Below are 57671 nucleotides of genomic sequence, written 5' to 3' on the forward strand. Positions count from 1 at the left end.
GGACCACGCCGATCAGCGAGGCTTCTCCGACGCGTCCAGGGCGTATGTAGCGCATATAGACGCCCATGAGCAGGGCGATCGGTATAGTTGCGGCGATCGTAAACATGCCCCATGGGCTGCCGATCAGCGCTTTGACAACTACGAGTCCCAGTACGGCCAGCAGGATCACCATAATGCCGAGAATGCCCAGCATGGCGATCGTACCGGTGAATTTGCCGACTTCGTCGCGGATCATGTCGCCCAGCGACTTGCCGTTACGCCTCGTTGAAGCGAACAGGATCACGAAATCCTGGACAGCTCCTCCGAGGATGACCCCGATAATGATCCAGAGCGTACCGGGCAGGTAGCCCATTTGCGCGGCTAGTACCGGGCCGACCAGAGGTCCGGCTCCGGCAATGGCAGCGAAGTGGTGCCCGAACAGGACCCATTTGTTCGTAGGTACGTAATCTTTGCCGTCGTTGTTAACTTCCGCAGGCGTTTTCCGGTTGTCATCGAGTTCAAAGACCTTACGGGCCAGGAAACGGCTGTAGAAACGGTAAGCGACCGCATAGCAGCTGACGGCTGCGATAACGAGCCAAGCCGCATTAATGGTCTCTCTCTGACCGAGCGCAACCAGCCCGAAAGCAATTGCCCCGACAATGGAAATACCTCCCCAAAGAAAGATTGATTTCCACCCCAAATTCATAATAACAGCCTCCCTGCCGGTTTGAGTGATAACGTTTACATGATAGTATATCAGCTTTTTGCCTGCTGAAAAGAAGAAAATTTCTTTTTTGATGAAAATATGTAAGGGATTACCTTATTCTGGGCTGATATTCATTCTGTTTGGAAGCGGGGCTTCAACTTCATAAATAAAGAAAGCGAGAGCGGAAATCCGTCTGCCTATTTCTTCAAGAATGAGAGGTAATGGAAGATAAATTAAGCTAGGAGCAACAATAGAAGTATGTAAGCGCATAAAAGTTAAACTTTGCCTGAAAATTGATTCTAAACGGATTTCGGATATCTTTACAAAGGCTGTACGGAGGTGTAATATTCATTCCATCAATTAAAAAAACAGTTTCTTGCTTTCGCTGAATTTCCCCAAACCGGGGAAGCGGGGGAACCATCGCAGTGCCTTGTCCGGTGTGAGAGCCAGGCAGGATCTGCAGGGGTGAATCTTGAAGCGGCGGACCGCCATGGAACCGCAGCTGCAAGTAGGGCGACTCTCACCGTCCGAATCCGACAGCTAACCTCGTAAGCATAAGAGTTCGGGAGGGGTTGAAGAAGCTTGTGATCGCTATCGACCACAGGGACTTCGTTTCGCTGTGGTTTTGTTGTGTTCAGATTTAGTTAAACTCGCTTAAATGCTTTTGAAACCAATACAAGTTTTGTATCGCTGAATTTCCAGGGGTTTTGTGGAAAACGGGGGAACCAACGAGTGCCGGCGGCAGCAGCCGCGGACTCATGGGGTGAATCCTTGCAGCGGCTCACCGCCGCACTGCAGGGTAGGGCGACTCTCACGCCCGAATCCGACAGCTAACCTCGTAAGCGTAACGAGAGAGGCAACTGCTAACCGCGCTACTGGGCCTAGTCTACTTGACTATGCCCGCTAAGAAGCCGCGTGAAGAGTTCCTCTTCCGCAGGCTTCTTTTTTGTTGCCTAAAAATAGGAGAAGGGAATCGGATAAGCCAGATGGAACACCAATCGGAATTAATTACGTATACACTTGTCGCCGCTCCGTGCGTAATCGGAGAAAATTTCGTGAAACTGCTGCACATCTATCAGCGGCCCTTTGCTGTGCTGGTGAACAACTCGGTAGAGAAGCAGCGGATGAAGCAGCTTGGCGCCAAGCATATCATCGAAGTCGATACCGTCCACCACGAGGCTTGGGAAGTTCCCGAGCTGCCGATTGGAGACGTCTACTTGTTCGAAGACAGTCTGACTTTATGCTGCAGATATTTACAGATGGTCCGAAGCTGGACTACCGGGAACATTGTGGTCGTGAAGACGAACCCGACACCCCGGCTGATCTATAAAGCGCTGGGCGCCGATCATGTGGTGCATACGAACAAGGATCAGGTCTCTTTCCTCCTTCGTTCCGAACGACCGGTAGGCTGAAATTTAATTAGAGCGATTGATGTAAAAAAGGAGTCGAGAGCATGAATGATCTCTATATGATCCTGTTACTGGGTGTTATATATATGATGTTTTATGGATTTCTGGCCTGGTGCGGCCGGGTTGTCCGAAGCTCGGGAGGCGAACGTTTATGACAATAGTTGTTATTTTTGCCGCCGCCTTATTTGTTTATTTGATCTATGCTTTGATTAATCCGGAAAAGTTTTAGACGGCCAAGCGCGATGTTGTTTGAGGAGGAATTGTTTCCATGGAAATCATACAGATCTTAATTGTTATTGGCGTGCTCTGCTTGCTGGTGAAGCCGCTTGGAACTTATATCTACCATATCTTCTCCAATCAGCCCAACCGGACGGATAAATGGTTTGGCTGGATCGAGAAGCCGATTTACAAGCTGGCCGGTATTCGTAATCAAAGCGGGATGACCTGGAGAAAATACGCCGGCAGCCTGGTTTTGACCAATATCGTATTGGTAGCTGCGGGGTATTTGATCCTCCGTACGCAAAAGGTCCTTCCCCTTAATCCGAACGGGATTGATAATATGGAAGCGACCTTGTCTTTTAACACGATTATCAGTTTTATGACCAATACGAACTTGCAGCATTACAGCGGTGAGACGGGCTTGTCCTACTTCGCCCAAATGGCGGTCATCATGATGATGATGTTCACCTCGGCCGTAACAGGCATCGTGGTTGCCATTGCGTTTATCCGCGGGTTGACCTCGAAGGGTCATTCGCTCGGCAACTTTTTCACCGATTTTGTAAAAGGGCACACGCGTCTGCTGCTGCCCCTTGCGCTGATCGTTACGCTGGTGCTGGTCGGCCTGAAAGTCCCGCAGACTTTCGATGCGACGATTACAGTCCAAACGGTTGAAGGGGCAGAGCAGCAAATCGCGGTCGGCCCGGTGGCTTCTCTGGTATCGATTAAGCACCTCGGGACCAACGGGGGCGGATTCTTTGGAGTTAACTCCGCCCATCCGTTCGAGAATCCGAGTCCGCTTACGAATGTGATTGAAATTTTATCCATGTGGTGTATCCCGGCTTCCTTAACCTACACGTATGGGAGGTTTGCGAAGAATCAGAGGCAGGGGTGGGTTATTTTCAGCGCAATGATGCTATTATTCCTAGTATTCCTATCGGCGGTGTTCTTTTCGGAGAAGGCGGGCAATCCCCTGCTGAACTCCATGGGAGTAGAATCCGCTCAAGGCAGTATGGAAGGCAAGGAAGTGCGCTTCGGTATTGCGCAGTCCGCTCTCTTCACGGCTGTGACTACAGCGGCAACGACAGGGACGGTCAACAATATGCACGATACGCTGACTCCGCTGGGCGGCATGGTTCCGCTGGTTGAAATGATGCTGAACACCGTGTTCGGCGGCGATGGAGTCGGGCTTGTCAATATGCTCATGTATGCGATACTCGCCGTGTTCCTGGCCGGACTGATGGTTGGACGCACCCCGGAATTTCTGGGGCGCAAGATCGAGTCCCGCGAGATGAAGCTGATTGCCGTCGCGATACTCGCCCATCCGCTAATTATTCTCGGTCCGACGGCGCTGGCGCTGATGACGGATCTGGGCCGGAGCGCCATTACCAACCCGGGCTTCCACGGCATCAGCCAGGTGCTCTACGAGTATACGTCCTCAGCAGCCAATAACGGCTCCGGATTTGAAGGCTTGGCCGACAATACACCGTTCTGGAACATAACGACGGGGATCGTGATGCTGCTCGGCCGCTATGTATCCATTATTGCACTGCTGGGCGTGGCCGGTTCACTGGTCCGCAAACAGTGGGTGCCCGAGACGATCGGAACCTTCCGTACGGATAATATGCTGTTCACGGGAATTGTGATCGGCACGGTACTCATTATTGGGGCGCTGACATTCCTGCCCGTTCTGGTGCTGGGTCCGGTAGCCGAATATTTAACATTGCGTTAAGAAACGATGGGGTGAACAAGGATGAGCTCAAATGCTTCTTCTCAATTAAAAAGAAAATCGATGCTAAGCAGCGCGATTCTAAATCAGGCGCTGATTCAAAGCCTCATTAAATTAAATCCGGTAACGATGATGAAGAATCCTGTCATGTTCGTTGTGGAGATCGGCACCTTCATCGTGCTGCTGATGACGGTTATGCCGGGATACTTCGGTACAGAAGATAGAGTCGGATTTAACTTCACCGTGTTCCTGATTCTTCTCTTCACCGGATTGTTTGCGAATTTCGCGGAAGCACTTGCAGAGGGCCGGGGGAAAGCGCAAGCGGATTCGCTCAAGAAATCCAAGCAGGAAATTACGGCGAACAAGTTGACGGGCAGCGGAATCAAAGCGGTACCTTCCACCGAGCTCCGCAAAGGAGACATCGTGAAGGTCTCCCAGGGGGAAATGATTCCGGGCGACGGGGAAGTCATTGAAGGGTTAGCTTCCGTTGACGAATCCGCTATTACAGGGGAATCGGCACCCGTTATCAAAGAAACGGGCGGCGACTTCAACTCGGTTACAGGCGGCACACGAGTCGTGAGCGATTCGATTAAGGTCCGCATTACGAGTGACCCGGGCGAATCGTTCATCGACCGGATGATCTCTCTCGTCGAAGGTGCGTCCCGACAAAAAACGCCTAACGAAATCGCCCTGAACATTCTGTTAACGACACTGACGCTTATTTTCCTGATCGTCGTTGTTACGCTGGGGCCGATCGCAGATTACGTCGGAGTGGAGCTTGATGTAGCCGTTATGATCGCTTTGCTGGTGTGTCTGATTCCGACTACCATCGGCGGTCTGCTGTCTGCCATCGGTATTGCGGGCATGGACCGGGTGACACAGTTTAACGTGCTTGCGATGTCCGGTAAAGCGGTGGAAGCTGCCGGGGACATTAACACGATCATCCTGGATAAAACAGGTACGATTACGTTCGGTAACCGGATGGCAAGCGAGTTCGTTCCTGTAGGAGCTGCTTCTCTGTCGGAACTGGCGGCCTGGGCTGCAATAAGCTCCGTGAAAGATGAGACGCCGGAAGGCCGTTCTGTACTTGAACTTATGAAGAAAGATCATCTTCCTTATGACGCCGCTTTGGCGGCAGGAGGAGAATTCATCGAGTTCAAGGCCGAGACCCGGATGAGCGGAATCGATCTCACGGATGGCCGCAGAGTCCGCAAAGGCGCTGTAGACGCCGTGATCCAGTGGGCGCAGGAGCAGGGCGGCACTGTTCCTGCGGATTTGAAGGCAAGCGGCGACGCTATCGCCTCCGAAGGCGGGACACCGCTTGCAGTTGCGATGGACGGACACATATACGGACTTATTTATTTGAAGGATACGGTGAAGCCGGGAATGAAGGAACGGTTTGATACTCTGCGCAAAATGGGGATCAAAACCATTATGTGTACCGGCGACAATCCGCTGACGGCGGCAACGATTGCCCGGGAAGCCGGTGTGGATGATTTTATCGCGGAGAGCAAGCCGGAAGACAAGATTGCGGTCATCCGCAAAGAGCAGGCAGCCGGTAAGCTTGTCGCGATGACAGGCGACGGCACGAATGACGCTCCTGCACTGGCGCAGGCCGATGTAGGCCTGGCTATGAACAGCGGAACCATCGCTGCGAAGGAAGCCGCCAACATGGTTGATCTCGACTCCGATCCTTCGAAGATCATTGAAGTGGTCGGCATCGGGAAGCAGCTGCTGATGACACGCGGTGCACTTACGACGTTCTCGATTGCCAATGACATCGCCAAATACTTTGCCATTATCCCGGCTATGTTCATGGTCGCGATCCCGGAGATGGATGCGCTGAACATCATGGCGCTTGGCTCACCCCTGTCGGCGATCTTGTCGGCTCTTATCTTTAACGCGATCATCATCCCGCTTCTGATCCCGCTGGCTATGAAGGGCGTAGCGTACCGCCCGATGAGCTCGCAGAAGCTTCTGAGCCGGAATTTGTTCATCTACGGTCTGGGAGGGGTTGCAGCTCCTTTTATCGGCATTAAAGTGATTGATCTGTTCGTGCATCTATTTATTTAACCGCAGCGGCTATAGGACTATATATAGTAGAAACACATTCAAAGCAAGTCAGGACACAGCCGGCCGTTCAGGAAGTAAAGCAGCTGCCGGCTCCATGTAGAGAGGGATGAAAAGGTATGAATACAGGCGCGTTGAAGGATAAAGAAGAGGAAGAGTGGACGGGATCGGCCTTGTCGGTTTCGATCCGGCTCTCCGTCTTATTCATCGTCTTGTGCGGGATCATTTATCCGCTGGTCAGTACGGGCGCAGCTCAAGTTATTTTTCCGAAGCAGGCAGACGGCAGCGTCATTAAGAATGAGCAGGGCCAAATTATCGGTTCCGAGAATATCGGCCAGCAATTTACCGGCCCCGGCTTGTTCCACGGACGTGTTTCTTCTATAGAATACAAGGCGGAGGCTTCCGGCTCGAACAACTATGCACCGTCGAATCCGGATATGCATAAGCGTACGCAGGATTCCGTGGAAGCCTGGAAGAAAGAAAATCCGGAGGTTCCCGTAAATAAGCTTCCGCTGAGCCTTATTACTAACTCCGCTTCGGGTCTGGACCCGCATATTTCACCGGAGTCGGCCGAAGTTCAAATTCCGCGGATCAGTAAAGAAACAGGATTGACGGCATCGCAATTACAGGAATTGGTTCAGAAACATACGGAGGGCCGTGACCTGGGCCTATTCGGTGAGCCGCGTGTAAATGTGCTGGGGCTGAATATTGATCTTCAGAAGCTGTCGAAATAAGATTCGCTTGTTGAAAACACGGAAGGAGCTTCTCCATGGAAAGTTTCCGTAGAAAAACGCCCGATGAGATTCTGCTGTCGATTTCCGATATTCACCGGGGAAGACTGAAAGTCTATATCGGTGCCGTCAGCGGGTCCGGCAAAACGTATCACATGCTGCGGGAAGGCCAGTCCCTGAAGCAGCAGGGAATTGATGTGGTGATTTGCGCCGTGTCGATGGAGGGGCGCCCGGATACAGCTGAGCAGGCATCCGGACTCGAAGAAATTCCGAGTATCGGCTGGGAGCAGGACGGTGTCCGGCAGCAGGATCTTCCGCTGCAGGAGCTGGTGGACCGCAACGCCGAAGTGGTTCTTTTCGACGGACTGGCGCACCGCAACCGGCCCGGCGCTCTGAACGAGACCCGGCTGGACGATATTCATTTTCTGCTCAGCAAAGGAATCAGCGTCATTACGACTATTAATGTCTATGAGCTGGAGGGTGTCCGTGAACCTGCGCAGAGGCTTGCCGGCATCACGGTCGAGAATACCGTGCCCTCCGATACGCTGGAGCTTGCCGATGAGGTGCGGCTCATTGACGCTTCGCCGGAAACGATCCTGAAACGGCTCGAAGAAGGAAGTATGCACGGCTGCAGGGAACCGGAGCGCCAAGTTCTGGAGCGCGGCAACATCGGCGTGCTGAGGGAACTGGCGCTGAGGCTCGTAGCCGAAGGAGTGAACGATTCGCTCGAGAAGCACCGGGGGGAAATGGGGCTTGTAGGTCCCTCCGGTGCGGATGAGCGGATTCTAGTCTCCACCCAGTATCACTGGAATGGTTCTATTTATGTCCGCAGAGGCCAGCAAATTGCAGATCGCCTGAATGGCGATCTCCTTGTTGTTTCTTTTAAGAATCCGGATAAGGATCTGTCCAAAGAGGCGGCGGCATTCCGGCGGTCTATCACCAAACTTGTCGAGAAGGTGGGAGGACGCTTCGAGGAGCTCCCTTTCCCGAGCCGGCGCCGCCTGGCGGTTGCATTGCTGCGTTACGGTCTGGAGCAGAAGGTGACCCGGATCGTTGCGGGCCATTCGAAGCACAGCCGCTGGCAGGAGTTCTGGCAGGGCTCCGTTCTGAACGACCTCGTAAGCCGGATGCAGGGGATTGATCTGTTCGTCGTTGCAGACCGTGCGGAGCTGGACGGGGAACGTATTCTGCCGGCCAGGCATAAGACCCCGGTCCGGAAGAACAGTGAACGGTACCGCAGGCCGAGCGGGCCAGAGATGCAGCGTCAGATTGAACGCGTGAGGCGGGGGAAGTTCAAGGTGTACATCGGAGCCGCCCCGGGAGTGGGCAAGACGTACATGATGCTGCGCGAAGGCAATGATCTCCTCAAGCGGAAGATTGATGTCGTCATCGGTCTGCTGGAGCTGCACGGACGCAAGGAAACGGCAGCCCAGGTCGGGGAGCTGGAAATCATTCCGCGCAGCATTATCGATTACAGAGGCACCGCACTTCAGGAGATGGACACGCAGGCGATCATCCGGCGCCTGCCGGAGGTGGTCCTGGTCGATGAGCTGGCCCACACGAACATGCCCGGCAGCAAGCACAAGAAGCGGTACTCCGACGTGCTGGATCTGCTGAACGCGGGCATCTCGGTCATTTCGACCGTCAATGTCCAGCATCTGGAGAGTCTGAATGATGCGGTAGAGCAGCTGACGGGCGTGCGTGTCCGGGAAACCGTACCGGACAGCATCCTGCGCCTCGCGGACGAGGTCGAGCTGATCGACGTGACGCCGCAGACGCTCCAGCAGCGGATGAGAGACGGCAAGATTTACGGAATGGACAAAGTGGACCAGGCGCTGGGCAACTTTTTCAAAACCGTAAATCTGATCGCCCTCCGCGAGCTTGCGCTGCGCGAAATCGCCGACGACGTCGACGAGCGCCTGGAGGCGTGGGAGCGGGTGGATTCGCTGCGTGGTCCGTGGCGCCGCCAGGAATCGATCTTCGTCTGCGTGAAGCTGAACAAGCATGCGGAGCGGATTATCCGGCGCGGCTTCCGCATCGCTTACCGGCTGAAGGCGCAGTGGCATGTCGCGTACATCAGCGCCGAGCAAGCCTCAGATACGGATGCGCAGGCGCGGATCGATGCGCTGCGCACACTGACGGAGCGGCTTGGCGGCCGCTTCGAAGTGCTGGATGCCGCCGGGAAACGGCAGGCGGCAGGAGGACTGCTGGCCCGCGCCCTGGAGGTCCGGGCGACGCAGCTCATCATCGGCCAGGCGCATGAATCGCTGTGGGAGCGGCTCTGCCATGGCTCTATCGTGAAGCGGATTCTGCGCGGGGCGAGGAGCATGGACGTGCTCATCGTGGCGGAGTATGAGCCGGGGAAGAAGAAGTAACGCGGCGCAGCAAGAGGGCCATTGCATCCGGATAAGCATGGCGGGCGAGGCCGGAGAATCATTTCGTACGTTTATCGTGCGGAATGAGGAATGCGGATGCGGATACGGGTACGGGCCCTCACACGTTATCGCCGAATAAGTCTGATCTCGCGCTGCGAGGCAGGCTTTTTTGTGCTGATTTTGTGCTGATATATAGGGGATAAGAAAGCAGTGGATTTTCGATTTCGTCCTTAATAAGCTTTCTTTAAAAAGCTATAAACTGGAAATGATGAGAATTTGTGATTTTTTGGTTGACAAATATGATAATTCCGATAAAATAAGTTGGTATATAGAAAAGAACGGAACAATGAAATGAATGTTTACATTCGTCCGTGTCTGAAGGAGAGATCAAGCGATGATACAAATCAAGCATGTTCACAAAACCTTCAAGCAGCGCAAAGGCGGTACCTTTACTGCCATTGATGATGTATCCCTGACCATCCATAAAGGAGAATTCGTTTCCCTGCTAGGCCCTTCCGGTTGCGGCAAGTCGACGGTTCTGAACATGGTAGCGGGATTAGAAGGCTATGACGAAGGCATCATTGAGGTTAACGGGTCAAAAGTGACCGGACCGGGTTCGGACCGGGTGGTTGTATTTCAGGAGCATGCCTTGTTTCCTTGGCTCACTGTCCTTGATAATGTAGCTTTTGGCCTCAAACAGAAAGGCGTATCCAAGAAAGAGCGCTATGAGAAGGCAATGGAGCAGATCAAGACGGTACACCTGAGCAAGTTCGCTGACCGGTACCCGCACGAATTATCCGGCGGTATGAAGCAGCGCGCCGCTATTGCACGGGCGCTGGCGATGGACCCCGAGATTCTGCTGATGGACGAGCCTTTTGCGGCGCTCGACGAGCAGACAAGGCTTATTTTACACAAAGAATTAGAAGAAATTTGGATGAGAACGGGTAAGACTATTCTGTTTATTACCCATAATATACGGGAAGCCGTTATCCTCTCCGACCGGGTTGTGGTGATGTCCACGCGTCCCGGCACAATCAAGAAGGAATTCGCAGTAAAGGCTGCCAGACCTCGCGACCATGCAGATTCGGTTATTCATCATGTGGAGAACGCGATTATGGACGTGCTTGCGGAAGAACTCGAGAAAGTGGTAAAGGAGGAAATGGGCGATGAGTACAGCCTTAAGAAGAACGATTTTTCTCGTAATTCTTCTGATAGCGTGGGAGGCGGGATATAGAATCTTCGACTGGGGATGGAAGTTCCCTTCTGTCCTGCAGACTCTCGACGCTTTCCGGATCGGTTTTACGGAAGGGCAGCTGCTGGAAGCGACGTTCAGCAGCTTGAAGAGATTATTGATCGGCTTTTCCATTTCGCTTGTGGTAGGTACGCTGTTGGGCTTCTTGTTCGCACGCTACCGGATTCTGGATGATACGATCGGGTTTCTGGTCGTTGCTCTGCAAACCGTTCCGAGTATCGCTTGGCTGCCGTTTGCGATCATCTGGTTCGGATTGACGGACACGTCGGTTATTTTCATTACGGCGCTGGGCGCCACATGGACGATGGCGATGTCCAGCCGTACCGGCATTCTGAACATCCCGCGCATTTACTTGAAGGCCGCTCAGACGATGGGTGTCGGCAACGGCCTGCGGATGTTCTGGCAGATCATGGTTCCTGCGGCATTCCCGCATCTTATCAACGGTGTGCGTGTCGCCTGGGCGTTCGCATGGCGTGCGCTCGTTGCCGGAGAATTGATTGCCAGAGGCGTCGGCCTGGGGCAGATGCTTCAGGATGGACGGAACCTCGGCGACACGGCTATGATGCTCTGTATCGTAATTATCATTGCCGTACTTGGAACGATCTCGGACCATTTCTTCTTCAAACGTCTGGAAGATACGATCTTAGTCAGATACGGCCTTGCACCCGGCAGTAAATAAATAGATGGATAAGGAATAGGAAAAGGGGAAATAGAGATGAAGAAAATCGCATGGTTATTAACGCTTATCCTTCTGGTGGCAGCGGTATTGACGGCTTGCGGCGATGGGGATTCCAAAAAATCCGGTGACGCAGGCACTGCCGGCAAAAAGCTTGAAACGGTTCGCGTCGGTATTTTCAAAAACGTGACGCATGCCGCCGGATATGTGGCGCTGGAAAACAAATATTTCGAGAAATATTGGGGAGAAGGCGTCAAAGTGGAAGTCACTCCGTTTGATAACGGATCGGATTTCTCTACGGCGCTGGCAACGGATCAGATTGATTTGGGTTTTGTAGGTCCCGGGCCGTCTACGAACCAGTATTTGAAAAGCAAGAACTTCAAAGTCATTTCCGGTTCCAACAACGGCGGAGCTGTTCTCGTAGTGGGCAAGGATTCCGGCATTGCCAGTCCGAAGGACCTGGTAGGCAAGACTGTCGCAATCCCGACACGCGGAAGCACTAATGAAATTTCCCTTCGTCTGCTGCTGCAGCAGGAAGGTTTGAAAGTCACGACGGATACGTCCGGCGTACAGATTATTGCCCGTGCACCATCGGATACTCTGATTGCTATGCGCCAGAAGGAAATCGATGCTACGCTTATCCCCGAGCCGTGGGGAACTCAGATGGAGAAGGAAGGAACAGGCAAGATCCTGGTCGACTGGGACAAAATTCCGCCTAACAACGGCAATTACCCGCTTACCATTCTTGTTGCGAGCGATAGCTTCCTGAAGGATCACCGTGATATGGCGAAAGGTGCCATCCAGGCGAACATCGATGCCATTGAGTTCATCAAAGCTAATCCGGATAAATCGTATGATTTGATTAATAACCAGCTTAAACAGTTGAGCGGCAAAGGTCTGGATAACGAGCTGATTAAAGCGGCATTGTCCCGTCTGAATCTGACGCCGGATGTAAGTAAAGAAGCGATTGAAGAGATGGCTAAAGTCTCTATAGACGCCGGTTTCATTAAGAACGTGAAGAAGGAAGAGCTTGATCTGAGCAAATTCCTGGATCTGTCTCTGTTAGATGAAGTTAAAAAAGAGAAAAAGTAAACAGCAATCGGATAGGAGAAAATAGAAGAAACTTAAAAGAGGCCTGCCAATATAAATTGGCAGGCCTTTTCGGTTTAAAATCGGACGGATCTGACTGATGGCCCGGCATGAAGAGGATGTAATGGCACGGCTTCACGGCCTCGGCCGCCGGCGGACCGGCCGCTAATCCAGCTCGCGTCCGAGCACGGCCTCAGCCGCCTTGCGGCCTGACAGCACCGCGCCTTCCATCGTCGCGTACATCGGCTGACGCGTGTAATCGCCAGCCAGCGACAATCCCGGCACAGGCGTGCGCTGTTCGGGGCGCAGCCGCTCGCTGCCGGGCTGGACGGCGTAGAAGTGATCCGGCCGGCGGATCACACGGTAGTCCGTCGCGGCAGCCCGCAGGCCCAGCCCCAGCTTGTCCGCATCCTCGCACACCCGCTCGAATATGAGTTCATCCGGCATCTCGATGAACTCTTCCGGGGGTGTGAGGATCATGGACACGCGGCCGGGAACCCCGCGGAACGTCGTGCGCGACTGCTCGCTGAAGCTGCCGATGCAGGTGCCCGGACCGAAGGTTGCCCGGTCCTGCGGCAGCAGCGGCTCGCTTAGCTCGAGCTGGATCGTCACGTCGGGCATGGTCGGCAGCGCCTGGAGAGGCCGGAGCCACTGCTCCCCGTCGAACGCCGGCTGGAGCAGGTGTTTGGCCGCAGACACTTCGGTCGCAAGAACAACGTGGTCCGCATCCAGGGTGGAGCCGTCCGCCAGTGATACGCCGGTGACGCGGCCTTCCTTCACGCTCAGCGCGCTCACAGGGCTGTTCAGGCTGACGCGGCTGCCGAGGGATTCCAGCTTCGCTACGATCGGAGCGATCATGACGTCCGTCATACCGCCGTTGAACGCTCCGAGCTGAAGCTTGTAGAATCTCGGCAGCCCCGGCGCGAACAGCCCGAAGAACACGAGCGCGGAATAGCGATCGGGCGGCAGGAAAAGAACGCCGGAAGTAAGCGGCGTCAGGATGTTGTCCAGCGCGCCCTCCTTGACGCCGTGCTTGCGGGCGAATTCGGCCACGCTGTATGTATCCAGCTCCATCGGATCCTCGGCAAGCAGGCGGAGCCCTTCGGCTACAAAGGGCATCAGGGATGCTTTGTCCACTGCGGACAGGATATCGCTGTTGCCGAAGGCGCCGCTTACGGTTTTAATAGGCGATTTGAGCGGCGCAATTCCGTACTCACCGGTCGTTTCTCCGTCCGGAAGCCGGATTTCGAACGTTTTTTCCCAAGTGAGCATTGTATTCAGTTTAATCCCGGCACGCCGGAGCAGATCGGGAAGAGCTTGATAGAAGCCGATATATTTGTGAAAGCCCGACTCGACCTCCATGCCGGTATCGGACCAGTTGGAAGTGCGCCCGCCGGGGTATGGAGCGGCCTCCAGAATGTGTACGCGTTGTCCGCGTTCCGCGAGTTCAAGGCCGCAGCTCAAACCTGCAAGCCCCGATCCGATAATCAGTGTATCCCATTTTTGCGTATTCACTGTTTCGCCACCGCCTTTTTCTATGCGCGTCAGCGGGTCAAGAACAAGCCGCTGCATCTTCTCCCTTTTACCCAAGGGGAATGCAGACTAATCGGTGCGTGGCTGCGTCGGAGCCAGCGGATAAGTGAGATCTTCACTTGGGGATATCGGTTTGAACAGGAAACAATCCTTAGGAATAGGAATGTTCGGTTCGAACGCAGACAGCTTGTAGAGAAAATAACAGCTCTCGGGCAAGTGGTGATCAAGGAAACGGAGTGTAAGGCGGCTGAGAAGCTCCTGATGCTCATATAAGTTGATAATTCGTACGACAAATTCATAGAAGCTGGCAGTAGCAGCAGCTACATCCGAAGCAAAACGGCGCTGGGCAGGGAAACCAGGCGGCGTAAACCGGAGATACCCGCCCATGGCTCTGTTTTTGACCATATAGCTTTGGAAGGTGTTAGAGAATCTTCGGCCCATCTCGGATAATTCCACTTCTACAGGGTCCAGATGATCCCAGAGCAGCACCGCATGGCCCAGCTGATCCTCCAGCCACATATCCAGCAAACCGTACAAGGAAAGCTCCTCGGCCTCTAAACCTTGCGTCCAAAAAGAGAGCAGCCGCAGATATTCCTCGTTCTCGATCAGGGTGCCATTGAAGAAGGAAGGGGTTAATGAAATGACGATCGTATTCTCGATTCTCAAATGCTGAATATGACCTTCGAACTCGTAATAGCCGTGAGCCAAAGTCTGTGCTTCCTTAGCCAGCTGGATCATGGGGTCTGAATTTACGGGCAAATCATGAGGAAGCTGATCTACCCGCTGGATGATCGCGGCGAATGCCTGGCGGAACTCTGCGGCTTGGCTGACTAATGGCACTTCACTAGGCGCCAGGTCCTGCCAGACGAAGGTCGCATGGTCATAGAGAATACCCAGCCAGAAACGGTGCTCATCCCAGATGCTCAACCTTGTTTTGTGAGGCAATGTAGGAACCTCCTGCTTGATTTTAGTTTGCGCTTGCCAGCGGCTGCTCTTCCTTGCGGGATTTGCCTGAGGAAGCGCCGTTAATTTTGCTCACGTTCTTATCCATTTCCTCAACCGTACCGGCAGCTGTCCTCATATGGCTGGAACCTTGGAAAATTCCGCCTTCCTGAACAACAAAAGAAAGCACCTGGATATTGCCGATCAATTCCCCTGTGCTCATGACGGTCAGTTTGCCTTTGGTTGTGACGTTTCCTTTTACCTTGCCGGCTATGATTACTTCTCTGGCCTGAATGTTGGAGTGGACTACGGCATGCTCGCCAATGACAATATCACCCGCGCATTCGATATCTCCGATAAGCTGTCCTTCGATCCGCAAACTGGCTTCGGTCACGAATTTGCCTTCACAAATCGAGCTTTCGCCGATGACGGTATCGGTCGTTTTGAGATCTGCTTGTCGTTTTTTTTCAAAAACCATCTCATTCTTCATCCTTTCGGTTTGAAATCAAATAGGGGGACGGATTGATTTTTACGCCGTTCTTATGCACTTCATAATGAAGATGTGTGCCTGTACTTCGCCCCGTGGAGCCGACTCTGCCGATGATCTGCCCTTTGCGGACCGTGCTGCCGGGCCGGACGTCTGTCCGGTTCAAGTGGAGATACTCCGTCTGCAGGCCCCGGGAATGATCGATGGCGATAAAGTTGCCCTTCTGCGGATTATATTCCGCAGCAGTGACGATCCCGTCTGCCGCGGCATAGACCGGATCGTTCAGCTCTCCGTCGATGTCTATTCCCGCATGAACGCTCGGACTTCCGGAGAACGGATCTCTCCGTACGCCGAAGGTTGAAGTGATGCTGCGGGAGTCGGAGGGCCAAATGGTAGGCGTGATCCGTTTGAGCCGGCGGGCCTCCTGCAGTTTACGCTCGCTCTCCGTCAAACTGGTGATGAGTCCTTCGATGTCGGCGATCATGCCGGAGAGTTCCGAACGGGTTTTGGAAGCAAGGCCGGTCATATCCCGCTCTTCTGCCGGAATTGCAGGACCGCCCACAGAAGAAAGGGAGGAGGGAGGAGGAGATCCGGCTGCGGCTTCCGATTTACCTGCGGCGGGGCCGGAACTGAATTTGTCCTCCAATTTACGGATCTCCTCCAGCCTCGCCTTGAACTGCTCCGCTTGCTTAGATAAATCGATCAGTTCGATTTGCAGCTTTTCAAGCTCCGAATCTTTCAGCATCAGTTGATCCGTGAGCTGTTTTTCCTGACCGTTGAAAGTTTCGGTGAGTTTGTGGGTCGTATTCTGGTAGGAGGTATTCTGAACGTAGATGGTCAGGGAGAAGCCGAGGATGACAATAATAGCTGTAGTGGGAAAGAGATAGAGACTGATGCGGCGGAGCTTGAAGCGGACAACTCTTTGCCCGGCTCCTGGAATCAGCATGAGAGTAAGCTCTTTCTTGTCTCCTTTCGTCTTCATGCAATCGACCTTCCTTTCAAGAAAACCGAGCCCCCTGTTCGATTCTATTCGGGCCGATTAGCGTACATGCCAGATTTTAAGACAAATAGTAAGACAAATAGTAAGGCAGAGAGTAAGGCAGATTGGGAGAGTAGAGGATGGTGCGCAGAAGAAAGTGAACATGCAAAAACCCGGAACCGAGGTCCGCGGGTTAGAGGGAAAGCTATGTGAAATTGGTGGAAGGGTGATGGGATATTCGTGTAGGGTATGAAGGTAATCAGCGCAGCAGCTCAATCACACTTTGAGAGAACAGCCGGGATACGAACCGGGGATTGCCGTGGCTTCGCCCCGACTTATCCCGCTGCTTCTCCATCAGTTCTCCGAAATGTCCGTCCAGCTCGTCCAGTGAAGCCAGCTCGCGACCATAGCCATGCTCCGTGAAGTAAAGGCAGTTCTCTTCTTCCTGTCCGGGAATCGGATTGTAGAACAGCATAGGCACTCCCTTGATCATGGCTTCCGTACAGGTCATCCCGCCGGGCTTGGTGATGAGGAGATCCGAAACCTCCATGAGCTTGCCGATTTCGCGGGTATAACCGAAGACGTGAATGTTAGGGTGGCGGAAAATTTCTTCCGACAGGAGCTGCTGGCGGGCCTTTTCGTTGGTCCCAAGGCAGAACAGCAGCTGAACTTTATCCCGCCATTTGACGATGTGGTTCAGCAGTTTGTCATCCAGCAGCCCCCATCCGCCTCCCATGAGCATAACAGTCGGCATGTCGCGGAGTCCGAACTCCAGATATATCTCTTCCGGAATGTGGTGCTGGGAGATGCTCGGATGAACGGGCAGTCCGGTTACCTTGATTCTGCGTGAAGGCACGCCCTTCTTGACGAGCTTGCGCTTCACATCAGGAGCGGAGACGAAATATCGGTCCACTTCAGGATTAATCCATGACCCGTGCGCATCATAATCCGTCAAAAGGGTGCACAGGGGGATTTTAAGCCCTTGGCGCTTCAGCCGGGATACAATCAGATTCGGGAAAGGGTGGGTGCAAATGATGATATCCGGCTTAAGCTGATCAATGACAACAGAAGCCTGACGATAAAAAATCCGGTGAAGGCCGAACTGCAGCACCTCATTAAGAGGCTTCCCGGATTGGGAACGGTACAATCGACCGTACATTTTGGGCTGTGACACAATTGTTTTGCGGTAGGTAGAGAATATCCAGGGTGCAATAGTCGGATGCAGAAAAGCCCCGAGCTCAAGTACGCGGATGATTAATCCGGGATTCGTTCTCCGCAGCGCAGACGCCAGCGCATGTGCCGCCTGGGTGTGGCCGAAGCCGAATCCCTCCGAAAGGAGCAGAATTCGTTTTTTACTCAAGAAACCTCACCTTTCCTTAATCGACAAAATAGCCGGGAAGCGCACGAGCATGCTCTGGACTGCATTCGGGTCAAGCACCGGGCGGATGTATCTGTGAACGGGTCACTTCTGCTCCGCTTGTCTTTTCTTCTCGGTATAGCATTTCCGGCAGACGGGAATGTAGCTTTCGTTGCCTCCGATTTGTATTTGTTCTCCATGAAAAATAGGGACACTGTCCTTGCAGCGCATATTCATCGTCGCTTTTCTGTCGCAGAACCAGCAGACGGTTTTGATTTCCTCGATTTTATCGGCTATGGCAAACAGACTGGAACTTCCCTCGAAGAGATTCCCGAGGAAATCGGCACGAAGGCCGTACGCAATGACGGGAATGCCGAGATCATCGGCTATTTGTGTCAATTGCTGGACTTGCTCCGCACTCAAGAACTGGGCTTCATCGATCAGTATACAGTTGGGTCTTTCTTTGGCGGCCAATTCCACCATATTCACGCCGTCTTCAATGACGATGGCTGCTTTCTGCATGCCGATGCGTGAGGCAACCAAACCGACTCCGCTGCGGTCGTCGACTGAGGGGGTGAAGAGAAGCACTTTCTTGCCTTGTTCTTCATAGTTGTGTACGGTCCGCAGAACCTCAATGGATTTACCGCTGTTCATAGTCCCGTATCGGAAATATAATTTAGCCAAAAGGAAGACTTCCTCTCTATCTTAAACGTAGCACGGTATATGCTATCATATCATGTTTTGCATCATGGAAAAAAGAGCAGTATGCCTGTCACATGAATTTTAATCCAGTAATTCCCAATAAACCTCTTTTTTTGTAGCTATGCCGCTTCAAGCGCGTTATGATAACAAGATAGGACTGGAAAAGGATTGGAGTTCGAATGACAGCCTTATTACATGCAGTGGTAACTTGGAACAGGAAACAAGGAGATATAACAGTTGATGACAAGAAAGCTTCCTAACAATAGCAGGAAAAAGAAAATGAAGCGCTGGAAAAAATGGTTGTACGGCAGTCTGTCCCTGATCGGAATTGCGGTCCTATATATAGTAGGAATGAGCGGATGGATTCATTATGTTGCACAGACGTCTCACGGATCGGAAAGCGATGCCATTATTGTTCTTGGAGCTGCAGTCTGGAACGGGAAACCGAGCAATGCCATGAAAGAGCGCCTGGATATAGCGCTTGAAGCGTACAACAAGGGGCTGGCGCCCCGCATTATTACAACGGGCGGAACGGTTACCAGCGAACCTACCGAAGCAAGTGTGATGAAGAAGTATCTCGTTGCCAACGGAGTTCCGCCGTCTGCCATCCGGACTGAAGAAGAATCGACATCTACGATAGAGAATCTCCAGAACAGCAAGCGCATTATGAAGCAGGAGGAATGGCAATCTGCCATCATTGTTACACACGGCTTCCATACGTACCGTTCTCTTCTCATGGCACGCAGTCTGGACATGAACGTAACGGCTGAACCTGTCCGGATTAAACCGGTCGCTATTTATTACTATACTTTGCGTGAATGTGCCGGAATTATCTATTTTGCGGGAGAGCAAATCCTGAATCGTGTCAGGTCTATCTCTTGAAAAATGGTCAAAACACAAACATTAGCAGCTATTAATCTATTTAATTTTCGGATTTAAGGAACGCCAAACCTGACGTAAAATGATAGATTTGGAATTGTATAAAACTGATTTATCATGGTGAAAACCTTCGTTTTTCAAGGTCTGTCCAGCGTTTCCCATTAAATTTTTTTTTCAACCCATAATCTTTTTTTAAATTGCACTCTCGAAAGTCTAATGTTAATATAATAGAAAAATATCGAGGCCGGTCATTAGAAGATTCGGTTTTTGGCAGATACAGCCTATTTGCTTAGAGTAGCGCTGTATTTGTCGGCTTTACTCCTTTAATGCAGGCATGAGACGAATGTTGTACCCAAATTGACAAGAGGAAAGGTTGCACAATCATGAACAGAAACGCTCCCCCTTCCAGACAAGGTTTGTATGATCCGCGGTTCGAACATGATGCCTGCGGAATTGGTTTTGTCGCTAACATGAAAGGAAAGCCTTCCCATGAAATCGTGGGGCAGGCGTTAACGGTGCTTTGCAATCTGGACCACAGGGGTGGCCAGGGCAGCGAAGCCAATACGGGTGACGGCGCCGGCATTCTGCTGCAGATTCCGCACGGATTTCTGAGCAAAGTATGCGCGGATGAGAAAATTGAGCTCCCGCAAGCCGGAGAATACGGCGTAGGGATGGTGTTCCTGCCGCAGGCTCTGGAGGCAAGGCAGCAGTGCGAGCGCGTTGCTGAGCGCATTATCCAGGAAGAAGGCCAGCCTTTCCTCGGATGGAGGACCGTGCCTACGGATAACTCTACGCTGGGTGATTCCGCTAAGGCGTCAGAGCCCTTTGTCCGCCAGCTCTTTGTCGGCCGGGGCGATCTTCAAGACGAACTAACTTTCGAACGCAAACTATATGTGATCCGCAAGCGCATTGAGAACGAAACCCGCGCGCTTGACGGTGCAGAGCTTTACTTCCCCAGTATGTCCAGCCGCACGATCGTTTACAAAGGCATGCTCACCCCCGAGCAGGTGGACGCTTATTACTTAGAGCTTCAGGATCCGTCCTTCGAGACAGCCATGGCTCTTGTCCATTCCCGTTTCAGTACGAATACCTTCCCGAGCTGGGAGCGCGCACACCCTTACCGATATGTCATTCATAATGGCGAAATCAATACCCTTAGAGGCAACGTTAACTGGATGCACGCACGCCAGGCCATGATCCAGACCGATCTGTTCGGAGATAATTTCCAGAGCCTGCTGCCGATTGTGGATACGGACGGTTCCGACTCGCAAATTCTCGATAACTGCCTGGAATTCCTGATGCTTTCCGGTCGTTCGCTGCCTCATGCAGCCATGATGATGGTACCGGAACCGTGGTCGAAGCACGATACGATGGACCCTGCCAAACGCGCTTTCTACGAGTATCACAGCACGCTGATGGAACCATGGGACGGACCCGCGGCAATTTCGTTCACGGACGGCCGTATTATCGGCGCTTTGCTCGATCGCAACGGTCTGCGTCCTGCACGTTACTATGTCACGCATGACGACCTTATCGTCCTCTCCTCGGAAGCGGGCGTACTGACCATCGAGCCGGAACGGATCGCCCGTAAAGAACGTCTTCAGCCGGGCCGCATGCTCGTTGTGGATACGGTAGCCGGCCGCATTATTACAGACGAAGAGATCAAAGGCCAGATCGTATCGGAGCAGCCTTATGAGCAGTGGCTGAAGGAGAACCTGATTTCCATTAGTGACCTGCCCAAAGCAGCGCCGGAGCCGCAGCCCCGTCATGACGTGCTCGTTCAGCGCCAGCAGGCTTTCGGCTACACCTTCGAGTACCTGCGCAAGTTCCTGGAGCCGATGGCGAAGACAGCCGTTGACCCGATCGGCTCTATGGGTTATGACGCGCCGCTTGCCGTATTGTCCGAGCGTCCGCAGCTGCTCTACAGCTACTTCAAGCAGCTGTTCGCTCAAGTAACGAATCCGCCGATCGATGCCAACTTCGAGGAAATTGTTACGGCACAGGAGACAACAATCGGGCCGGAGCGCAACTTAATCCGTCCGGAAGCGGAAAGCTGCCGTCAGATCCGTATCCCGACTCCGATCATCAGCAATGAAGAACTTACGAAACTGAGTCTTATCAACCGATCGGGCTTCAAATCCGTTAAGCTGCCGACCTTGTTCCGTGCTTCCGCAGGCAGTCAAGGACTGGAGCAGGCTCTGGAAGAATTGTACCGGTCCGCGGATGAAGCGGTTGAAGACGGCGCAACTTTCCTCATCCTGTCGGACAGGGGAATGGATGAGGAGCAGGCCGCTATTCCGGCCCTGCTCGCTGTAGCCGGACTTCATCATCATCTGATCCGTCAAGGCACAAGAACAAAAGCAAGTTTGATTGTAGAATCCGGTGAGCCGCGCGAAGTGCATCATTTTGCGCTCCTTCTGGGATATGGAGCCGGTGCCATCAATCCTTATCTGGCGCTGGAAACGCTCCAGGATATGATCGAAACCGGCCAGATGAAAGATATTACGACCGATAAAGCCATTGCCAACTTTATCAAAGCTTCGACGAAAGGTGTCGTCAAAGTTCTGGCGAAGATGGGGATTTCTACGATACAAAGTTACCGCGGTGCACAAATTTTTGAAGCCGTCGGACTCAGTCAGACATTTGTCGACCGTTATTTCACCTGGACGTACACGCCTGTGGAAGGGATCGGTCTGGAAGAAGTAGCTCTGGAGACGCTCATCCGCCATCAGCGTGCCTATTCGGCCCGTGACGGACGGGATGAGGTGCTGGATACCGGCGGCGAGCTTTCATGGCGTCACGATGGCGAGGACCATGTGTTCACACCGGAGACGATTCATTCCCTGCAGACCGCGGTCCGCAACAACGACTACCGGATGTACCGCAAATTCGCGGATCTGGTGAACCGCGAAGCGAAGAAGACCTCTTCCTTGCGCGGCCTTCTGAAGCTTCAATCGAACCGTTCACCGGTACCGATTGAGGAAGTCGAGCCGGTTGAGGCGATCCTGAGGCGTTTCAAAACCGGCGCGATGTCCTTCGGTTCGATCAGCAAAGAGGCGCATGAAGCGCTTGCCATCGCCATGAACCGCATCGGCGGCCGCAGCAACACGGGCGAGGGCGGAGAACATCCGAACCGTTTCAAGGCGGATGAGAACGGCGATCTGCGCAGAAGCGCGATCAAACAGGTTGCTTCCGGCCGGTTCGGCGTCACGAGCAACTATCTCGTCAATGCGGACGAGATTCAGATTAAGATGGCCCAAGGAGCCAAGCCGGGCGAAGGCGGACAGCTGCCCGGCAAGAAAGTCTACCCTTGGGTAGCGGAAGTACGCGGTACGACGGCCGGTGTGGGTTTGATCTCCCCGCCGCCGCACCATGACATTTATTCGATCGAGGATCTGGCAGAGCTGATCCACGATCTCAAGAATGCGAACCCGCAGGCTCGCATCAGCGTTAAGCTCGTCTCCGAAGTGGGCGTGGGCACGATTGCCGCAGGCGTTGCCAAAGGCAAAGCGGATCTCATCCTCATCAGCGGATATGACGGCGGAACCGGCGCATCGCCGCAAACGAGCATCCGTCATGCCGGGCTGCCATGGGAACTTGGTCTTGCCGAAGCGCATCAGACCTTGATCCTGAACAACCTGAGAAGCCGCGTCGTTCTGGAATCGGACGGCAAAATGATGACCGGCCGCGATGTTGTCGTCGCAGCGCTGCTCGGAGCCGAGGAGTACGGATTCTCGACGGCACCGCTTATCTCGCTTGGCTGCATCATGATGCGTGTGTGTCACCTCGACACATGTCCGGTCGGCGTGGCTACTCAGAATCCGGAACTCCGCAAGCATTTCATGGGTGAGCCGGAACATGTCGTAAACTTCATGCGCTTCATGGCGGAAGATGTCCGTGAGACGATGGCGGAGCTTGGTTTCCGGACCATCGAGGAGATGATCGGACGTACGGAGTGCCTGGTGCAAGATCAGGATGTGGATCACTGGAAGCTCAAAGGCCTCGACCTGAGCCCGCTGCTTCATCAGCCGGAGATGCCGGCAGATGTAGGCCGCTACTGCCAGATGGAGCAGGATCATGGACTTGATAAGTCACTGGATGTGCGGGAAATTCTCCCTAAAGTCCAGCAGGCTCTGGATTTTGAGGATCATGTGCGCATCGAGCTGCCAATCAACAACACGAATCGTGTTGTAGGTACGATTCTCGGCAGCGAAGTGACCCGCCGATACGGAGCCAAGGGGCTTGCGCACGACACGATCCGTCTTCATTTCAACGGATCGGCAGGCCAGAGTTTCGGCGCCTTCGTGCCCAAAGGCATCACGTTGTCGCTTGAGGGTGACGCGAACGATTACGTCGGCAAAGGATTGTCAGGCGGTAAAATCGTCATCTTCCCGCCGAGTGAATCGACCTTTGCGCCAGAAGACAATATCGTCATCGGCAACGTAGGTTTCTACGGAGCAACGGATGGTGAAGCTTACATCCGCGGCATCGCGGGTGAGCGCTTCGCAGTCCGCAACTCCGGTGTCCGGGTCGTAGTGGAAGGCGTGGGCGATCACGGCTGCGAATACATGACCGGCGGACGCGTCGTCATTCTAGGCAAGACCGGCCGCAACTTCGCGGCAGGGATGTCCGGCGGCGTGGCTTACGTGCTCGATGAAGACGGCACGATGGCAGACCGCTGCAACACAGACATGGTCTCCCTGGAGCAGGTCGAAGAGAGCTACGAAATCAACGAGCTGAGAAGCATGATCAAGTATCACGCTACGTTTACCGATAGTGCAATCGCCCATCGCGTTCTGAGCCGCTGGGATGAATATATCTGGAAGTTTGTCAAAGTTATACCGAAGGATTACAAACGGATGTTCGATGCAATCGAACGGATGAAGAGATCCGGACTCAGCCAGGAAGACGCTGTAATGAAGGCGTTCGAAGAGAACATGCGCGATTTGGCCCGTGTTGGCGGCAACTAATCATACCCGGCTAGACAGATTCTATACGATGGAGGAAGCGCAATGGGAAAACCAACCGGATTTATCGAATATCAACGCGAACTGCCCACTGAGCGCGCCCCTCTGCAGCGGATTCAGGATTGGAAGGAATTTATCAATAAGAATTCCGAGGAGAAACTGCAGGTTCAAGGAGCGCGTTGTATGGACTGCGGGATCCCGTATTGTCATACAGGCAAAGTCATTTCCGGATCGACGACCGGCTGCCCGGTAAACAACCTCATTCCCGAGTGGAATGATCTTGTTTACCGCGGACAGTGGCGTGAAGCGCTCGACCGGCTGCACAAAACGAATAATTTCCCGGAGTTCACGGGTCGTGTCTGTCCGGCGCCTTGCGAAGGTTCTTGTACAGTCGGTTTGATCGACAACCCGGTCACCATCAAAGATATTGAGAAAGCGATTGTGGACCGCGGTTTCGCGGAGGGCTGGATCGTACCTGAGCCGCCGAAGTCCCGTACAGGCAAAAAAGTCGCGATTATCGGCTCGGGTCCTACCGGGCTTGCGGCAGCCGCCCAGCTTAACAAAGCGGGACATACCGTGACGGTTTATGAGCGCGACGATCGCATCGGCGGCCTGCTCACCTACGGTATTCCGAATATGAAGCTCGAGAAGCATCTTGTGCAGCGCAGGGTTGATTTGCTGGCTGCAGAGGGCGTCAACTTCGTCACGAATGCCGAAATTGGCGTGAGTGTACCGGTTGAACAGCTTCAAGAGGAATTCGATGCCGTGATTCTGGCGATCGGGGCAACCCGTCCGCGGGAACTCGATATTGAGGGCCGCAATCTCAAGGGTGTATACCCGGCAATGGAGTTCTTGCATAAGAATACGAAGAGTCTGCTGGATTCGAATTTTGCGGACGGTGAGTTCATTAATGCCGAGGGCAAAGATGTCATCGTTATCGGCGGCGGGGACACGGGTACGGACTGTGTCGCTACATCCGTACGTCACAAGTGTAAGAGTGTCGTACAGTTCCAATACCGCGAGAAGCCTCCGCTTAAGCGTGAAGTGAGCAATCCGTGGCCGGAGTGGCCTAAGGTCTACAAACTCGAATACGGTCATGAGGAAGCCAAAGCCGTACATGGCAAAGACCCGCGCGAGTACTTGACGCTGAGCAAGAACTTCGTCGGTGACGAGAACGGTAACCTGACCGGACTTAGAACGGTCCAGATTCAATGGAAGAACGACGATCAGGGACGCGTTGTACCGGAAGAGGTAGAAGGCAGCGAGAAGATTTACCCTGCTCAGCTTGTGTTCCTGGCAATGGGCTTTGCCGGCCCTGAGCAGAATTTGCTGGATAAGCTCGGTATCGAGAAGGATGTCCGCTCCAATGCCAAGGCACAATACGGCAAGTACAAAACGAACGTAGACAGTATTTTTGCCGCTGGCGACGTTCGCCGCGGACAAAGCTTGGTCGTCTGGGCAATTAATGAAGGGCGAGAAGCGGCCCGTGAAGTAGACCGCTTCCTGATGGGCAGCTCTAATCTGCCTTAACCCCCCGAATCTGCAACAAAAAAAGGAGCCGTTAGGCTCCTCGGAGACTGCCGGAATTTGTCCGGCAGTCTTTTTTTATGGAAAAAACAAGGTTAACTCATGAATGTACCGAATAGGTACATCATGAACACAAAAATTGACGCGCATAGTGACCGCCTAATCCAGGCTTTGTTTATTCAGGGGCGGCAGCTATTCCATGTCGTGTAAATCTACAAATTAACGGCTCTTTGGCCTGTATAGTCCGAGATGATTTTAGGAACCTCCGCCAGGGAAGGCAGGGTGAAGAACGCTCCCTTAGGCGTGGCCGTAATGTCGACAACGTTGTACTGCCATTCCTGCTGGGCTGGAATGTATATGGCGTGAATGCCGGATTCCAGGGCAGGCATCACATCCGTGCGGACGGAATTGCCGATCATCCATGTGCGGCTGCGCTCAAAATCCTGCGTGTGGATAAGGGTCTCCATGAACTCTCTCGTCTTGTGCAGGGCGACAAAAATCCGCTCCCCGAAGTAACGGTTCAATCCGGCTTCCTCCACTTTGCGCATTTGAATCGTAGCATCGCCACCTGTATATAGAAACAGCTCATGCCCTTGTTCGGTCAACGATTGTAAAGTCGGCTCCATATTCGGATAGGGTTCAATAGAGTGGGCGTACACGCTGTGCCCGAGCTGGCTGAGCCACCGCTCATTCTTCGTGCGGGCACGAATTCCGAAGGTCTCACAGTAGTAGTGATAGGTCTCTATAAAAGATTGAGGAAACCGTTCCGCTTTGAAGCCGTGTACTTCAACTCCAGCCAGATCGAGATCCAATTGCTTCTGTTTAATGGCTTCTTCCGTAAGGCCGTGCCCCGCGAACCAGGTCAGCATCGTATCGACGAACTGCTGGATCACGACGTTAAAATATTTGTTGCAGTGGATAAGGGTATCATCCAAATCAAACAAAATGGTTTGTCTCATCGGCTTTCTCTCCTGGTCTTCTGTATATAGGTTTAACGACTATTATATCATGTCCCGAAGGGTTAACCCAACACTCTCTTCACAAGCCTTCTTTACAGGACTGTGGAGGGTTGATGTTTATGCAAGCCGAATAGTGGATTAAAAGTACGTACACCCTATAGAAACGGCTTACCCCGGTCCGGCAGTTAGACCGGTTTTTTGATAAGGAAGGGAGAACCGGTTAAGATGCTATGGCTAGTCATTGTTCTACTCTTATTTATATTTCAGACGGTCACCATCGTGGTGGTTGAATTCCGCAACTCCTCGAAAACGGTCGCGTGGCTGATGATTTTGTTTATTTTCCCGGTTATCGGTTTTATTATGTATTACTTTCTTGCGAAGGAGTATTCGCAGCGCCGCAATGTAAAGCGCAAAACACGACGTGTTCTGGGGGAAATGCAGCGTGAAATGCGCAGGGAGCTGGAGAAAACGAAGAAAGGCCATGATTACCCGGTGCCAAACATTATTAATGAACCGCGGTTGTTCGGTCTGCTCAGCAATATTCCCAGTTCGCCGATTACACGGAACAATGAAGTCGAAGTGCTGACGGACGGCAAAGCGACTTATGAGGCTATGTTCGAAGCGATGGAACAAGCCAAGCATCATATCCACTTTGAATTTTATATTCTCCGGGATGATGAGACGGGCAGGAAGTTCCAGGAGCTGCTCGTCCGTAAAGCCCGTGAGGGTGTCCAGGTACGGGTTATTTATGACGGAATCGGCAGCTATAAGCTTTCTGCGAAGTACATCAGGGAACTTACGGAGGCGGGGATTGAAACGTACTGCTTCCTGCCGGCTTTTATCGCGTTCTTCGATAAGCGGATGAATTACCGGAACCACCGTAAAATCATTGTGGTGGACGGACTGGTCGGTTTCCTCGGCGGTATTAATATCGGGGATGAATATTTGGGGATGCACCCGGTGCTCGGTTATTGGCGGGATACGCATTTGAAGATTACCGGCGATGCGGTCTACTACCTGCAAAGTACTTTTCTGTCCGATTGGGAATTTGTAAGCAGGCAGAAACTGAGCGAGACCTTGTTCTATCCCGAGCATGCCTGTGAGGGAAATCAGCCGGTGCAGGTTGTAGCAAGCGGCCCGGATGCTCACTGGGATTCTATCCTGGAGTCTTACTTCGGGGGAATCACGACGGCCAAGAAGAGGATCTATATTACAACGCCGTATTTCATTCCCGATCAGAGTCTGATTATGGGGCTCAAAACAGCCGCCATCAGCGGGGTGGATGTGAAAATCATCCTTCCGGAGATTCCTGATTCCTGGATCGTGCATTATGCTTCCCTGTCGTATCTTCAGGACCTTATGCAGACAGGCGTGAGATTCTATCAGTATCAACCGGGTTTCGTCCACGCGAAAGTAACCATTATTGATAATTTGTTCGCAACGGTGGGTACCGCCAACATGGACATGCGCAGCTTCTACAGTAATTTTGAGCTTAATGCTATCCTGTTCGATCAGAAGTCCATTGAGCGGCTGGAGCATGATTTTATTAACGATTTGAAAAACAGCAAGAAGCTGTCTCTTTCGGAATTCGAAAAGCGTTCCCGCTTCCAGAAGGGCAAAGAGGTCATGGGCCGGCTCTTGTCTCCGTTGTTCTGAGTCGTGAATCAGGAATGCGCGCGAAATTTACGGCTTGCGGCATGGTGCCTGAATAACGGCGGTCTGCCCAGGGGAGGCGTCCGCAGTAAGTTCTAAGCCTGGCATTATCCGGCAAGATGAGCAAAATAACAAAGCGCGCACCGGGCAGGTACGCGCCTTATTTTTAATTAATGAGGTATAGAAAATTTCAATAAAAGCACAGTGGCTATCTGGGGTGAAATGCCCGTCAGTACCAGCAGATTCAATACCAGATAGACAGGATCGGTGAATGTGTCCGTAATGACCAGAAGAAAGGCGGCAAACAAATAGAGCAGACTGGCAAAATAGGTATAAAAGAAGCTTCTGGAGCGGATTGCCCTGAACCTCGTATCATCCTTGGAGGCATAAGGGGCGAGATAAGCCTGAGCCAGCATATTGGCCGCGATAGAGAAGGTGAACATGAGAGTCGGCCAGTAGTTAAGGCTGGTGGAATCATTGGCCAGAATAAACCAGACGCTCACTCCGATCAGAATAAAAGCGCCGATAAGAAATGGAGTTTTCTTCTTCAAAGCCTCACTTCCCGTGTTAACTAGTGAAATTGCATAGAAAATTTAAGAGCAGCAACTTCATAATTATACCAATTCAGTTATCGATTAGCTAGATTCCATCCGCTTTACTCCAAATGGGCAAGAACCGCGTCCAGATTTTGCGGAGGGACTTGCTCAATGAGATCGCCCATTTTGTGAATCCGGTCCACAATGACGTGCAGAGTAAATTCACGGGGATCGCTCCGCTGCTCCACTTCCTGCCACAGCAGCGGGGTGGATACCGTGCCGGCCGCCCTGGCCCGGGGAGTATAGGGGGCCGACAAGGTTTTCCCGTACCAATGCTGCAGGTAGTCGAAATAGATCAGGTCGCCGCGATTCTTTTTTAACCGTTCCACTGTAAAAAGTCCGGGATATTTCTTGACTGCATACGTCCCGATAAAATGGCCGATTTTCCGCAGCTGCTCGAACGTATACCCGCGCTGGATGGGCACATAAATTTGAACGCCTGTTGCTCCCGATGTTTTGGGAACGGACCGGATGTGCAGGGAATCCAGAATTTCGCCTATTACATGAGCGGCTTCCATAATGCGGGGCTCGACTTCCAGGCTCGGATCTATGTCGATGAGCCACTCGGCAGGCAGCGTGTCCCCGATATGATGAAAGGATGGATGAAATTCCAGGCAGGCGAGATTTCCGAGCCAAATCAGAGTAGGGAGGGAATCCAGGTTAACATAATTGATCCCGTCCAGCGGGGCCAGGGTAACGAATTCCGGAACAGGTTCGGGACTGTTTTTCTGGTAGAACGATTTGTCATGGATCCCGTGAGGAAAGCGAATAGTGGTTAAGTGACGGTCGCGGCAGTAGCGCAGCAAATAAGGAGAGAGTTCGATCAGCTTCTGCAGAAAATCGAGTTTCGTGATGCCGGCCTCGGGCCATAAGGGCTTCTCGGGGTTGGTAATGGTCAGTTCATGACCTTCGATCGTGATGGTACCTTTGCTTTTCTTCGAGCTCACGGACATTGCCTGGCCCCCTTTCTTCTATGTATATGAAGCGTCCTCCGCCTAAAAAGTTTAGAAATAACAATCTTCCGGAGGAATCTGTGTGAACGATTGGATACTCGGCTGCCGTAAAGTTCCGTTGGGCGTCCATTCCATAAAGTGAATTTTCACAGTGAGAAGCGGCTGAATCCATACAGCTTCCTTGGAGCGTTCCGGTATATTAGCAAAAGGTCTCTCCTCGATTCTAAGCTCCTCCGCCTGCCCGGTTATCTTCTTCCAATCCTGTACAGTCAGTTTGCCTGTACCTGCGTGGCCGATATAGATCAGTCGCTGCTGATCGTCATATAAGCCGAGCAGCAGCGCGTTTACCGTACCCGCACGGCGGGTGACGCCTCCCACGACGGCAATCAGATCCTGAATGTATTTTTTCTTCATCCAGCGCTTGTCCTTCCCGTTGATTACATAGGTGCTGTCCAGATTCTTGAGCACGATTCCTTCCAATTGGTGCTCCTTCGCAACCGTGTCAAGCGGCTGCAGATCGGTATAGCTGGGAACGACTTGGACAATGGGATGAGGCTGCCGGATGATTGTGTCCAGAAGCTGCTGACGCTCTCTCAGACTTTGATTGGTTACCCACTCTCCGTTACAGTAGAGCACATCAAAAACCATATAATGAACGGGGACAGCGTTAACCGCGTAAAGGACCTTCTGGTCGTTCTTTAAACTATCCCGTTTCATTACCTTGTGAAAAGAAGGGCTGCCTTCCTCAAGTGCGATAATTTCGCCATCGAGAATAACGGAGTCCGCACTACAGTAGGTGCCGATATCCTGAAGCTCAGGGTACTGCCGGGTCCGCTCGTTAAGTCTCCGGTTAATCAGGCGGACGGATTGGCCGTCGAAGTAAGTGAGTATCCGGACGCCGTCCCATTTTATTTGCGCAATCCACTCGTTGCCGCTGGGAAGCTGCGATGTCGAAATGGGTTCAAAAGGGATAACAGGAGTATAGTTCATCATTCACCTCGCAACAGATTGCTTTTGGTTAGGCCTGCGCCCAGTCCGGTGGTCGGCAACGCCACTCTCCTAAAATAAGAAAGAGATGAATAAGCCGGGAACTTCAAAGAAAAGCCCGGCCGGGTAGGCGGGCTGTATCTTGCATTTCACTCAGTAAGAACCGTTTAGGACACCGTTTCCTTCGCCTTTGCTTTGGCTTTGCTCTTGCGTGCCTTCGGTTTGGCATCCGCCGGGTCCGTTGCCACAGGCTTGACGGCTTCTAGACTGGCTTGCAGTGCCGACATGAGATCGATCACGTTCGTATGCGCCTGCTGCGGAGCAACCTGAACTTCTTGGCCCGCAACTTTCTGCCCGATCGCTTCAAGCAGGGCGTTCCGGTAGTTATCCTGGTATTTGTCGGGCTCAAATGGGGTGGAGAGCTGCTCGATCAGCATCTTGGCCATAGTCAGCTCTTTATCGTTCACGTTGATTGCCTCGGGAAGGTTGGGCACCTGGTTAATCGGACGAATTTCATCCGGGTAGAATATGGTTTCCATCGCGATGCAGTTATCAATCACGCGGATAGCCGCGAGGCTGCTTTTGGAGCGGATAGAAATATTGGCGATGCCGATTTTGCCTGTCTGGCGCATGGATTCAAGCAGCAGGTTATAGGCGTTAGCACCGGTATCCCCCGGGGATAAGTAGTACGTTTTTTGAAAATAAATCGGGTCGATATCGTCCAGATTCACAAAATCAAGAATCTTGATCTCTTTAGTCGCTTCTCCCGAAATTTTCTCAAGTTCTTCTTTCTCAAAAAGAACAAATCGTCCCGGCTCATATTCGTAGCCCTTCGTAATCTCTGCCCATTCCACCTGCTCATCACACGTGGTGCATGACCGCACATAGGATAGAGGGGTGGTACATTTTTTGTGGATATAGCGCATGGAAATGTCTTTTTCTTCGGTGGCCGAGAACATTTTAACGGGAACATGAACCAGACCGAAACTGATGGCGCCTTTCCAGACCGTATGCATACGTACTCCTCCTTACGGATCGGCAGCTTGAGCTGCAGGATCGCAGCAGTCGCCTAGAATGTCTTTACTTATCAGTATATCCACCCTTTACTCATCTTATGACCGGCTCGTGACTTGAATGCTTTGGGCTTGTTGGAGGAAGCCTAAGGCTATGTGTGCGGTTTGCAGCCTGAATCTTGAATCTGCAGTCTTGAATGTTGGAGTCTTGAAGTTCAAGCGGCAGCCTGCACTCCATAACCCGACTTAAGAGAGGTGAGCAGTAATGAACGATAATCAGGGCAGAGACGATTATTTTATGGATATTGACCGGATGGTGAATGAGGGCCTCGGAGGCGGTCAAATCACGTATTCCAAAGGGCTCCTGGAGAACGGGTTGATTGACGAATCAACGACCGACACGATGGAGTATAAGGAGTCGCTGCAAAAAGAGGACGAGGAAAGCTGAGAACCGCGCCCGGCAGGCCTGCTACTGGTCTTGCGGGCGCGGTTTTTCACAGGTATTCCTGGTAGGTGTTAGAGCCTGAAAATGCCTTGCGTACGGTTGCTACAAGACTCCATGAGGTCTATAATAGGAGGCAAACCGAACCGGAGGATTAAGGTCATGGAACAAGATGAATTCAGCCTGATCCGGCTCCTTACCGCAGGAAGGGAATCGGAGGAAGAACTGCGTACGCGCGGGGTCGTGACAGGGATTGGCGACGATGCCGCGGTTGCAGCTCTATCCCCGGGCATGCAGCTTGTTGCGACCTGTGACACAATGACAGAAGGCGTACATTTCCTGCCGGTTACGATGCGGGATGAGGATATTGGCTTCAAAGCCATGGCTTCTAACATCAGCGATATTGCGGCGATGGGTGCGCGGCCGCGTTATGCGCTTATTGCGCTTTCTGTGCCGCCAGGTGCGGACGTGGAGCAGATTCGAAGGATCTACGACGGTTTGTACGAATGCGCTGCACTCTATGGCGTTGCCGTCATCGGCGGAGATACGACTGCGACGCGTAGCGGTATCGTGCTGACCGTCACCGTTCTCGGCGAAGTCGCCGCAGGGGGGGCGCTGCTGCGCAGCGGTGCGAAGCCGGGCGACGCCGTCTTCGTCACAGGCCCGCTCGGCGGCTCCGCTGCGGGCCTGGCATGGCTGCTGCGCCGCGGCGTGAACGCGGCGCAGTGGGGCACGCTGCCCTCCGCTGAGGCGGAGCTGGTGCGCGCCCATACCCGCCCGCTTCCGCAGGTCGCGGCGGGAGAACTGCTTCAGCGCACAGGCCTGTGCCACGCGCTGAATGACATCAGCGACGGGCTCGCGAGCGAAGCCGGCGAAATCGCCGAGGCTTCGGGAGTCGGGCTCCTCATCGCGGAGGAGCTGCTGCCGCAGGCGGAGGGTCTGGCCGCCTGCGCGGAAGAGCTGGCCGCCGACCCGCTGGAGTGGGTCCTGTACGGCGGCGAGGATTATCAGCTTCTGGGCACGGCGCAAGAAGCCGATATGGGCGCTCTGCGCGAAGCTTTCGCGCAGGGCGGCTTGTCCCTGCACGTCATCGGCCGTGTGACGGACGCTGACGGCGGAGTGAGGCTGCAGCGCCCGGACGGGACTGTGCAGCCTCTCCCCAAGCGGGGCTACAATCATTTTGCAGCGAATTGAGGCGATGGACATGGCTTATTATCTCTACAGAGCCGCAAATGAAGAGGATACGGAATCACTGGCGCGGCAAATCGCTTCGCTAGTGATGCCGGGCGCCGTTATTGCGCTGGACGGGGACCTGGGTGCAGGCAAAACCCGCTTTTCCCAGGCGATTGCCCGCGGTATAGGTGTGGAGGGTGTAGTGAACAGCCCTACTTTCACCATTATTAAAGAATACGAGGGAAGCGAGCTTCCTTTATATCATATGGATGTGTATAGGATTTCCCAGGAAGAAGCGGAGGACCTTGGACTCGATGAATATTTCTACGGGGAAGGACTGACGCTGATCGAGTGGGCCAGTCTGGTTAAGGAGCTTCTCCCTCCGGACCGGCTGGAAATATACATAGAACATGGGGGAGACAATAACCGCGTGTTCCGGCTTACTCCCGGTGGAGCGGCTTATGAGGCCTGGTGCGCAAATTTGAAAGAGAACGGATGGTTAGAATGAACAGCAAGAGTTTGAAGAATGGGCAAGACAACGCCCCCGCAGCCTCTTTGGATAAACATGCGGATGAGGGCGGAGGCAGGAGCCGCGTGGATCCGGGATTGCATGAGATCAAACCGGCGGCTGTCCTGTCGAATCAGCCGGTTATAGAGGGGAGTCCGCAAGCAGCGGCTGGCAGTGCGGTCAGCGGATACTGCCTGGCCATTGATACCTCAACCTCTTCACTGGCTCTTGCTCTTCTAGAAGATGGTGTTCCTCTTGATGAGAAAAGTTCTCAAGTAGACCGTAATCACTCGATTTATATTATGCCGCATGTTCAAGAGCTGCTTGCGGCTAACGGGCTGCGTCCCCGGGATTTGCGGTCTGTCGCTGTCGGGCAGGGCCCCGGCTCTTACACAGGGGTCCGCATCGCGGTGACCTTGGCCAAGACATTCTCATGGTCGCTTAACATACCGATGGCGGCTGTTTCAAGCCTGGAGGCATTAGCGCTAGGCGGACGTACGGCTGCGCTGGAGCAGGAGAGGGAAGCTGATATTCCCGCGACGCTCGCGACTGCCGCGAGTCCGGAAATCCCGGAAGCGCGCGAGCCGGCAGGAGATACTCCGCTCCACGGTGCTAACGGTACTCCAGCTCCGGTCCGCTGGTTCATCCCGCTCATGAATGCGCGCCGCGGGCAAGCCTTTACAGGCTTGTACGCGGCTGCAGGCGATGAGCCTGCGGCTCTGCTTGCCGCTCTGCTTGCCGCGGATGCTACGGAAGATAAGGAGAACGGGGCGCGATGGAGCTGTCTTATCCCGGACGGAATCCGGTTGATGACGGCTTATACGGCTCAGCTCAGCGAATGGATCGCCGGCGGAAGCCTGCCTCCAGATGCAGGACTGCACACCGGTGGGGGTCAGGCTTCCTTCCGGCGGCCGGACGAGATTCTGTTTGTAGGGGAAACCGATATGTTTGAGGACGCGATCGCTCAGTTGTCCGCAGACCTGGTTATTCCCGTCCGCTCGCTTTCCTATAATTTGAAGGCCACGGAAGTGGGGCTTCTTGCGCTTGCGCGATTAGCTCGCGGCGAAAGCGACAATAACTTTACTTTTGTACCGAACTATACCCAGTTGACCGAGGCCGAAGTCAAGCTGATGGCGAAATCTTGACGGAAAGGGATGAACGAATCGTAATGGAAGACCGTAAATGGGAGCGGGAGCAGCCGATAGGCGCACCAATCTTTCGCATGATGCGGCTTGACGATATTCCGCTTATTTGCGAGATTGAGCAGGAAGCTTTTACGACGCCTTGGTCGGCAGGAGCTTTTCATAATGAATTAACAAGTAATCATTTTGCCCATTATATCGTGATGATGATAGACGGGGTTGTGGCCGGATATGCCGGTATGTGGCTCATTATGGATGAAGCGCATGTCACGAACATTGCCATCTCGGGCAAATACCGGGGCCGCAAGCTGGGAGAAGTGCTCGTGATGCAGATGCAGCACAAAGCCCGTTCACTCGGGGCTGTGCGCATGACGCTGGAAGTCCGTGCTTCAAATTTCATTGCCCAGCGGCTGTACGACAAAATGGGCTTCAAATATGTAGGTGTGCGCAAAGGATACTATACCGATAATAACGAAGATGCGATTATTATGTGGGCTGAGCTGCCTGAACAGGACCAGCCTGCTTAACGGATACAGGGCTACATTGATTACTGTCCGTCCTTAGTAGTAAAAGCGTGTAAGTCCCGTTTATGCACACAAAGGACTTGTCTTCTAATGCACAAGTACAAGCGAACGATTTTAGGAATTACAAAGTCCTGCAGCGCCTGATCCTTGAAGTCTGAGGAGGTGTTCGGAAAAGGAATGAATGGAATGAATTCACCTGCAAAGTCTGTCTATCTATTAGCTATTGAAACGAGCTGTGATGAAACGTCGGCAGCAGTTATCGAGAATGGCACTACTATTCGCTCCAATGTGGTATCCAGCCAGATCGAGACGCACCGGCGCTTCGGCGGTGTTGTTCCGGAAATCGCCTCCCGCCAGCACGTGGAGACGATAACCTGGATTCTGCAGGAAGCTTTGGATCAAGCCGGATTGACCATGGAAGATATGTCGGCTGTTGCAGTCACGCAAGGTCCTGGTCTTGTCGGATCTCTGCTTGTCGGCGTTATAGCTGCCAAATCGCTCGCGTGCTCGCTGGAGCTGCCTCTGATTGGCGTACATCATATTGCCGGTCATATCTATGCGAATCAGCTGGTCCATAAGCTGGAATACCCTCTCGTGTCTCTGGTCGTGTCTGGCGGTCACACGGAGCTGATCTACATGGAGAGCGAAGGAAGCTTCCGCATTATCGGGCAAACGCGTGACGATGCAGCTGGAGAAGCGTACGATAAAATCGCGCGTGCCCTGAAGCTGCCTTATCCGGGAGGCCCTCATATTGACCGCCTTGCCCAAGAAGCGGACGGGGAGATCAAGATGCCCCGGGCTTGGCTTGAGAATTCTTACGATTTTAGCTTCAGCGGCCTGAAATCTGCGGTGCTTAACGTGCTTAACCAATCTCGGATGCGGGGAGAAGAACCGGTGGCGGCTCATGTCGCCAAAGGCTTTCAATCTTCCGTGGTGGAGGTGCTCGTAGAGAAAGCCGGGCGCGCGGTGAAGGAGTACGGAGCCAAGCAGCTCCTTCTCGCCGGCGGTGTAGCCGCCAACCGCGGGCTGCGCGAAGCGCTCACGAAGCGCTGCGAGGAGCTCGGCGTACCGCTCCTTATGCCGCCGATGGACCTGTGTTCAGACAACGCAGCGATGATCGGCGCGGCGGCCTTCCTGAAATGGAACCGGGGAGATATCACCGGGCTTGATTTTAAGGCGGAGCCTGTTCTTAGTTTGGAGAAGTGGGGTTATTAAGGCGGGGGAATGCCTCCCGAAGAATTGTGTACCCAAGGTCGCTGCCAATAAGGCAGCGGCTTTTATGTATCCTTTTGTTGTTAAACCTTACCCATACTTCACCATAGGCTTCGGGCTAAAAGCAGAATGGCGGCACGTAAAAGGACTTGTATCAAATGGCCTCTGATCTTACAACCCTTGCTGTGAAATTGTAATAAGCAAATCTATAATAAGTGCCGTGAACCAGTGCCGCTATATCCTTACTATCCCGGATGGTGTATAATTGTTCTCCTCCTTTAATTAATGGAGGAGCACAATCAGTATCGCACCTTGCTTGGGTGAGCGTCTTGCGGTCGATCTCGCCAATTCGGGGACCGAGCAAATTTCCTTTGATGGCATCGGCGAGAAAATATTTGTGCCTTATATACACAATTGTCACGTGGTTCCGTCCATCTGTTTGATCAGAGGCGGAGATGAATATTATCAGGGCAAGCAGCATTAAAAGCATTCGGAACATAATTTTCCCCCTCCACTCGGTTGTTCCATTTTTTGTTGTGATTTCAATTTAATTTTAACCGGGGACCCGTAGTTTTTCATAGTTGATTCTCATAGTACTCCTTGGGTTTGTGGACAAGAATTCAGCCAACGAGAAGATATCCACAGGGATAAAATCATAATCTTATACACATGTGGATAAAACTGAATTTTTTGAAGATTTATAATTTTGTATTGACTTTCAGTTTGGCAGCATACTATAATCAACAACAAGTTATGAATATGGAAAACGCTGGGAACGGGAACAGCAAGGATATTCATTTGGCCAGAGAGCTGCGGGTTGGTGCGACGCAGTCGGATGATTCCTGAACACTCACCCGGGAGCGGTAAAGCTGAGAACACCCTATTGTTGCTGAATCGGGAGACGCTTAAGTCCCTGTATCGGCATGATACCCGTGAATGGGATCGTTAGGTGTGAGGTAGGCTTTGACGGATGGCCCACGTGATCGGGCAGCGAAGGAGCATGAGGTACACAGTTGTGATTGCTTCCTGAGCACCGAGGTGGATCCGCAATTGCGGCGGATCAACAAGAGTGGTAACGCGGAAGGCTGACCGGCCTGTCGTCTCTTATATGGAGACGGCAGGCCTTTTTGCGTATAGGCACACCAAAAAATGAGGTTTGTATTTTTAGTCCGGGAAGAAGAGGCCTGCGGGTCCAATAACGCAAAACATATAACAAACGCGATGAACAAGAGTAGTAGGATCCGGTTACGGTACAGAGAGCTGCGGGACGGTGCGACGCAGTCCGTGAAGGATCGGAACTCGCTTGGGAGCGGGAAGTGAAGAACACGCGCAGACGAGAACTTGCCTGGCGTGACTGAAGCTTAAATCCGGGCGCCTCCGTTATCGGGCAGCGGCGATTGGCTGCCGGGTGAAGAAGAGACAGCAAGCTGGTGTGGATTACGCACACATGCTTTTGCCTTCTGGAACCCGCCCAGCATCGCCGCTGCGAGCGGACTCTTCTATACGAAGAGTCAACAAGAGTGGTACCGCGCCGGCTATGCCGTCGTCTCTTAACAGGAGACGGCGGCTTTTTGTGTTTGTTGCGTGCTCGGGATTACCCGGAGGGATGAAGCTGAGCACGCAGAAAAGAGGCGTAGCGGCGGTTCAATGTTAATGGAGCAAGTGGAGCAAGTGGAGCAAGTGGAGCATCAAGAAACCTCCGCAAGGAGTTTCTAATACAGCCCTTCAAGGGTAATAAGGAGGAATAGACATGACTAAACGGCAAATTAAGATTTTTGACACGACACTGAGGGACGGGGAACAGGCCCCTGGAGGTTCACTGTATCCGGAGGAGAAAATCCGGCTTGCCAGACAGCTTGTTAAGCTCGGTGTGGACACGATTGAACCGGGATTTCCGATCTCAAGCCCGGGGGATTTTGCAGCCGTCCAGCAGATTTCCAGGGAGCTTCAGGGCGTTGAAATCTGCGGATTCGCCAGAGCGGTCCAAATCGATATCGATGCGGCGCTAAAAGCGACCGAGGATGCGGCACTGCGCCGGATTCACATGTTCATCTCTTCTTCGGATATCCACTTGAATTTCCAGCTTCGCAAAACGCGGGAGCAGGTCAAGGAAGAAGCGAGAACGATGGTGGCTTATGCGAAGCAGTTCTGCGAGCGCATTGAATTTACAGCAATGGACTCCAGCCGGACAGGACGCGAATATCTGTACGAGCTGATTGAAGCGGTCATTGCGGAAGGCGCGACCATTATCAATCTGCCGGATACGGTCGGCTATGCGCTGCCGGAGGATTACGGGCAGATGTTTGCCGATGTGCGCCGTCATGCGCGCGGAGCGCAGGACGCTGAGTTCAGCGCCCACTGCCATAACGATCTGGGTCTTGCGGTTGCTAATTCCATGGCCGCGATCAAGAACGGCGCCACCTATGTGGAGGTGTCGGTGAACGGAATCGGGGAACGTGCGGGCAACTGTTCTCTGGAAGAAATCGTGATGGCGGTTGAGACGCATTCCGAGGCGCTTGGGGTGACGACCGGTATAAATCTCAGCGAAATTTATAATACTTCCTGCATGGTCAGCCGCGTAATGAACATGCCGATTGCGTTCAACAAGCCGGTTGTCGGACGCAATGCCTTCCAGCATGAATCGGGCATTCATCAGGACGGATTGCTGAAGAACCGCAATACTTACGAGATCATGGAGCCTGAGAAGCTGGGTATTCCCCGCTCTATGATTATTCTGGGCAAGCATTCCGGCCGTCATGCTCTCAAACACCGTGCAGGTCAGTACGGTATTGACCTGGACGCAGCGGCTCTTGAAGATGTGTACAGCCGCTTCAAGAACTTGGCCGACGAGCAGAAGCATGTGACGGATGACGAGCTGCTTGGCTTAATCGGAGACCAAACAGCAGCAGAGCGCTTCTCTCTGGTTCACCTGCAGGTAGTCAGCAGCAGCGACCGCAGCCGTGTCGCCTCGGCGACCATCCGGGACAATGAGAGTGGCGGTGAAGCCACTTGGTCGGGGACCGGAGATGGACCGATCGAAGCCATCGTGAATTGTATCCGCCAGGCGCTTCCTATGGAGGTTACCTTCACCGATCTGGAGCTGCATTCGCTGTCCGCGAGTGAGAAGGCAACGGGGGAAGCGGCCGTTACCGTATCCTGCGGTTCGCAGACGTACAAAAGCTCGGGCCTTGACGAGGACATTCTCTTCGCGGCTGCCAAGGCGTTCCTGTCCGCGTGCAATCAGGCTGTCCGTGCTAATGCGGACGCTTCACGTGATGTACCCTTAATGGCCTAAATTATTCACAGGGTGAGTGTTGAGAAGTTATACACACCCCCTGTGGATAATGTGGATAACCCCTGAAAAACTTTATTTTTCAGGGGATTTTTATTTCCCGGGGTTCCGCATAACTTCCGCATAACTTTTGAAGCGAAAACTGTGGATAATGTGGATAAATCTGTTCATAAGTGCCTGAAGCTTTGAAAATTAAGCTTTTTTTTATTAAGAGGCTGTGGATGACTATGTGGATAAAAATATATTGGTTCGCAGAGGTTGAAAATCGTGTAATTAGGAACGATATCTTTATTCGGTAAGGAGTGAAACGGATGAATATTGAAGCCTTTTATCACGGGACTAAAAGCAACTGGGCCTATGCTTACGATAATAATTTGATCCACCTGCGTGTCCGTACCCAGCGTGATGATGTGGATCAGGTAACGGCGATTACAAGCGACAAATACGACTGGGACCGCTTTTACAAAGAATTTCCGATGTTAAAAACGGCTTCCGATTCGTTGTTCGATTACTGGGAAGCCGAAATTTCCCCGGAGCACAAGCGGTTATCTTATTGCTTCCGGCTTAGCTCAGGAGATCGGCAGCTGTGGATGACGGAGACGGGGATTCATTCTGAACAGCCCTATCCGACGGGGGGGTATTATGCTTTTCCGTATATTCATGAGAATGATGTCTTTCATCCGCCTGCATGGGCAAAAGATGCGATTTTCTATCAAATATTCCCGGAACGGTTTGCCAATGGGGATAAGAGCAATGACCCTGAGGGTACTCAGCCGTGGGGCGAAAGGCCCGAAGTGGACAATTTTTTCGGAGGTGATCTCCAAGGTGTTCTGGATCATCTCGATTATTTAACGGATCTTGGCATTAATGCGATTTATTTTACTCCTCTATTCCTGTCTCCTTCTAACCATAAATACGACACCATTGATTATAAAAAGGTAGACCCTCATTTCGGCGATAACAAGCTATTGAAGCAATTGGTGGAAACCTGTCATGAACGCGGAATCCGCGTGATGCTTGATGCTGTTTTTAATCACTGTGCGCTGGATTTTCCTGCGTTTAAAGATGTAAGAGAGAACGGGGCAGACTCGAAGTATGTGGACTGGTTCCACGTGAACGAATTTCCGATAGCGGTCAAAGACGGGATTCCCACGTATGACACGTTCGGTTTTTTTGAAAGCATGCCGAAATTTAATACCGCTAACCCGGAGGTCAAAGACTACCTGATCGGAATCGCCAAGTATTGGATCGAGGAAATCGGAATCGACGGCTGGCGCCTGGATGTCGCGGACGAGATTGACCACCATTTCTGGCGGGAACTGCGGCAGGTTGTCAAAGAAGTCAATCCGGAAGCTTATATTGTGGGCGAGGTGTGGAACGGCTCGCTGATGTGGCTGCTGGGGGACCAGTTCGATTCGGTCATGAACTATCCGTTCTCCGATAAAGTGCTGGAATTCTTCTCCGGGCCTGGGATGGACGGGCATTCGTTCGCAAGCAGCATGGGTTTTCTGCTCATGCGTTATCCGAAACAGGCCAATGAAGTGGTTTTCAACCTGCTGTGCAGCCACGATACCCCGAGAGTCTTGACGCGTGTCGGCGGAGACAAAAGAAGGCTGAAACTATGCGTCGTGTTCCTGATGACCTATATGGGCACGCCTTGCATTTTCTATGGGGACGAGGTAGGGCTTCAAGGAGGCGGCGACCCGGATTGCCGTCAGTGTATGCAGTGGCATCCCGATATGCAGGACAACGAGCTGCTTGATTTCTATAAGCTTCTGATCCATCTCCGCAAGGAAAACAAAGCGCTGCGGCAGGGCAGTTTCCGTTTCTTGAAAGCGGATCCCGGGGATCCCTGCATTATTTATGAGCGGATTGACGGGGACACTCACTTCACCATTTGGATGAATAATACGGAGGAGCGTGTGACCCTGAGCCATCCGATGAACACCGACGATTGGCGTGATGCGTTGTCTGAGGAAGAGGTAAAACCTGTCGACGGCATGATGAATATCGAATTGGATGAACTTGGATACAGAATTTTGTACCGAAAGTTAAAATAATCGTCGATTAATGTCGATATAGTCCCTATAGAAACTATAGGGGGATTCAATGAGACATTTAAAATGGAAAGTAACGACGAAATTGATTGCATTGACGACGGTACTGATGTTGGTTCTATCCGGAGTCTTGATGGCGGTTTCCTATATCCAGCAAATAAAGGATTATCAAAGGAAACTTAAAGCGACGGAGAAGGTTGTCGGGTTGATGTGGGAACATGAGGTTCTGCTGCTGACGAAGGTTATGGAACAGATTAAGAAAGGGGATCAGTCCGAGGCTGCTAAAAAGGACAGGGAACAGATTATCAGTATTGCGGATCACTTTGTTAAAGACAGCGATGTGTCGAACATTGTCCTCTACTATCCCGAAGAGAACGTAACGGACGGTAAGACTACCCTGAAAGTAATCGGGTCTAATTCCAAACTGGCAGCGGAACCTCTGATGGATTACCCGCTTTCGGAAGAGTACGGGAAAGCCTATGAGGGGATGAAGAAAGAGGGACAGGGCATTTCCACGGTCTATAAAGATGAAGCGGGCCAATGGATCAGCATCATGAGTATAATTGATGATCCTTCCGGACAGCCGGCCGCTTATGTGGGAATTGATTTTGACTTTAAAGATGGATACGAAGAATTGACCTTCCGGTTCTGGATGAGTCTTGGGATCAGTCTGGGAATCGGACTGCTGTTTATCGTCATGTTAAGTTTGTTTGTCCGCAAACTCTTAAAGCCGGTAGGTGAATTATCCCGTTTGTCCCTGGAAGTTGCTCAAGGTGATCTGACAGTGAGTATTCCCGTACGGAGTCAGGATGAGTTCGGTACTCTGGCACACAATTTCAACATGATGACGGCGAGTATCCGGGAGTTGATTACGGGAATTCGCGACTCGTCTGAAGAAGTGGGTCACGCTTCCGAAGTTCTTAAGACCAGTGCGAATCAGACAACCGAGGCCACGCATCATATTGCGGGCTCGATTGAACAGGTGGCCGCGGGTGCCGAGCGCCAGATGCAGAGTACGCAGGAAAGTACCATTGCGATGGAGGAAATGGCTTCGGGGATTCAGCGGATTGCAGAATCGGCGGGATCGGTCGCCCAATCCTCCGAGTCTGCCGCTGAAGAGGCTTCCCGGGGGAATGTGCTGATCCAGCGCAATGTGGCGCAGATGTCTCACATGAACGAGACGGTTCAAAGCTCGATGGAATCGGTGAATCAGCTGACCGGACTATCGGAGCAGATCGGCAATATTACTTCGATGATTGCCGATATCGCCAAGCAGACGAATCTGCTTGCGCTTAATGCGGCGATCGAAGCGGCGCGTGCCGGTGAGCATGGCAAAGGATTCTCGGTCGTCTCGGATGAAATCCGCAAATTGGCCGAACAGTCCAAGCAATCCTCCGAGCAGATCTCCGATCTCGTCGTTACGATCCGTTCCGGTACCGGTAAGGCGGTAGGAATGATGAAACGGACGGCGGAGGAAGTGACGGAGATGACCCAGGTTGTTGCGGAAAGCGGTGAAGCCTTCCAGCGGATCGTGGATCATATGGATGAGCTTGCAAAGCAGATCCTGGAGGTATCTTCTTCCTCCCAGCAGATGTCTGCGGGCACCGAGGAAGTCGCTGCCTCCATTTCGGAGCTGTCCAGCATGAACCGCCAGGCATTCGACAGCGCACAAACCGTTGCGGCTTCATCCGAAGAGCAGCTTGCTTCGATGGAAGACATCTCCGCTTCCGCAAACGTTCTTAATGAGATGGCTCAAGAACTCCGGCTGAGTGTAAGCAGGTTTAAGCTGTAACTTGAGCGGATATCCGTGCACTAATAACAGTTAGCATCGCTTCACAAACCGGCCCAGGTCTCTTTGAATCCGGCGCAGCCCGGCACAAACTGGCCGGATGCCTCATGAAATGAACTAAAAAGCAGTCCTCCGTGAGACAACGAAGTCTCTCCCGGCGGACTGCTTTTTTTAGCTGTTTAAAGATAGGGGGGATGACCTGATAAGACGTTCCGGTCATGCCGGCATTTCTATCCTACGAGGGATTCCCACTCGTCATAGCACTGCTGCAGTTCATCGCGTGTCTGCTCGATGAGGGTGTTCTTCTCCTGAACCAGCACATAGTCGTTATAAACGTCAGGGTCAGCGAGCTGCTCTTCGAGAACCGTGATTTCCCCTTCAAGCCGGGCAATGTCTTGTTCGAGCTGCTCTACGCGGCGCTGACGGTTGCGTTCTTCGCGCCTCGCCTGCTTGTCCGCCTCGTAGCCGGCCGCGGGTTTCTCGGCCGCAGAAGAGGCGGACGGTTTCCCTTCGCGTGTGGTCAACTGCCGGAGCCGCTCGGCTTCAATCTCGGCGAGTTCGGCCTTTTTCTCTGTGTAATCGTCGTAATTACCCAAATAGTGAGTCACCCCGCCAGGCTCAAGCTCCAGCATGCTCTCCGCCATTTTGTTCAGGAAGTAACGGTCATGGGAAATGAACAGCAGCGTTCCCTCGTAATCCAGCAGCGCCGATTCCAGCACTTCCTTGCTGTACAGATCAAGATGGTTGGTCGGCTCATCGAGGATGAGCATGTTGGCGTTGAGAAGCATAAGCTTCGCTAGTGCGACGCGGGCTTTCTCACCGCCGCTGAGGGAGGAAATTTTCTTGAAAACATCCTCGCCGGTGAACAGGAAGTTGCCGAGGACGGAACGGATACGCGCTTCTTCTATAGAAGGAAACGTGTTCCAGACCTCTTCCAGGATCGTCTGTTGTGGATTGAGCGTGGTCTGTTCCTGGTCATAGAAGCCGATCTTAACGTTCGTTCCCCAGCGGATCGTTCCTGCATCGGGGGAGTATTTGCCGATTAACGCTTTGAGAAGAGTAGTCTTGCCGACACCGTTAGGCCCGATCAGGGCAGCGGTTTCTCCACGCCGCAGATCAAAAGAAACATTCCTGAGCAGCTTCTTGCCTTCTCCGACCGTGATGCCGACATCTTTGACCTGGAGCACCTCTTTGCCGGATGTCTGGTCAATCTGGAAGGAGAAGCTGGCGCGTTTGAGATCGCCGAGAGGTTTATCGATGCGATCCATCCGTTCTAACGCTTTGCGGCGGCTCTGCGCACGCTTGGTCGTGGTAGCCCGCACGATGTTGCGCTGGACAAACTCCTCCATACGCGAAATCTCTTCCTGCTGTTTCTCGTAGTGCTTCATGCGAATTTCGTAATCCGCTGCTTTGAGATCCACAAAACGGGAATAATTGCCCGTATATCGTCTGGAGCTTGTCCGCTCGATTTCGTAAATCGCAGTCACGAGCGAGTCCAGGAAGTACCGGTCATGGGAAACGACCAGAATAGCGCCGGGATAACCGCGCAGGTACGATTCCAGCCAAGTCAGCGTGCGGATATCCAAATGGTTGGTCGGCTCATCGAGGAGCAGCAAATCCGGCTCTTCGAGCAGCATTTTGGCCAGGGCGAGCCTGGTTTTCTGGCCACCGCTCAGCGTCTCGACTAAGGTGTCGGGAGGGAAATCGCCGAAGCCCATACCATGCAGAATTCCGCGGATTTTGGCTTCGGTTTCATAGCCGCCTTGTTCGCGGAAATATTCGGATCTCGCCGAGTAGCGGTTCATCGTCGCTTCATAGGCTTTGGGATCATTCGCCAGCTTTGGATCCGCCATCTGCCGCTCGAGATTCCGGAGCTCCGCCTCCACAGCGAAGAGGGCCGTAAAGACGCTGCGCATTTCTTCCGCAATCGTCTTATCTGTCTGAAGGCCGCTGTTCTGACGCAGATAGCCGATGCGCGTATCTTTCGCTTTAAAAATTTCCCCTTCATCATAAGAAAGGTCGCCGGCGATGATTTGCAGAAGCGTAGATTTACCCGCTCCGTTAACGCCGACAAGCCCGATTCTTTCCCTGTCTTCAATTTGCAAGGTTATGTTAGAGAGCACGGCCGATACGCCGTAACTTTTACCTATTCCGTTCACTTGAAGCAGCATGTTTCTTTTCTACCTCCGTATGGACTCTATAAATTTATTTACTTATTATTAAGGAGAGGCTGCCCGCTGTGTTCGTACAGAGGGTATATCCGCCAGCCTACCCTAAGTGTACAGGAAAAAAAGCTTTAGGAAAACTGAACACATTTTTTTCAAACTTACGGGCAATGTGATAAAATAGTGACAACTACCTTGAATAGATAAAATTTTCTATCAAATACAGATACGGTTGAAAAGAGGCTGCTTGCTTCTCATGAATATGGATTATAAGAGCCAAGTGCGCAAACGTACGGAGAAACTGCGATCGAGCCTCGCCCCCGGGGACCGCATTCAGCGGGAACAGCGGATTAACGAGCATCTGATAGCCTGGCTGCAAGCTGCTATAGCCGGAGACGGCATCCGGGCGAGCGGGCGGACTGCTCTAAGCCTTATTGGAGAGACAGCCCAAGATCCGCCTGTCTTCAGCGGTAATGTAACCGGAACTCCGCCGAACGGGATGGATTCCATACGCACTAACGAAGAATCAACTAACCTCGCGCAAACCAAGGCAGATCAGAGCGATGAATCTGCTGCTCGGTCTGCCCGCCAGGAAGAGCTTGAATCCCCTGTATTCCTGGCTTACGTGCCCTTCCGTTCGGAATGTGACATTAAACCTGTTATTGAGGCTTGCTGGGAAACAGGTATCCGTGTCTATGTGCCGCGTTCAATCTACAGTACCCGAGAGCTCAAATTTTATGAAATACACAGTTGGAGCGATCTTGAGGAAGGCATGCACGGGATTCTGGAGCCGAATCGAGGCAATGAGATTCTATCCGATCTGCTGGCCGTGACCGCCGTATTAGTACCGGGACTGGCTTTTGACCGTTCCTTCGGGCGGCTCGGTTATGGCGGCGGTTATTACGACCGTTTTCTGGAACAACTCCTGATTGCCTGCGGTAAAGCGGAGAAGAAAGTTCCGCCTCTCCTGGCGGCGGCTTTTGAGATCCAGCTGGCCGATGACCTGCCTATGGAAGCTCACGATATCCGGCTGGATGTGATCATTACCGAAAGCGGAATCTATACAAGAACTTAAGAATGTGAAAGTAGGGAAAGCTAGTGGTTTCATCGGACAAACTGCCCCATTTTAACGAACAGGGACGAGCCCGGATGGTAGATATCAGCGGGAAAACGACCACCAGGCGCACGGCAGTGGCCCGTACGACCGTTACAATGCTGCCGGATACGCTCCGGATAATCCGCGAAGGCGGTCTTGCCAAAGGAGATGTGCTTGCGGTATCTCAGGTTGCAGGGATTATGGCTGCCAAGAAGACATCGGATTGGATCCCGATGTGTCATCCGCTTGCGCTGTCGGGTGTTGATATCCGTTTTGAAGAGCAGGGAGACAACGCGCTCGTTATAGAAGCGGAAGTCCGGACGACAGGGCCTACCGGCGTCGAGATGGAGGCGCTCACAGCTGTCTCGGCAGCCGCACTGACAGTGTACGATATGTGCAAAGCGCTGCAAAAGGACATGGTGATCGGACCCACGATGCTTTTGACTAAAACTGGCGGTAAAAACGGCGATTTTAACAGAAATGATACCATTTCTTAATGAAATTTTGATACAGTAGAGGGAGAGGTGAGAGGTATGCGCTGGAAGGTTGCGATTCTGACGGCCAGTGACCGCGGTTCCAGGGGAGAGCGGGAAGATACGAGTGCCCAGGTTATTCGCGAACTGGTAGAAGAAGAGATCCAAGGAGATATCATTGAATATCGTGTCGTTCCCGATGAAATGGATGAAATTATGGCGTCCCTGATTGAAATGACGGATTATTTTCAAGCAGACCTCATCCTGACGACAGGCGGTACGGGGCTGGCGGCAAGAGATGTGACCCCGGAGGCTACACTCAGTGTCATCGACCGCTCGGCTCCCGGCTTCGCGGAAGCTATGCGGATGAAATCGATCGAGAAGACGCCGAGAGCTATGCTTTCCCGTGCGGTTACGGGGATTCGGGGCTCCACGCTCATCATTAATCTGCCGGGCAGTCCCAAGGGAGTCCATGAGAGCTTGATGGCTATTATCGACGTGCTTCCGCATGCCCTATCGGTTCTTACCGGACGGGAGCTGGGTCACAGTGATGAAAGCTGAGCCGATGCTGCGCGAGGTTAAGGTGGAAGAGGCTGTCGGTCTTGTTCTTGCCCATGATCTCACGCAGATTATTCCCGGCAAGTTCAAGGGCCGTTTGTTCCGCAAAGGCCACTCAATTAAAGAATCGGATATTCCGGCTCTGCTGAGTATCGGCAAGGAGCATATCTATGTGCTTGAGCTTGCCGGGGGATATATGCACGAGGATGAGGCGGCTCTTCGCCTTGCACATGCCGTATGCGGAGCCAATGTCCAGCAGACGGAGCCTCATGAAGGTAAAGTAACCCTTAAAGCCGCTATCCACGGCCTTGCCAAAATAGACCGGACTTTCGTTCACGCCGTTAATGAAATAGATCAGCTTGTGCTGTCCACCATCCGCTCGGATACCGTCGTGCGGCCGGGCCAGCCTCTGGCGGGGACACGCGTCATTCCCCTGGTGATCGGGGAAGAGCCGGTTGCTCGCGCGGAAGGCCTGGCTGCGGCGCACAAAGAGCTCGCGGCGGCGCAGGACAAGCTGCGCATGAGTCCGGGCGCAGCAGAGCGCGATCACACGACGGCGGGAGCGGGGCTTATCGCCGTGAAGCCGCTGCGCAGCCTGCGTGTGGGGCTGATCACCACAGGCAGCGAAGTGTTCAAGGGCCGAATCGAGGATCGCTTCGGCCCTATTGTACGAGCCAAGGTGGAAGCTCTCGGCTCGCAGGTGATCGACCAGCGGTTCACGCCGGACGACATGGATGCGATCGGTGACGAGATCCGTCGTTTTCTCGGACTCGGCGCGGATCTTATCCTGGTAACCGGCGGCATGTCGGTCGATCCCGACGACCGTACGCCCGGCGCAATCCGCCGGGCCGGGGCCCGCATCGTCAGCTATGGCACGCCGATGCTCCCCGGCTCGATGCTGATGATGGCATACATCGGCAATGTGCCCGTCATGGGCTTGCCGGGCTGCGTCATGCACGATCCTTACACATCGTTCGATGTCCTTCTGCCGCGCATCTGCGCCGGGGAAACAATCGTCCGTGAAGATATTACCGCACTAGGCTACGGCGGGCTGCATGGCTGCTAGAGAAGCATATCCGTCAGACTGAAGGAGGAATACGTACACATGTTCCAGAATATAGGATTCACTGAAATTTTGCTGGTCGCTCTCGTTTGTCTGCTTCTGTTCGGGCCGAGCAAGCTGCCTGAGCTCGGTAAAGCTTTTGGCCGTACCTTACGAGAGTTCAAGAACGGTGCAAGAGAAATGATGGCGGAGAGCGAATCCGAGGATAAGAAAGCGGTCAAAGCTCCCGAAACCCCACAGGAAGCTCCGGTGCCGGCTTCGCTGACTCAGCAAGCTTCGCAGCCGCCCGTGTCCGCTGGTGCGGAGAGATCCGATAATCCCCGACGGCTCCCGGATTAAGAGGGTTTTTCTGTGAAGGTAGTGAAAGTAGATAGGTTGGTGCTGCATGGATAAAGAACAGCCATTGCTCGAACACTTGACCGAGCTGCGCAGACGGATTTTCTGGGTACTGGGTGTACTGGTCGTCGGCGTTGTCATTGGTTTGATTTTTGCAAAACGTGTGATTCTCTTTCTCAAATCCGTACCCCCGGCAGACAAAATTGCCTGGCACGTCTTCTCGCCGTGGGATGCCCTGCGTTTATACATGAATTTCGGTATGGTTGTCGCCCTGCTTATTACGCTTCCTGTAGCGCTCTATCATATTTGGGCTTTCGTGAGTCCCGGCCTCGAGAAAGCGGAACAGAGAGCTTCCATCCTGTACATACCGGGAGCTGTCGTCTTGTTCCTGGCCGGTTTGGCGTTCGGTTATTTTGTCGTGTTCCCGATGGCATTCTTCTTTACGACGGCGATCAGTCATTCGATGGGGATTACGGAATTGTACGGGGCCGCTCAATATTTCTCGTTTATGTTCAATATTATTCTCCCGTTGTCGGCACTCTTTGAGCTGCCCATTGTCGTTATGTTCCTGACGAAACTGCGGATTCTTAATCCGCTCCGGTTGGCTAAAATGCGCCGGTATGCTTACATGGTACTCGTCATCTTGTCGACCGTTATTACACCGCCGGATGCGATTTCTGCTATTCTTGTCTCGGTGCCGATGATTCTCTTGTATGAATTTAGTGTCTTTTTGTCGAGAATTATATACCGCAAGCAGCTTGTACAAGATGCAGCGTGGGAAGCCGAGTACGGAGATCAGGAAGAACCAGACGAGCAAAGCGAACAAGCGGTCAAATGACTGCTTGTTTTTTTATACCTTCTGGCGTAGTAGCCGGTCATAACGGATTCCGGCAGGCTGCCGCTTTAACTGTTCAGGTGAGGAAGTACTGTTTATAATGAGATGGAGGAAGATTACGCGGGAATCGAGTGATTGAATGATAATGAATCTGGTTATTATGTTGTTGGTCGCCTATGGATTAGGCTGCTTGTCCACGGCGTATCTTCTTATTAGATTTCAACATGGTCAGGATATCCGCACCCTCGGAAGCGGAAATGCCGGTGCCCGGAATGCAGGGAGGCATTTCGGTTCCAAGACATTTGCTGCGATTTTCATCGGAGATGCCGGCAAGGCTGTCCTGGCGGTTTATGCCGCTTCCTTGTTCACCGATTCACGGACCGTTCTGTATATGGTGTTACTGGCGGTAGTGGCGGGCCATGTGTACCCGGTATTTCTCCGCTTTCGGGGCGGGAAGGGAATGTCTCCCTTTGCAGGAGGGGCGCTGGCTCTGGACTGGAGTGTTTTCCTAGGTATGCTGGGATTAGCTGTGGTTCTGCTGCTTGTGTTCCGGAGGTTTACTCCTGCAGGACTTATTGCGATTGTTCCCTATCCTTTCTTTATTTATGGGGTTGAATTATCGCGGGCCGGCGCTCTGCTCGGAGGATTGACCGTCTTACTTATTCTTTTTGCGCATAGAAGCAATATCAAGGAAATGATCAGGGGTGGGGCAGGATGAGTTTGATATATAAAATTGCTTCGACCAATTCGGAAATAGAGCAGATCCACCGTTTGAATTACCAGACGTTCGTGGATGAAATCCCTCAACATGAGCCTAATGAGGAATGTCTTAAGGTAGACCGGTTTCATGACGAAAATACATATTTGATCGGGAAAAAAGGCGAAAAGCTGGTCGCTATGCTAGCCATACGCGGGCAACGTCCTTTTTCGTTGGACGAAAAGCTGGGGAACGTGGATGCTTATTTGCCCTTCAAGTCTAAGAATATGGTCGAAATTCGCCTCCTGGCCGTTGACAAGGAATATCGGTATGGTTCCACTTTCTACGGCTTGGCTCAGTTCCTGAAGGGCTATCTGTGGGACTCAGACGTAGATATGGCCGTAATGTCCGGAACGACGCGGGAGCTGAAGCTGTACCGGCGTCTCGGTTTTGTGCCGTTCGCCCACACGGTAGGGACCAAGGAGGCTGCTTTCCAGCCGATGTATATGACCCGGCAGTCTTTCCAGGAATCGGAGACAGCGAAGCTGTTCAAGAGCCCGGAGCCTGTATCTTTTTGCGCCGGTCCCGTGACTATTGATGCTGAAGTAGCCGGATGGATGAACCGTCAGCCTGTGTCGCACCGTTCCGCGCATTTTGTGGACAAGATGTCGGACGTGCAGGCTCAGTTAACCGCTATGACACAGTCGGAGCATGTGCAGATTCTGCTGGGCTCGGGAACACTCGCCAATGATGCTGTAGCGGGACAGCTTTCGCGCATAGAGGGGAGAGGGCTGATTCTCGTAAACGGAGAGTTCGGCGGCCGGCTGGTAGACCATGCCCAGCGGATGAGACTGGATTTCGATGTGCTGGAAGAGGCTTACGGAAAGCCCTTTGGCGCGCAGTCCGTCGAGGCGATGCTTCACAACTCTTCTTATTCGTGGGTATGGATGGTACATTGCGAGACTTCGACGGGAATGCTGAACGACCTTGAAGCGATCGGGGAATTGTGCTCGAAGTATGGGGCCAAGCTCTGTCTGGACTGCGTCAGCTCACTGGGAGCGGTGCGGCTGGATCTGCGGCAGGTGTATCTGGCGAGCGGTGTCAGCGGCAAAGCTATCGGAGCTTACACGGGTCTGGCGTTTGTTTTTCATCAGGAGAAAATAACTCCGTGCCCGCATCTCCCCCGTTATCTGGATCTGGGTCTGTATGCGAACAGGCAGAGCGTGCCTTTCTCGCATTCTTCTAATTTACTCGATGCTTTGAACGAGGCTTTACAAAAATATTCCAATCCCGGTCCCTATGATGAATTAATGGACATGAGTGAGCTGCTCTATGAAGAGCTTGACCGATTGGGGCTTAAGCCTTTGACGGAACAAGAGCATGCCGCTCCTCTCATTGTTACGATACCGCTGCAGCACCCTCTTTCTTCCTGCGAAATAGGGGATGAGCTTGCCCGGCAGGGGTTCTGCCTGCAGTATGAAAGTGACTATCTGACGGAACGTAATCTTATCCAGATTGCCACCATCGGCATCAGCAGGGAGAGCCTGCTCGATATGACGCACGAGCTGGAGAAGATCCTGGGGAATCTGCGGTATCCGGGCATGAGCTAAGCACGTATGCCGGATTGTCGGCATGGCAACCCGCATAGACGCGCCGAGAATGTGCCGGCTGGTTAAACAGGCCGCTTAACAGTGTGTCGGAGTTTAGTCCTTGGTCTTCGGTCTGCGAGGTCTAGCGGGAACAGCTGTAATAAAGCGTGACTCCATAGATGCGGGCCGCGTGTGAATGTCTTTGGTACAAGACGAATAAAAAAAGCCGATCTCGGATACAATGGGGAAGGCACTTCAGTTTGGGAACGTCTTCCAATTCGTTTTTTACCGGAAAAACTATAAAAAATAACAAAACCCACTTGCAAAACGATGATAAAATCATTATCATTAAAAGTGTTGTTAGCACTTAAGATGTTTGAGTGCTAAACCCTAAACCAATCCATACAAACCTAAAGGAGGCTATTTATCCATGATCAAACCGTTGGGTGATCGCGTTATCATTGAAGCCATTGCGAAAGAGGAAACGACTGCTAGTGGGATCGTACTTCCGGACACAGCCAAAGAAAAGCCGCAGGAAGGTAAAGTTGTAGCGGTTGGTAGCGGAACGCTGAAAGATGGCGAGCGTGTTGCACTGGAAGTTAAAGAAGGCGACCGTATTATTTTCTCCAAGTACGCAGGGACTGAAGTGAAATTCGAAGGCCGCGAGCTGTTGATTATGCGTGAGAGCGACATTCTTGCCGTCTTAGCCTAATTTAGCACAATAACGTAGAACAACTATACTTAAGCATAGCATTCGTATACTTGCCGGGACGGCTAGGCCGCTCTAACCGGGGACAAGTAAGGACATAGATCGCAAACGTAACAGCGAATATCATTTCAGGGAGGGTTTTAAACCATGGCTAAAGATATTATGTTCAGTGAAGACGCGCGTCGCGCAATGCTTCGTGGTGTGGACGCTCTGGCGAACGCAGTAAAAGTAACACTCGGACCAAAAGGCCGCAACGTTGTACTCGAGAAGAAATTCGGCAGCCCGCTGATCACGAATGACGGCGTAACGATCGCTAAAGAAATCGAACTCGAAGACGCTTTCGAGAACATGGGTGCACAGCTTGTTAAAGAAGTTGCAACCAAAACGAACGATGTAGCGGGTGACGGAACAACGACTGCTACGGTTCTGGCTCAGGCTATGATCCGTGAAGGCCTGAAGAACGTAACTGCCGGTGCTAACCCGATGGTAATCCGCAAAGGGATCGACAAAGCTGTCCGCGCGGCTGTTGAAGAACTTGCAAGCATTGCGAAGCCTATCGAAGGCAAGCAAAGCATTGCACAAGTAGCGGCCATCTCCGCTGCTGACGATGAAGTAGGCGAGCTGATCGCTGAAGCTATGGAGAAAGTCGGCAAAGACGGCGTTATCACCGTTGAAGAATCCAAAGGATTCGCAACCGAGCTGGAAGTGGTTGAAGGCATGCAGTTCGACCGCGGATACATCTCCCCTTACATGATCACGGATACAGACAAAATGGAAGCTGTCCTGGACAATCCTTATGTTCTGATCACGGACAAGAAGATCACGAACATTCAAGAAATCCTGCCTGTACTTGAGAAAGTCGTACAACAAGGCAAACAGCTTCTGATCATTGCTGAAGACGTAGAAGGCGAAGCTCTTGCAACGCTGGTAGTTAACCGTCTGCGCGGTACTTTCACTTGCGTAGCTGTTAAAGCTCCAGGCTTCGGCGACCGCCGCAAAGCTATGCTTCAGGATATCGCTGCTCTGACTGGCGGCCAAGTGATTACAGAGGAACTCGGCCTTGAGCTGAAATCCGCTACTGTACAACAACTGGGTACGGCTCGTCAAATCCGCGTAACCAAAGAAAACACGATCGTTGTTGACGGCGCTGGCGCTAAAGAAGACATCAACGCTCGCGTTTCGCAAATCAAAGCTCAACTGGAAGAAACTACTTCCGAGTTCGATAAAGAAAAACTGCAAGAGCGTCTGGCTAAACTTGCTGGCGGCGTTGCGGTAATCAAAGTCGGTGCTGCTACAGAAACCGAACTGAAAGAACGCAAACTGCGCATTGAAGATGCCCTGAACGCAACTCGCGCTGCTGTTGAAGAAGGTATCGTAGCAGGTGGCGGTACTGCCCTCGTGAGCGTGTACAATGCCGTATCGGCTGTCGGTGCAGAAGGCGACGAGAAAACAGGCGTAAACATCGTTCTGCGTGCTCTGGAAGAGCCTGTACGTACGATCGCTGCGAATGCGGGTCAAGAAGGATCTGTTATCGTTGAGCGTCTGAAGAAAGAATCCGTTGGTATCGGCTACAACGCGGCTACCGGCGAATGGGTCAACATGCTTGAAGCGGGTATCGTCGATCCTGCTAAAGTAACCCGTTCCGCGCTGCAGAACGCGGCATCCGTTGCTGCGATGTTCCTGACAACGGAAGCTGTCATCGCTGACAAGCCGGAGAAAGACAAACCAGCTATGCCGGATATGGGCGGTATGGGTGGAATGGGCGGCATGATGTAAGAAGGGCTTCAACAACCCTGTAATACCAGTAAAAGCGGACTCCTCCGGGGGTCCGTTTTTCTGTTACTTGGGTTAAAAATCTCATAGCTTACGAATGCCACAAGTTCTTTCTTTCTGAGCGGTCGTGGTCCTCTAATCAGAGATTATGAGGGAAGAATGACGATCCATTTATTTACAAAATATTATATCTGCTGGTAATTATTTCTGCTATACTCAAATTACCAAAAACAGGAGGTGTATTATGAAAAAGAAAATCATGTCCGTGACTCTAGCAGGTCTTCTTTCTCTCACTTTTGCAGTTTCATCCGCCCTGGCGGCTGGTGATCAAGTCGTTTCCACAGGTGTAACCGGTAATAATTTCAGTTCTACAGCGATCATTGACGGTCAAGGGAAGAATGGGAGATTGACACTGAAAATAAGCGGGGATGCTTATGGCATAACCTCCCTCTCCGAGAAATGTTCCAAGAGCTGGGTGAGTAAGGGCCTGCTGAATACCAACTCGGTCACGAATGGCGGAGTAGTCACAGCTAATTTTTATTTGAAAAGCGGCTGCCAGTACAAAGCAGATTTATATGGCACAGGGGATGGACAAGCAACGGTATGGCTCTATAATTACAATGGTCCTTTGTCGCCTTAGGTTTTAGTGACTCGGTGGGAGAAAGCGATAAAAAAACGACAGCCGCTCGCTTTGAAGCGGACTGTCGTTTTTTTATTCTGGTGGTTAAATGAATTTAGCTGCTTCCAGGAAGCGTTTCAGCATAGCAGCACTTTGTGCACGAGTCGCCTGCTCAAGAGGCTTAATCATAGTCGGTGTCATACCGTCGATGATTTTCAGATCAAGAGCTGCTGCGATCTCTTTCTCTGCCCAGATGATGCTGTTCGAATCGCTGAACTTGGCAAGAAGCTGTTGGCTCTTTGCGGAATCTACATTCGTGTTCACACCTGCATAGTTCAGTGCGCGAACCACCATAGCGGCCAGTTCTTCGCGGGTGATTTGATTATTCGGACGGAATGTACCGTCTTCATAACCGTCAACCAGCTTCAGCTTGGCTGCAGTTGCAACCACGTCAGCATACCATTGGTTGGATGCTACGTCCTTGAAATTGGAAGCAGCACTATTAGGCTGTACGCCCAGAGAGCGGACCAGCATTGCTGCGAACTCGGCACGAGTGACGCTGCGGTCTGGCTGGAATGTCGTGTTGGTAACGCCATCCACTACGAGCTTGTTAGCAAGCATCGTAATGTAAGACTCGCCCCAGTGGCCTTTGATGTCTGAGAAAGTCTTGTTCAATTCGAGTATACCGTATACGCTGTGACCTTGACGCTTGATCATAACATCTGTTTTGCCATCGTTAAACGAGTAGAAAGCAGGCACGAACATCATGCTCTTAGTGGTTTCGTCATACAGGAATGCCGTTGTTTTAGCCTGGCTCAGTACGGAGTTAAACTCCAGGCTGCGAGGCACGTATACGCTGCCTGTATCGATTGCCGCAAATTTATCCGCTGCAGTCGTTGCCGCCAGATTAAAGTCTGCCGGGGTACCTACAATTTTACCGCCCATAGCTGCTGCTGCTGTTTGCATGCTGCTGCGCTGCGCTTCGGATACGAATTTAATGCTGACGCGAATGTACAGTTCACTTGTAGCTACACCCAAAGAGCTGGCAAGGGAATCGTAGCTTAGAGATGCTAAAGGTACATAGTAGACAGCACTGCCGTTTCTGACTTTAACTTGTTTGTTGGTGCTGTTGTCTTTCAGGATCCAAGCCGGGATGTTGACCATATCCCCGTTAAGTACGATTTCGAGTGTATCGCCTTTGCTGAGAGCTTCTTGAAGCGCTTGAGCGTCAAGAGAGCCATCCGTTCCTGCTTTGATGATGTTCGGGGCTTTATTATCATCATCCGGCGTTGTTCCTCCGCCGTCGTTACCGCCGCCAGATCCGCTGCCTGGAGTAGTGGGGCCAGGGCTGGAATTGTTATCATCGTCACTGTAGTTGGAGTTGTACGCTTCCTTATAAACGGAATCTACTACAGAGTGCAGTCTGACGTAGGAATAAGTGGAACTAACAACGGTTGAAAAATCATATTTATACTGCTTTGTCGTCTCATCGTAGTAATTGGCATATGTAGCTTTAATAACTTTCACCAAATTACCACTTGGCCCATATACATGCAGGTCGGTTTCATTTCCTACCTTACTATCGAGGTATACAGAACCTGATACGGTATCATTGTTGAATGTTACATTTGAGTAGCTTGTTTTGGCTAAAGCAAGAATCGGCATAAGAGCAGAAAGCATGAACATCAAGCACAGCATCTGTGCAGTTTTGGTAAACCATCGATTCATCGGGGCAGCGCTCCATTCATTCTTAGATATTGTTTTTTTAATCTTGATCTTATGTTTCATCTTTTGTCGATTCACCTCCTTTTGCGACAGATTGTAAAGCTCATGATGTAAGTATTTAACAATCA

Annotated in this window: 48 protein-coding genes, 2 riboswitches and 1 other annotated feature (1 of these 51 only partly in view); of the genes, 33 read left to right on the forward strand and 15 right to left on the reverse strand. The window is 52.4% G+C overall.

Features of this window, described 5'->3' with window-relative positions:
* Positions 1-685: the 5' end (the start) of a carbon starvation CstA family protein gene (locus EDM21_RS18055; protein ID WP_157337777.1), read on the reverse strand. 1406 nt of this gene lie to the left of the window's left edge; the window shows 685 of its 2091 coding nt (coding positions 1-685); its start codon is at positions 683-685; its stop codon lies off the left edge, out of view.
* A 373-nt stretch (positions 686-1058) separates the two neighbouring features.
* Positions 1059-1255, forward strand: a riboswitch (cyclic di-AMP (ydaO/yuaA leader).
* A 108-nt stretch (positions 1256-1363) separates the two neighbouring features.
* A riboswitch (cyclic di-AMP (ydaO/yuaA leader) is annotated at positions 1364-1546 on the forward strand.
* Positions 1547-1671: 125 nt separating this feature from the next.
* On the opposite strand from EDM21_RS18055, the gene EDM21_RS18060 reads away from it, so the two are divergent.
* The 9 genes from EDM21_RS18060 (at position 1672) to EDM21_RS18100 (ending at position 12235) form a co-directional block, all read left to right on the forward strand.
* Positions 1672-2097, forward strand: coding sequence for a hypothetical protein (locus EDM21_RS18060; protein ID WP_157337779.1), 426 nt, complete (start codon positions 1672-1674; stop codon positions 2095-2097).
* Between the two features lie 148 nt (positions 2098-2245).
* Complete coding sequence (gene kdpF / locus EDM21_RS25580; RefSeq protein ID WP_156430973.1) at positions 2246-2323, forward strand: K(+)-transporting ATPase subunit F; 78 nt, start codon at positions 2246-2248, stop codon at positions 2321-2323.
* 39 nt (positions 2324-2362) lie between these two features.
* Positions 2363-4042: a potassium-transporting ATPase subunit KdpA gene (kdpA, locus tag EDM21_RS18070; protein ID WP_157337781.1), complete on the forward strand. Its 1680-nt coding sequence runs from the start codon at positions 2363-2365 to the stop codon at positions 4040-4042.
* A gap of 21 nt (positions 4043-4063) precedes the next feature.
* A complete protein-coding gene (gene kdpB / locus EDM21_RS18075; RefSeq protein WP_157337783.1) occupies positions 4064-6112 on the forward strand; it encodes a potassium-transporting ATPase subunit KdpB in 2049 nt (682 codons plus the stop codon).
* A gap of 116 nt (positions 6113-6228) precedes the next feature.
* The gene (kdpC, locus tag EDM21_RS18080) at positions 6229-6843 is read left to right on the forward strand and encodes a potassium-transporting ATPase subunit KdpC (RefSeq protein ID WP_157337785.1); all 615 of its coding nucleotides are present in this window, start codon (positions 6229-6231) and stop codon (positions 6841-6843) included.
* A gap of 35 nt (positions 6844-6878) precedes the next feature.
* Complete coding sequence (locus tag EDM21_RS18085; protein WP_157337787.1) at positions 6879-9215, forward strand: histidine kinase; 2337 nt, start codon at positions 6879-6881, stop codon at positions 9213-9215.
* Between the two features lie 394 nt (positions 9216-9609).
* On the forward strand, positions 9610-10449 hold the full coding sequence (locus EDM21_RS18090) for an ABC transporter ATP-binding protein (RefSeq protein ID WP_068777017.1): 840 nt from the start codon (positions 9610-9612) through the stop codon (positions 10447-10449).
* Complete coding sequence (locus EDM21_RS18095) at positions 10382-11146, forward strand: ABC transporter permease (protein ID WP_157337788.1); 765 nt, start codon at positions 10382-10384, stop codon at positions 11144-11146. The genes EDM21_RS18090 and EDM21_RS18095 overlap by 68 nt, the downstream gene beginning before the upstream one ends.
* A 36-nt stretch (positions 11147-11182) precedes the next feature.
* On the forward strand, positions 11183-12235 hold the full coding sequence (locus tag EDM21_RS18100; RefSeq protein WP_157337790.1) for an ABC transporter substrate-binding protein: 1053 nt from the start codon (positions 11183-11185) through the stop codon (positions 12233-12235).
* A gap of 162 nt (positions 12236-12397) precedes the next feature.
* On the opposite strand, the gene EDM21_RS18105 is transcribed toward EDM21_RS18100, so the two are convergent.
* The 6 genes from EDM21_RS18105 to EDM21_RS18130 all read right to left on the reverse strand — a co-directional run bounded on the left by EDM21_RS18105 (position 12398) and on the right by EDM21_RS18130 (position 18214).
* On the reverse strand, positions 12398-13804 hold the full coding sequence (locus tag EDM21_RS18105) for a hydroxysqualene dehydroxylase (RefSeq protein ID WP_157337792.1): 1407 nt from the start codon (positions 13802-13804) through the stop codon (positions 12398-12400).
* Between the two features lie 30 nt (positions 13805-13834).
* The gene (locus tag EDM21_RS18110; RefSeq protein WP_157337794.1) at positions 13835-14710 is read right to left on the reverse strand and encodes a DUF2935 domain-containing protein; all 876 of its coding nucleotides are present in this window, start codon (positions 14708-14710) and stop codon (positions 13835-13837) included.
* A gap of 22 nt (positions 14711-14732) precedes the next feature.
* Positions 14733-15185 (reverse strand): bactofilin family protein, encoded by a 453-nt coding sequence (locus EDM21_RS18115; RefSeq protein WP_157337796.1) that lies wholly within the window; start codon positions 15183-15185, stop codon positions 14733-14735.
* A gap of 1 nt (position 15186) precedes the next feature.
* The gene (locus tag EDM21_RS18120; RefSeq protein WP_157337799.1) at positions 15187-16176 is read right to left on the reverse strand and encodes a M23 family metallopeptidase; all 990 of its coding nucleotides are present in this window, start codon (positions 16174-16176) and stop codon (positions 15187-15189) included.
* Positions 16177-16432: 256 nt separating this feature from the next.
* Entirely contained in the window at positions 16433-17533 is a 1101-nt protein-coding gene (locus EDM21_RS18125) for an MGDG synthase family glycosyltransferase (protein WP_157337801.1), read from the reverse strand.
* A 102-nt stretch (positions 17534-17635) separates the two neighbouring features.
* Positions 17636-18214, reverse strand: a complete 579-nt coding sequence (locus EDM21_RS18130) for a thymidine kinase (protein ID WP_157337803.1) — start codon at positions 18212-18214, stop codon at positions 17636-17638.
* 258 nt (positions 18215-18472) lie between these two features.
* Between EDM21_RS18130 and EDM21_RS18135 the strand changes: the two genes are divergently transcribed.
* The 3 genes from EDM21_RS18135 to EDM21_RS18145 all read left to right on the forward strand — a co-directional run bounded on the left by EDM21_RS18135 (position 18473) and on the right by EDM21_RS18145 (position 25608).
* Positions 18473-19114: a YdcF family protein gene (locus EDM21_RS18135; RefSeq protein WP_157337910.1), complete on the forward strand. Its 642-nt coding sequence runs from the start codon at positions 18473-18475 to the stop codon at positions 19112-19114.
* A gap of 380 nt (positions 19115-19494) precedes the next feature.
* Positions 19495-24081 carry a glutamate synthase large subunit gene (gene gltB, locus EDM21_RS18140; RefSeq protein ID WP_157337805.1) on the forward strand — a complete coding sequence of 1529 codons (4587 nt, stop codon included), beginning with the start codon at positions 19495-19497 and terminating at the stop codon, positions 24079-24081.
* Between the two features lie 42 nt (positions 24082-24123).
* On the forward strand, positions 24124-25608 hold the full coding sequence (locus EDM21_RS18145) for a glutamate synthase subunit beta (protein ID WP_157337807.1): 1485 nt from the start codon (positions 24124-24126) through the stop codon (positions 25606-25608).
* 209 nt (positions 25609-25817) lie between these two features.
* On the opposite strand, the gene EDM21_RS18150 is transcribed toward EDM21_RS18145, so the two are convergent.
* A complete protein-coding gene (locus EDM21_RS18150) occupies positions 25818-26564 on the reverse strand; it encodes an HAD family hydrolase (RefSeq protein WP_157337809.1) in 747 nt (248 codons plus the stop codon).
* A 225-nt stretch (positions 26565-26789) separates the two neighbouring features.
* Here EDM21_RS18150 and cls point away from each other — a divergent pair, with 225 nt between their 5' ends.
* Positions 26790-28220, forward strand: coding sequence for a cardiolipin synthase (cls, locus tag EDM21_RS18155; protein WP_157337811.1), 1431 nt, complete (start codon positions 26790-26792; stop codon positions 28218-28220).
* A 167-nt stretch (positions 28221-28387) separates the two neighbouring features.
* Here cls and EDM21_RS18160 read toward each other — a convergent pair whose 3' ends face one another.
* The 4 genes from EDM21_RS18160 to ku form a co-directional block, all read right to left on the reverse strand.
* On the reverse strand, positions 28388-28768 hold the full coding sequence (locus tag EDM21_RS18160; protein WP_157337813.1) for a hypothetical protein: 381 nt from the start codon (positions 28766-28768) through the stop codon (positions 28388-28390).
* Positions 28769-28872: 104 nt separating this feature from the next.
* Positions 28873-29766, reverse strand: a complete 894-nt coding sequence (ligD, locus tag EDM21_RS18165; RefSeq protein WP_157337815.1) for a non-homologous end-joining DNA ligase — start codon at positions 29764-29766, stop codon at positions 28873-28875.
* Between the two features lie 51 nt (positions 29767-29817).
* Positions 29818-30756, reverse strand: a complete 939-nt coding sequence (ligD, locus tag EDM21_RS18170; RefSeq protein ID WP_157337912.1) for a non-homologous end-joining DNA ligase — start codon at positions 30754-30756, stop codon at positions 29818-29820.
* A gap of 164 nt (positions 30757-30920) precedes the next feature.
* A complete protein-coding gene (gene ku, locus EDM21_RS18175) occupies positions 30921-31769 on the reverse strand; it encodes a non-homologous end joining protein Ku (protein WP_157337817.1) in 849 nt (282 codons plus the stop codon).
* Between the two features lie 262 nt (positions 31770-32031).
* On the opposite strand from ku, the gene EDM21_RS18180 reads away from it, so the two are divergent.
* The 6 genes from EDM21_RS18180 to tsaD all read left to right on the forward strand — a co-directional run bounded on the left by EDM21_RS18180 (position 32032) and on the right by tsaD (position 36770).
* Complete coding sequence (locus tag EDM21_RS18180) at positions 32032-32214, forward strand: hypothetical protein (protein WP_157337819.1); 183 nt, start codon at positions 32032-32034, stop codon at positions 32212-32214.
* Positions 32215-32370: 156 nt separating this feature from the next.
* Positions 32371-33402 carry a thiamine-phosphate kinase gene (gene thiL, locus EDM21_RS18185; protein ID WP_157337914.1) on the forward strand — a complete coding sequence of 344 codons (1032 nt, stop codon included), beginning with the start codon at positions 32371-32373 and terminating at the stop codon, positions 33400-33402.
* Between the two features lie 10 nt (positions 33403-33412).
* Positions 33413-33889 carry a tRNA (adenosine(37)-N6)-threonylcarbamoyltransferase complex ATPase subunit type 1 TsaE gene (tsaE, locus tag EDM21_RS18190; RefSeq protein WP_157337924.1) on the forward strand — a complete coding sequence of 159 codons (477 nt, stop codon included), beginning with the start codon at positions 33413-33415 and terminating at the stop codon, positions 33887-33889.
* Entirely contained in the window at positions 33886-35034 is a 1149-nt protein-coding gene (gene tsaB, locus EDM21_RS18195) for a tRNA (adenosine(37)-N6)-threonylcarbamoyltransferase complex dimerization subunit type 1 TsaB (protein ID WP_157337821.1), read from the forward strand. The genes tsaE and tsaB overlap by 4 nt, the downstream gene beginning before the upstream one ends.
* Positions 35035-35057: 23 nt before the next feature.
* Entirely contained in the window at positions 35058-35558 is a 501-nt protein-coding gene (gene rimI, locus EDM21_RS18200) for a ribosomal protein S18-alanine N-acetyltransferase (protein ID WP_157337823.1), read from the forward strand.
* 174 nt (positions 35559-35732) lie between these two features.
* Entirely contained in the window at positions 35733-36770 is a 1038-nt protein-coding gene (tsaD, locus tag EDM21_RS18205) for a tRNA (adenosine(37)-N6)-threonylcarbamoyltransferase complex transferase subunit TsaD (RefSeq protein ID WP_420850675.1), read from the forward strand.
* A 151-nt stretch (positions 36771-36921) separates the two neighbouring features.
* Here the strand turns inward: tsaD and EDM21_RS18210 are convergent, their stop codons facing one another.
* Complete coding sequence (locus EDM21_RS18210) at positions 36922-37266, reverse strand: hypothetical protein (protein WP_157337827.1); 345 nt, start codon at positions 37264-37266, stop codon at positions 36922-36924.
* A gap of 713 nt (positions 37267-37979) precedes the next feature.
* Positions 37980-38321: a binding site (T-box leader), on the forward strand.
* A gap of 196 nt (positions 38322-38517) precedes the next feature.
* Here EDM21_RS18210 and EDM21_RS18215 point away from each other — a divergent pair.
* The 3 genes from EDM21_RS18215 (at position 38518) to EDM21_RS18225 (ending at position 43908) form a co-directional block, all read left to right on the forward strand.
* Positions 38518-40062 (forward strand): 2-isopropylmalate synthase, encoded by a 1545-nt coding sequence (locus EDM21_RS18215; protein WP_157337829.1) that lies wholly within the window; start codon positions 38518-38520, stop codon positions 40060-40062.
* Positions 40063-40370: 308 nt separating this feature from the next.
* Positions 40371-42119 (forward strand): alpha-glycosidase, encoded by a 1749-nt coding sequence (locus tag EDM21_RS18220; protein WP_157337831.1) that lies wholly within the window; start codon positions 40371-40373, stop codon positions 42117-42119.
* A 49-nt stretch (positions 42120-42168) separates the two neighbouring features.
* Positions 42169-43908 (forward strand): methyl-accepting chemotaxis protein, encoded by a 1740-nt coding sequence (locus EDM21_RS18225; RefSeq protein ID WP_157337833.1) that lies wholly within the window; start codon positions 42169-42171, stop codon positions 43906-43908.
* Positions 43909-44135: 227 nt separating this feature from the next.
* Here the strand turns inward: EDM21_RS18225 and EDM21_RS18230 are convergent, their stop codons facing one another.
* A complete protein-coding gene (locus tag EDM21_RS18230; protein WP_157337835.1) occupies positions 44136-46076 on the reverse strand; it encodes an ABC-F family ATP-binding cassette domain-containing protein in 1941 nt (646 codons plus the stop codon).
* Positions 46077-46326: 250 nt separating this feature from the next.
* Here EDM21_RS18230 and EDM21_RS18235 point away from each other — a divergent pair, with 250 nt between their 5' ends.
* The 11 genes from EDM21_RS18235 (at position 46327) to EDM21_RS18285 (ending at position 55839) form a co-directional block, all read left to right on the forward strand.
* Complete coding sequence (locus tag EDM21_RS18235) at positions 46327-47145, forward strand: 5-formyltetrahydrofolate cyclo-ligase (protein ID WP_157337837.1); 819 nt, start codon at positions 46327-46329, stop codon at positions 47143-47145.
* Between the two features lie 23 nt (positions 47146-47168).
* Complete coding sequence (gene moaC, locus EDM21_RS18240) at positions 47169-47663, forward strand: cyclic pyranopterin monophosphate synthase MoaC (RefSeq protein WP_166542084.1); 495 nt, start codon at positions 47169-47171, stop codon at positions 47661-47663.
* A 36-nt stretch (positions 47664-47699) separates the two neighbouring features.
* Positions 47700-48200 carry a molybdopterin adenylyltransferase gene (mog, locus tag EDM21_RS18245; protein WP_068777534.1) on the forward strand — a complete coding sequence of 167 codons (501 nt, stop codon included), beginning with the start codon at positions 47700-47702 and terminating at the stop codon, positions 48198-48200.
* On the forward strand, positions 48190-49263 hold the full coding sequence (locus EDM21_RS18250) for a molybdopterin-binding protein (protein WP_157337926.1): 1074 nt from the start codon (positions 48190-48192) through the stop codon (positions 49261-49263). The genes mog and EDM21_RS18250 overlap by 11 nt, the downstream gene beginning before the upstream one ends.
* 39 nt (positions 49264-49302) lie before the next feature.
* A complete protein-coding gene (locus EDM21_RS18255) occupies positions 49303-49599 on the forward strand; it encodes a twin-arginine translocase TatA/TatE family subunit (RefSeq protein WP_157337839.1) in 297 nt (98 codons plus the stop codon).
* Positions 49600-49645: 46 nt separating this feature from the next.
* On the forward strand, positions 49646-50434 hold the full coding sequence (gene tatC / locus EDM21_RS18260; protein ID WP_157337841.1) for a twin-arginine translocase subunit TatC: 789 nt from the start codon (positions 49646-49648) through the stop codon (positions 50432-50434).
* 136 nt (positions 50435-50570) lie between these two features.
* Positions 50571-51149 carry a glycerol-3-phosphate acyltransferase gene (locus EDM21_RS18265; protein WP_157337843.1) on the forward strand — a complete coding sequence of 193 codons (579 nt, stop codon included), beginning with the start codon at positions 50571-50573 and terminating at the stop codon, positions 51147-51149.
* Positions 51146-52738, forward strand: coding sequence for an aminotransferase class V-fold PLP-dependent enzyme (locus tag EDM21_RS18270; RefSeq protein WP_157337845.1), 1593 nt, complete (start codon positions 51146-51148; stop codon positions 52736-52738). The genes EDM21_RS18265 and EDM21_RS18270 overlap by 4 nt, the downstream gene beginning before the upstream one ends.
* Positions 52739-53147: 409 nt before the next feature.
* Positions 53148-53429 (forward strand): co-chaperone GroES, encoded by a 282-nt coding sequence (gene groES / locus EDM21_RS18275; protein WP_157337847.1) that lies wholly within the window; start codon positions 53148-53150, stop codon positions 53427-53429.
* 144 nt (positions 53430-53573) lie between these two features.
* Positions 53574-55202 (forward strand): chaperonin GroEL, encoded by a 1629-nt coding sequence (gene groL / locus EDM21_RS18280; protein ID WP_068777541.1) that lies wholly within the window; start codon positions 53574-53576, stop codon positions 55200-55202.
* Between the two features lie 241 nt (positions 55203-55443).
* Positions 55444-55839 carry a hypothetical protein gene (locus EDM21_RS18285; RefSeq protein WP_157337849.1) on the forward strand — a complete coding sequence of 132 codons (396 nt, stop codon included), beginning with the start codon at positions 55444-55446 and terminating at the stop codon, positions 55837-55839.
* A gap of 84 nt (positions 55840-55923) precedes the next feature.
* On the opposite strand, the gene EDM21_RS18290 is transcribed toward EDM21_RS18285, so the two are convergent.
* On the reverse strand, positions 55924-57546 hold the full coding sequence (locus tag EDM21_RS18290) for an S-layer homology domain-containing protein (RefSeq protein WP_157337850.1): 1623 nt from the start codon (positions 57544-57546) through the stop codon (positions 55924-55926).
* Positions 57547-57671 lie beyond the last annotated feature (125 nt).

Origin of the sequence: Paenibacillus lutrae (assembly GCF_009757775.1) — a bacterium.
Taxonomy (GTDB): Bacteria; Bacillota; Bacilli; order Paenibacillales; family NBRC-103111; genus Paenibacillus_F; species Paenibacillus_F lutrae.

Coding starts and splice junctions, on each gene's coding strand:
- EDM21_RS18060 (WP_157337779.1), top strand. CDS start 1,672: ATGGAACACCAATCGGAATTAATTACGTATACACTTGTCGCCGCTCCG.
- kdpF (WP_156430973.1), top strand. CDS start 2,246: ATGACAATAGTTGTTATTTTTGCCGCCGCCTTATTTGTTTATTTGATC.
- kdpA (WP_157337781.1), top strand. CDS start 2,363: ATGGAAATCATACAGATCTTAATTGTTATTGGCGTGCTCTGCTTGCTG.
- kdpB (WP_157337783.1), top strand. CDS start 4,064: ATGAGCTCAAATGCTTCTTCTCAATTAAAAAGAAAATCGATGCTAAGC.
- kdpC (WP_157337785.1), top strand. CDS start 6,229: ATGAATACAGGCGCGTTGAAGGATAAAGAAGAGGAAGAGTGGACGGGA.
- EDM21_RS18085 (WP_157337787.1), top strand. CDS start 6,879: ATGGAAAGTTTCCGTAGAAAAACGCCCGATGAGATTCTGCTGTCGATT.
- EDM21_RS18090 (WP_068777017.1), top strand. CDS start 9,610: ATGATACAAATCAAGCATGTTCACAAAACCTTCAAGCAGCGCAAAGGC.
- EDM21_RS18095 (WP_157337788.1), top strand. CDS start 10,382: ATGAGTACAGCCTTAAGAAGAACGATTTTTCTCGTAATTCTTCTGATA.
- EDM21_RS18100 (WP_157337790.1), top strand. CDS start 11,183: ATGAAGAAAATCGCATGGTTATTAACGCTTATCCTTCTGGTGGCAGCG.
- EDM21_RS18105 (WP_157337792.1), bottom strand. CDS start 13,804: ATGCAGCGGCTTGTTCTTGACCCGCTGACGCGCATAGAAAAAGGCGGT.
- EDM21_RS18115 (WP_157337796.1), bottom strand. CDS start 15,185: ATGGTTTTTGAAAAAAAACGACAAGCAGATCTCAAAACGACCGATACC.
- EDM21_RS18120 (WP_157337799.1), bottom strand. CDS start 16,176: ATGAAGACGAAAGGAGACAAGAAAGAGCTTACTCTCATGCTGATTCCA.
- EDM21_RS18135 (WP_157337910.1), top strand. CDS start 18,473: ATGACAAGAAAGCTTCCTAACAATAGCAGGAAAAAGAAAATGAAGCGC.
- gltB (WP_157337805.1), top strand. CDS start 19,495: ATGAACAGAAACGCTCCCCCTTCCAGACAAGGTTTGTATGATCCGCGG.
- EDM21_RS18145 (WP_157337807.1), top strand. CDS start 24,124: ATGGGAAAACCAACCGGATTTATCGAATATCAACGCGAACTGCCCACT.
- EDM21_RS18150 (WP_157337809.1), bottom strand. CDS start 26,564: ATGAGACAAACCATTTTGTTTGATTTGGATGATACCCTTATCCACTGC.
- cls (WP_157337811.1), top strand. CDS start 26,790: ATGCTATGGCTAGTCATTGTTCTACTCTTATTTATATTTCAGACGGTC.
- ligD (WP_157337815.1), bottom strand. CDS start 29,766: ATGTCCGTGAGCTCGAAGAAAAGCAAAGGTACCATCACGATCGAAGGT.
- ligD (WP_157337912.1), bottom strand. CDS start 30,756: ATGAACTATACTCCTGTTATCCCTTTTGAACCCATTTCGACATCGCAG.
- ku (WP_157337817.1), bottom strand. CDS start 31,769: ATGCATACGGTCTGGAAAGGCGCCATCAGTTTCGGTCTGGTTCATGTT.
- EDM21_RS18180 (WP_157337819.1), top strand. CDS start 32,032: ATGAACGATAATCAGGGCAGAGACGATTATTTTATGGATATTGACCGG.
- thiL (WP_157337914.1), top strand. CDS start 32,371: ATGGAACAAGATGAATTCAGCCTGATCCGGCTCCTTACCGCAGGAAGG.
- tsaE (WP_157337924.1), top strand. CDS start 33,413: ATGGCTTATTATCTCTACAGAGCCGCAAATGAAGAGGATACGGAATCA.
- tsaB (WP_157337821.1), top strand. CDS start 33,886: ATGAACAGCAAGAGTTTGAAGAATGGGCAAGACAACGCCCCCGCAGCC.
- rimI (WP_157337823.1), top strand. CDS start 35,058: ATGGAAGACCGTAAATGGGAGCGGGAGCAGCCGATAGGCGCACCAATC.
- tsaD (WP_420850675.1), top strand. CDS start 35,733: ATGAATGGAATGAATTCACCTGCAAAGTCTGTCTATCTATTAGCTATT.
- EDM21_RS18210 (WP_157337827.1), bottom strand. CDS start 37,266: ATGTTCCGAATGCTTTTAATGCTGCTTGCCCTGATAATATTCATCTCC.
- EDM21_RS18215 (WP_157337829.1), top strand. CDS start 38,518: ATGACTAAACGGCAAATTAAGATTTTTGACACGACACTGAGGGACGGG.
- EDM21_RS18220 (WP_157337831.1), top strand. CDS start 40,371: ATGAATATTGAAGCCTTTTATCACGGGACTAAAAGCAACTGGGCCTAT.
- EDM21_RS18225 (WP_157337833.1), top strand. CDS start 42,169: ATGAGACATTTAAAATGGAAAGTAACGACGAAATTGATTGCATTGACG.
- EDM21_RS18230 (WP_157337835.1), bottom strand. CDS start 46,076: ATGCTGCTTCAAGTGAACGGAATAGGTAAAAGTTACGGCGTATCGGCC.
- EDM21_RS18235 (WP_157337837.1), top strand. CDS start 46,327: ATGAATATGGATTATAAGAGCCAAGTGCGCAAACGTACGGAGAAACTG.
- mog (WP_068777534.1), top strand. CDS start 47,700: ATGCGCTGGAAGGTTGCGATTCTGACGGCCAGTGACCGCGGTTCCAGG.
- EDM21_RS18250 (WP_157337926.1), top strand. CDS start 48,190: ATGAAAGCTGAGCCGATGCTGCGCGAGGTTAAGGTGGAAGAGGCTGTC.
- EDM21_RS18255 (WP_157337839.1), top strand. CDS start 49,303: ATGTTCCAGAATATAGGATTCACTGAAATTTTGCTGGTCGCTCTCGTT.
- tatC (WP_157337841.1), top strand. CDS start 49,646: ATGGATAAAGAACAGCCATTGCTCGAACACTTGACCGAGCTGCGCAGA.
- EDM21_RS18265 (WP_157337843.1), top strand. CDS start 50,571: ATGATAATGAATCTGGTTATTATGTTGTTGGTCGCCTATGGATTAGGC.
- EDM21_RS18270 (WP_157337845.1), top strand. CDS start 51,146: ATGAGTTTGATATATAAAATTGCTTCGACCAATTCGGAAATAGAGCAG.
- groES (WP_157337847.1), top strand. CDS start 53,148: ATGATCAAACCGTTGGGTGATCGCGTTATCATTGAAGCCATTGCGAAA.
- groL (WP_068777541.1), top strand. CDS start 53,574: ATGGCTAAAGATATTATGTTCAGTGAAGACGCGCGTCGCGCAATGCTT.
- EDM21_RS18285 (WP_157337849.1), top strand. CDS start 55,444: ATGAAAAAGAAAATCATGTCCGTGACTCTAGCAGGTCTTCTTTCTCTC.
- EDM21_RS18290 (WP_157337850.1), bottom strand. CDS start 57,546: ATGAATCGATGGTTTACCAAAACTGCACAGATGCTGTGCTTGATGTTC.